General features: G+C 42.7%; 55 protein-coding genes, 1 tRNA gene and 1 other RNA gene (1 of these 57 running past the window's edge). 47 read left to right on the forward strand and 10 right to left on the reverse strand.

Annotated features, from left to right (window positions below):
- The first annotated feature begins 2 nt into the window (after window positions 1–2).
- From EKB01_RS08410 to EKB01_RS08455, 11 genes are all read left to right on the forward strand, one after another.
- A tRNA-Asn gene (locus tag EKB01_RS08410) sits at window positions 3–76 on the forward strand.
- Window positions 77–342: 266 nt separating this feature from the next.
- Window positions 343–579, forward strand: a complete 237-nt coding sequence (gene comW, locus EKB01_RS09330; RefSeq protein ID WP_000939505.1) for a sigma(X)-activator ComW — start codon at window positions 343–345, stop codon at window positions 577–579.
- Window positions 580–820: 241 nt separating this feature from the next.
- Window positions 821–2107, forward strand: a complete 1287-nt coding sequence (locus EKB01_RS08415) for an adenylosuccinate synthase (protein WP_045616593.1) — start codon at window positions 821–823, stop codon at window positions 2105–2107.
- Window positions 2108–2305: 198 nt separating this feature from the next.
- Window positions 2306–2773, forward strand: coding sequence for a tRNA adenosine(34) deaminase TadA (gene tadA / locus EKB01_RS08420; protein WP_167266565.1), 468 nt, complete (start codon window positions 2306–2308; stop codon window positions 2771–2773).
- Between the two features lie 32 nt (window positions 2774–2805).
- Window positions 2806–2899: signal recognition particle sRNA small type (gene ffs, locus EKB01_RS08425), an RNA gene on the forward strand.
- Window positions 2900–2958: 59 nt separating this feature from the next.
- Window positions 2959–3402: a dUTP diphosphatase gene (locus tag EKB01_RS08430; protein WP_045593764.1), complete on the forward strand. Its 444-nt coding sequence runs from the start codon at window positions 2959–2961 to the stop codon at window positions 3400–3402.
- Between the two features lies 1 nt (window position 3403).
- Complete coding sequence (locus tag EKB01_RS08435) at window positions 3404–3919, forward strand: histidine phosphatase family protein (protein ID WP_208288080.1); 516 nt, start codon at window positions 3404–3406, stop codon at window positions 3917–3919.
- A 10-nt stretch (window positions 3920–3929) separates the two neighbouring features.
- Complete coding sequence (radA, locus tag EKB01_RS08440) at window positions 3930–5294, forward strand: DNA repair protein RadA (RefSeq protein ID WP_347877301.1); 1365 nt, start codon at window positions 3930–3932, stop codon at window positions 5292–5294.
- A gap of 72 nt (window positions 5295–5366) precedes the next feature.
- A complete protein-coding gene (locus tag EKB01_RS08445; protein ID WP_167266571.1) occupies window positions 5367–5861 on the forward strand; it encodes a carbonic anhydrase in 495 nt (164 codons plus the stop codon).
- 214 nt (window positions 5862–6075) lie between these two features.
- Window positions 6076–7044, forward strand: coding sequence for a ribose-phosphate diphosphokinase (locus tag EKB01_RS08450; protein WP_000010175.1), 969 nt, complete (start codon window positions 6076–6078; stop codon window positions 7042–7044).
- Between the two features lie 119 nt (window positions 7045–7163).
- Entirely contained in the window at window positions 7164–7601 is a 438-nt protein-coding gene (locus EKB01_RS08455; protein ID WP_109290221.1) for a CoA-binding protein, read from the forward strand.
- Window positions 7602–7630: 29 nt separating this feature from the next.
- On the opposite strand, the gene EKB01_RS08460 is transcribed toward EKB01_RS08455, so the two are convergent.
- Window positions 7631–8641, reverse strand: coding sequence for a YeiH family protein (locus EKB01_RS08460; protein WP_109290222.1), 1011 nt, complete (start codon window positions 8639–8641; stop codon window positions 7631–7633).
- Between the two features lie 148 nt (window positions 8642–8789).
- Here EKB01_RS08460 and EKB01_RS08465 point away from each other — a divergent pair, with 148 nt between their 5' ends.
- From EKB01_RS08465 to purH, 16 genes are all read left to right on the forward strand, one after another.
- Window positions 8790–9959, forward strand: coding sequence for a pyridoxal phosphate-dependent aminotransferase (locus EKB01_RS08465; RefSeq protein WP_167266573.1), 1170 nt, complete (start codon window positions 8790–8792; stop codon window positions 9957–9959).
- On the forward strand, window positions 9956–10726 hold the full coding sequence (gene recO / locus EKB01_RS08470; protein ID WP_096422951.1) for a DNA repair protein RecO: 771 nt from the start codon (window positions 9956–9958) through the stop codon (window positions 10724–10726). Before EKB01_RS08465 ends, recO begins: the two co-directional genes overlap by 4 nt.
- Window positions 10723–11715, forward strand: a complete 993-nt coding sequence (gene plsX, locus EKB01_RS08475; RefSeq protein WP_109290223.1) for a phosphate acyltransferase PlsX — start codon at window positions 10723–10725, stop codon at window positions 11713–11715. The genes recO and plsX overlap by 4 nt, the downstream gene beginning before the upstream one ends.
- A gap of 5 nt (window positions 11716–11720) precedes the next feature.
- On the forward strand, window positions 11721–11957 hold the full coding sequence (locus EKB01_RS08480; RefSeq protein WP_000136435.1) for an acyl carrier protein: 237 nt from the start codon (window positions 11721–11723) through the stop codon (window positions 11955–11957).
- A gap of 440 nt (window positions 11958–12397) precedes the next feature.
- The gene (locus EKB01_RS08485) at window positions 12398–12586 is read left to right on the forward strand and encodes a class IIb bacteriocin, lactobin A/cerein 7B family (RefSeq protein WP_049501355.1); all 189 of its coding nucleotides are present in this window, start codon (window positions 12398–12400) and stop codon (window positions 12584–12586) included.
- A gap of 17 nt (window positions 12587–12603) precedes the next feature.
- The gene (locus tag EKB01_RS08490) at window positions 12604–12771 is read left to right on the forward strand and encodes a bacteriocin (RefSeq protein ID WP_000415691.1); all 168 of its coding nucleotides are present in this window, start codon (window positions 12604–12606) and stop codon (window positions 12769–12771) included.
- A gap of 9 nt (window positions 12772–12780) precedes the next feature.
- Window positions 12781–12969 carry a hypothetical protein gene (locus EKB01_RS08495; protein ID WP_000722238.1) on the forward strand — a complete coding sequence of 63 codons (189 nt, stop codon included), beginning with the start codon at window positions 12781–12783 and terminating at the stop codon, window positions 12967–12969.
- Between the two features lie 24 nt (window positions 12970–12993).
- Window positions 12994–13203: a hypothetical protein gene (locus EKB01_RS08500; RefSeq protein WP_000869801.1), complete on the forward strand. Its 210-nt coding sequence runs from the start codon at window positions 12994–12996 to the stop codon at window positions 13201–13203.
- Window positions 13204–13413: 210 nt separating this feature from the next.
- A complete protein-coding gene (gene comA / locus EKB01_RS08505) occupies window positions 13414–15567 on the forward strand; it encodes a peptide cleavage/export ABC transporter ComA (RefSeq protein ID WP_167266576.1) in 2154 nt (717 codons plus the stop codon).
- Between the two features lie 12 nt (window positions 15568–15579).
- Window positions 15580–16929 carry a competence pheromone export protein ComB gene (comB, locus tag EKB01_RS08510; protein ID WP_167266579.1) on the forward strand — a complete coding sequence of 450 codons (1350 nt, stop codon included), beginning with the start codon at window positions 15580–15582 and terminating at the stop codon, window positions 16927–16929.
- Window positions 16930–17098: 169 nt separating this feature from the next.
- On the forward strand, window positions 17099–17806 hold the full coding sequence (purC, locus tag EKB01_RS08515; protein ID WP_167266581.1) for a phosphoribosylaminoimidazolesuccinocarboxamide synthase: 708 nt from the start codon (window positions 17099–17101) through the stop codon (window positions 17804–17806).
- A 66-nt stretch (window positions 17807–17872) separates the two neighbouring features.
- Window positions 17873–21598, forward strand: a complete 3726-nt coding sequence (locus tag EKB01_RS08520; protein ID WP_167266584.1) for a phosphoribosylformylglycinamidine synthase — start codon at window positions 17873–17875, stop codon at window positions 21596–21598.
- Window positions 21599–21610: 12 nt separating this feature from the next.
- Window positions 21611–23053, forward strand: a complete 1443-nt coding sequence (gene purF / locus EKB01_RS08525; protein WP_167266587.1) for an amidophosphoribosyltransferase — start codon at window positions 21611–21613, stop codon at window positions 23051–23053.
- A 44-nt stretch (window positions 23054–23097) separates the two neighbouring features.
- On the forward strand, window positions 23098–24120 hold the full coding sequence (gene purM / locus EKB01_RS08530) for a phosphoribosylformylglycinamidine cyclo-ligase (protein WP_000182571.1): 1023 nt from the start codon (window positions 23098–23100) through the stop codon (window positions 24118–24120).
- The gene (gene purN / locus EKB01_RS08535; RefSeq protein ID WP_167266589.1) at window positions 24117–24662 is read left to right on the forward strand and encodes a phosphoribosylglycinamide formyltransferase; all 546 of its coding nucleotides are present in this window, start codon (window positions 24117–24119) and stop codon (window positions 24660–24662) included. Before purM ends, purN begins: the two co-directional genes overlap by 4 nt.
- Window positions 24663–24677: 15 nt before the next feature.
- The gene (gene purH / locus EKB01_RS08540) at window positions 24678–26225 is read left to right on the forward strand and encodes a bifunctional phosphoribosylaminoimidazolecarboxamide formyltransferase/IMP cyclohydrolase (protein WP_167266592.1); all 1548 of its coding nucleotides are present in this window, start codon (window positions 24678–24680) and stop codon (window positions 26223–26225) included.
- 156 nt (window positions 26226–26381) lie between these two features.
- On the opposite strand, the gene EKB01_RS08545 is transcribed toward purH, so the two are convergent.
- Window positions 26382–27554, reverse strand: coding sequence for an AIPR family protein (locus EKB01_RS08545; protein WP_084852961.1), 1173 nt, complete (start codon window positions 27552–27554; stop codon window positions 26382–26384).
- 117 nt (window positions 27555–27671) lie between these two features.
- On the opposite strand from EKB01_RS08545, the gene EKB01_RS08550 reads away from it, so the two are divergent.
- The 8 genes from EKB01_RS08550 to purB all read left to right on the forward strand — a co-directional run bounded on the left by EKB01_RS08550 (window position 27672) and on the right by purB (window position 35790).
- The gene (locus EKB01_RS08550) at window positions 27672–27947 is read left to right on the forward strand and encodes a helix-turn-helix transcriptional regulator (RefSeq protein ID WP_033685261.1); all 276 of its coding nucleotides are present in this window, start codon (window positions 27672–27674) and stop codon (window positions 27945–27947) included.
- Between the two features lie 255 nt (window positions 27948–28202).
- A complete protein-coding gene (gene purD, locus EKB01_RS08555; protein ID WP_167266595.1) occupies window positions 28203–29462 on the forward strand; it encodes a phosphoribosylamine--glycine ligase in 1260 nt (419 codons plus the stop codon).
- A 59-nt stretch (window positions 29463–29521) separates the two neighbouring features.
- The gene (locus tag EKB01_RS08560) at window positions 29522–30715 is read left to right on the forward strand and encodes an ATP-grasp domain-containing protein (protein WP_084852963.1); all 1194 of its coding nucleotides are present in this window, start codon (window positions 29522–29524) and stop codon (window positions 30713–30715) included.
- Window positions 30716–30734: 19 nt separating this feature from the next.
- Window positions 30735–31223 (forward strand): 5-(carboxyamino)imidazole ribonucleotide mutase, encoded by a 489-nt coding sequence (gene purE / locus EKB01_RS08565; RefSeq protein WP_033605793.1) that lies wholly within the window; start codon window positions 30735–30737, stop codon window positions 31221–31223.
- On the forward strand, window positions 31210–32304 hold the full coding sequence (gene purK / locus EKB01_RS08570; protein WP_084852964.1) for a 5-(carboxyamino)imidazole ribonucleotide synthase: 1095 nt from the start codon (window positions 31210–31212) through the stop codon (window positions 32302–32304). The genes purE and purK overlap by 14 nt, the downstream gene beginning before the upstream one ends.
- Window positions 32305–32360: 56 nt before the next feature.
- A complete protein-coding gene (locus EKB01_RS08575) occupies window positions 32361–33494 on the forward strand; it encodes a DUF262 domain-containing protein (protein ID WP_084852965.1) in 1134 nt (377 codons plus the stop codon).
- Window positions 33484–34458, forward strand: a complete 975-nt coding sequence (locus EKB01_RS08580; RefSeq protein ID WP_084939640.1) for a hypothetical protein — start codon at window positions 33484–33486, stop codon at window positions 34456–34458. Before EKB01_RS08575 ends, EKB01_RS08580 begins: the two co-directional genes overlap by 11 nt.
- Before the next feature lie 33 nt (window positions 34459–34491).
- Window positions 34492–35790, forward strand: coding sequence for an adenylosuccinate lyase (purB, locus tag EKB01_RS08585; RefSeq protein WP_167266597.1), 1299 nt, complete (start codon window positions 34492–34494; stop codon window positions 35788–35790).
- A 57-nt stretch (window positions 35791–35847) separates the two neighbouring features.
- Here purB and strH read toward each other — a convergent pair whose 3' ends face one another.
- Window positions 35848–39603, reverse strand: a complete 3756-nt coding sequence (gene strH, locus EKB01_RS08590; protein ID WP_167266600.1) for an LPXTG-anchored beta-N-acetylhexosaminidase StrH — start codon at window positions 39601–39603, stop codon at window positions 35848–35850.
- Window positions 39604–39897: 294 nt separating this feature from the next.
- Window positions 39898–40656: a GntR family transcriptional regulator gene (locus EKB01_RS08595; RefSeq protein ID WP_162278992.1), complete on the reverse strand. Its 759-nt coding sequence runs from the start codon at window positions 40654–40656 to the stop codon at window positions 39898–39900.
- Window positions 40657–40935: 279 nt separating this feature from the next.
- On the opposite strand from EKB01_RS08595, the gene EKB01_RS08600 reads away from it, so the two are divergent.
- From EKB01_RS08600 to EKB01_RS08640, 9 genes are all read left to right on the forward strand, one after another.
- On the forward strand, window positions 40936–42723 hold the full coding sequence (locus tag EKB01_RS08600; protein ID WP_167266602.1) for a beta-galactosidase family protein: 1788 nt from the start codon (window positions 40936–40938) through the stop codon (window positions 42721–42723).
- Window positions 42720–43196, forward strand: a complete 477-nt coding sequence (locus EKB01_RS08605; protein WP_000156968.1) for a PTS system mannose/fructose/N-acetylgalactosamine-transporter subunit IIB — start codon at window positions 42720–42722, stop codon at window positions 43194–43196. Before EKB01_RS08600 ends, EKB01_RS08605 begins: the two co-directional genes overlap by 4 nt.
- A gap of 26 nt (window positions 43197–43222) precedes the next feature.
- Entirely contained in the window at window positions 43223–44128 is a 906-nt protein-coding gene (locus tag EKB01_RS08610) for a PTS mannose/fructose/sorbose/N-acetylgalactosamine transporter subunit IIC (protein ID WP_049520507.1), read from the forward strand.
- The gene (locus EKB01_RS08615) at window positions 44115–44936 is read left to right on the forward strand and encodes a PTS system mannose/fructose/sorbose family transporter subunit IID (RefSeq protein ID WP_167266605.1); all 822 of its coding nucleotides are present in this window, start codon (window positions 44115–44117) and stop codon (window positions 44934–44936) included. The genes EKB01_RS08610 and EKB01_RS08615 overlap by 14 nt, the downstream gene beginning before the upstream one ends.
- 3 nt (window positions 44937–44939) lie before the next feature.
- The gene (locus EKB01_RS08620) at window positions 44940–45344 is read left to right on the forward strand and encodes a PTS sugar transporter subunit IIA (RefSeq protein WP_044020044.1); all 405 of its coding nucleotides are present in this window, start codon (window positions 44940–44942) and stop codon (window positions 45342–45344) included.
- A gap of 256 nt (window positions 45345–45600) precedes the next feature.
- Window positions 45601–46767 (forward strand): SIS domain-containing protein, encoded by a 1167-nt coding sequence (locus tag EKB01_RS08625; RefSeq protein ID WP_167266608.1) that lies wholly within the window; start codon window positions 45601–45603, stop codon window positions 46765–46767.
- A gap of 10 nt (window positions 46768–46777) precedes the next feature.
- Window positions 46778–47773, forward strand: coding sequence for a tagatose-bisphosphate aldolase (gene lacD / locus EKB01_RS08630; protein ID WP_167266610.1), 996 nt, complete (start codon window positions 46778–46780; stop codon window positions 47771–47773).
- A gap of 146 nt (window positions 47774–47919) precedes the next feature.
- Window positions 47920–48957 carry an aldose epimerase family protein gene (locus EKB01_RS08635; protein WP_167266613.1) on the forward strand — a complete coding sequence of 346 codons (1038 nt, stop codon included), beginning with the start codon at window positions 47920–47922 and terminating at the stop codon, window positions 48955–48957.
- 107 nt (window positions 48958–49064) lie between these two features.
- Window positions 49065–49919 carry a VOC family protein gene (locus EKB01_RS08640; protein ID WP_167266616.1) on the forward strand — a complete coding sequence of 285 codons (855 nt, stop codon included), beginning with the start codon at window positions 49065–49067 and terminating at the stop codon, window positions 49917–49919.
- A 113-nt stretch (window positions 49920–50032) separates the two neighbouring features.
- Here the strand turns inward: EKB01_RS08640 and EKB01_RS08645 are convergent, their stop codons facing one another.
- The 3 genes from EKB01_RS08645 to EKB01_RS08655 are packed head-to-tail and all read right to left on the reverse strand — an operon-like array spanning window position 50033 to window position 52570.
- Window positions 50033–51265 carry a HAMP domain-containing sensor histidine kinase gene (locus EKB01_RS08645; protein WP_109290239.1) on the reverse strand — a complete coding sequence of 411 codons (1233 nt, stop codon included), beginning with the start codon at window positions 51263–51265 and terminating at the stop codon, window positions 50033–50035.
- Window positions 51266–51940 (reverse strand): response regulator transcription factor, encoded by a 675-nt coding sequence (locus EKB01_RS08650; RefSeq protein ID WP_109290240.1) that lies wholly within the window; start codon window positions 51938–51940, stop codon window positions 51266–51268.
- Between the two features lie 9 nt (window positions 51941–51949).
- On the reverse strand, window positions 51950–52570 hold the full coding sequence (locus tag EKB01_RS08655; RefSeq protein WP_009729517.1) for a hypothetical protein: 621 nt from the start codon (window positions 52568–52570) through the stop codon (window positions 51950–51952).
- A gap of 147 nt (window positions 52571–52717) precedes the next feature.
- Between EKB01_RS08655 and EKB01_RS08660 the strand changes: the two genes are divergently transcribed.
- On the forward strand, window positions 52718–52975 hold the full coding sequence (locus EKB01_RS08660) for a metal-sensitive transcriptional regulator (protein ID WP_000185161.1): 258 nt from the start codon (window positions 52718–52720) through the stop codon (window positions 52973–52975).
- A 305-nt stretch (window positions 52976–53280) separates the two neighbouring features.
- Here the strand turns inward: EKB01_RS08660 and EKB01_RS08665 are convergent, their stop codons facing one another.
- Genes EKB01_RS08665 through EKB01_RS08675 form a run of 3 tightly spaced genes read right to left on the reverse strand, consistent with a single transcriptional unit; the run spans window position 53281 to window position 55551 of the window.
- Entirely contained in the window at window positions 53281–53577 is a 297-nt protein-coding gene (locus EKB01_RS08665; RefSeq protein ID WP_084872143.1) for a rhodanese-like domain-containing protein, read from the reverse strand.
- Entirely contained in the window at window positions 53567–55222 is a 1656-nt protein-coding gene (locus EKB01_RS08670; RefSeq protein WP_109290241.1) for an FAD-dependent oxidoreductase, read from the reverse strand. Before EKB01_RS08670 ends, EKB01_RS08665 begins: the two co-directional genes overlap by 11 nt.
- A 20-nt stretch (window positions 55223–55242) precedes the next feature.
- A complete protein-coding gene (locus tag EKB01_RS08675) occupies window positions 55243–55551 on the reverse strand; it encodes a rhodanese-like domain-containing protein (protein ID WP_000468875.1) in 309 nt (102 codons plus the stop codon).
- Between the two features lie 187 nt (window positions 55552–55738).
- Between EKB01_RS08675 and EKB01_RS08680 the strand changes: the two genes are divergently transcribed.
- Both EKB01_RS08680 and EKB01_RS08685 read left to right on the forward strand, forming a co-directional pair.
- Entirely contained in the window at window positions 55739–56302 is a 564-nt protein-coding gene (locus tag EKB01_RS08680; protein ID WP_057488908.1) for a sugar O-acetyltransferase, read from the forward strand.
- A 285-nt stretch (window positions 56303–56587) separates the two neighbouring features.
- On the forward strand, window positions 56588–57671 hold the 5' portion of the coding sequence (locus tag EKB01_RS08685) for a carbohydrate-binding domain-containing protein (protein WP_167266620.1). 164 nt of this gene lie beyond the right edge of the window; the window shows 1084 of its 1248 coding nt (coding positions 1–1084); its start codon is at window positions 56588–56590; its stop codon lies off the right edge, out of view.

Here is a 57671-nt window from a genome sequence, read left to right on the forward strand (position 1 = left end):
TATCCGCCATAGCTCAGTTGGTAGTAGCGCATGACTGTTAATCATGATGTCGTAGGTTCGAGTCCTACTGGCGGAGTACTGACAAAAAACGTTCAATTGAACGTTTTTTTATGTGACTATTAGTTCGTCTTGCTCCGTCAGGTGAAGTACATAGACGGGTAGTTATGACTTTTAAGTGAAGTAGATAGTTGAAAATCTAAGTCTTAGTTTTTGTACCTATAATTACCTCTTTATTTTATTTTTAGTTCGTTTAGCTTTAAATTCTTCTTTTATAGGATTTGAAGCTTTTTTAGTTCCTTTTTTTGTTAGACTAGTGTTAGTAATAAGAAAGGGAATTTTTATATGCTTCAGAAATTTTATGACCGAGCATTTGTTTTTTTGAAACTAGTTGAACAAGAATATGCCTCTTTAGGCCAGAGTTGTGCTGAGTGGGAATCACTTCATCTTCGTTTTTTACTATATTATTTAATCCGATTTAAAATAAAAAGTGACAGGGACTTTTCACTATATCACTTTAAAACAGCTTATCGTCTATATCTAGATGAATTCCTGCAAGGTGGTACAACTCTTATCCAATAAGAAACTCATAAATCATTTATCACGAACAATAATCAGCATTGAATTTGTGAATTTAAGGATTTTATTTAAAATTTAAGGTTAGGATTTTTATAATTTACAGAAATTCCAAATCTTTTCTAGTGTTTCTTCTTGATAAAATAGTGTTTTTTTCTTATAATAAATTGTAAGATATAATTGCAGGTGAGACTCCTGCCATGTATATGAGAAAGGAAGAGCCACACGGCTCAGACAAAGTTTTACTATGACTTCAGTTGTTGTTGTTGGTACCCAGTGGGGTGATGAAGGTAAAGGGAAAATTACAGATTTTCTTTCAGCTAATGCAGAAGTGATTGCTCGTTATCAAGGTGGTGACAATGCTGGTCACACAATTGTGATTGATGGCAAGAAATTTAAGTTACACTTGATTCCATCAGGTATTTTCTTCCCCGAAAAGATTTCTGTTATTGGGAACGGGATGGTTGTAAACCCTAAATCTCTAGTAAAAGAATTGACCTATCTTCATGATGAAGGTGTGACAACAGATAATTTACGCATTTCGGATCGTGCGCATGTCATTTTGCCATATCATATTGAATTAGACCGTCTACAAGAAGAAGCTAAGGGCGACAATAAAATTGGGACAACTATCAAGGGTATTGGTCCAGCCTATATGGATAAAGCTGCTCGTGTTGGGATTCGTATTGCTGATCTTTTGGATAAGGATATTTTCCGTGAACGTTTGGAACGCAATCTTGCGGAAAAGAATCGTCTGTTTGAAAAATTGTATGACAGTACTCCTATTTCAATTGATGATGTTTTTGAAGAGTACTATGAGTACGGCCAACAAATCAAGCAGTATGTGACAGATACGTCTGTTATCTTAAATGATGCGCTTGATAATGGCAAACGTGTGCTTTTTGAAGGTGCGCAAGGTGTTATGTTGGATATTGACCAAGGTACGTATCCATTTGTTACGTCGTCAAACCCTGTCGCTGGTGGTGTGACAATTGGGTCTGGTGTTGGTCCAAGTAAGATTGACAAGGTTGTAGGTGTATGTAAAGCCTACACAAGTCGTGTAGGAGATGGACCTTTCCCAACTGAATTATTTGATGAAGTAGGGGATCGCATTCGTGAAGTAGGTCATGAATACGGTACAACAACTGGCCGTCCACGTCGTGTGGGTTGGTTTGACTCAGTTGTGATGCGTCACAGCCGCCGTGTATCTGGGATTACCAATCTTTCATTGAACTCTATCGATGTTTTGAGTGGTTTGGATACTGTGAAAATCTGTGTGGCCTATGATCTTGATGGTCAACGTATTGATTACTATCCTGCTAGTCTTGAGCAGTTGAAACGTTGCAAGCCAATCTACGAGGAATTGCCAGGTTGGTCAGAAGACATCACTGGAGTCCGTAATTTAGAAGACCTTCCTGAGAATGCACGTAACTATGTTCGTCGTGTAAGCGAGTTGGTTGGTGTTCGTATCTCAACTTTCTCAGTAGGTCCCGGTCGTGAACAAACTAATATTTTAGAAAGTGTTTGGTCATAGGAGATTTTTAAGATTAGTTTAAGACAGGTTGGGTATACTATAGACAGTTACAAGAAGACCTCTAACTTGTTGTAGCAAAATCCTAAACTTTTCTTTTTCATAATAATCTCCCTATTAAGTCACCCCATTGGGTGGCTTTTTTTGTCTTGGGAATCATGATATAATAATAGAATCGACAAGTAGGAAAAGGAAAAATTGATGCATTATACAGTTGAAGAAAAAGAAAACTTCATGAGAGAGGCCTTGAAGGAGGCAGAAATTGCTCTAGAACACGATGAAATTCCAATTGGCTGTGTGATTGTCAAGGATGGAGAAATCATTGGTAGGGGGCATAATGCACGCGAAGAGTTGCAACGGGCGGTTATGCATGCAGAAATCATGGCTATAGAGAATGCGAATGCGAGTGAAGAGAGTTGGCGCCTACTCGATTGTACGCTTTTTGTGACCATTGAACCTTGTGTCATGTGTAGCGGGGCGATTGGGCTTGCCCGTATTCCAAACGTAGTTTATGGGGCTAAAAACCAGAAATTTGGTGCAGCTGGAAGTTTGTACGATATTTTGACAGATGAGCGTCTCAATCATCGTGTAGAGGTAGAAACGGGAATTTTGGAAGATGACTGTGCAGCGATTATGCAGGATTTTTTCCGAAATCGACGGAAAAAATAATTTCTCTTTAAAAATAGAAGGGAATGTGGTATAATAAATAGTGGAGCAACAGTTCTGCGTGAAGCGGGTCAGGGGAGGAATCCAGCAGCCCTAAGCGATGTGAATTGTGTGCTCTTTTTTCGTGCTTTTTTCGAATAAATAAGATAAAATAGCCTAGAATAAATGATTATAGAAAAGAGAAAAATATGAAAATTCGTGGTTTTGAATTGGTTTCGAGTTTTACAGATGAAAATTTATTGCCGAAACGAGAGACAGCTCATGCGGCTGGCTATGATTTAAAGGTTGCGGAACGCACTGTGATTGCGCCAGGAGAGATTGTCTTGGTTCCGACAGGTGTTAAGGCCTACATGCAGCCGACAGAAGTGCTCTATCTCTATGACCGTTCATCAAACCCTCGCAAGAAGGGCTTGGTCTTGATCAACTCTGTGGGGGTCATTGATGGGGATTATTATGGAAATCCTGGGAATGAGGGACATATCTTTGCTCAGATGAAAAATATTACTGACCAGGAAGTGGTTCTCGAAGTTGGGGAACGTGTGGTTCAGGCTGTCTTTGCGCCTTTCTTAATTGCAGACGGAGATGAGGCAGACGGGGTTCGGACAGGTGGATTTGGATCAACAGGGTACTAAGATGAAGATTATCTTTGTACGTCATGGAGAGCCAGACTACCGTGAGTTAGAGGAGTGTTCCTACACTGGCTTTGGATTAGATTTGGCTCCTTTGTCTGAGAAAGGAAGGCGACAAGCTCAGAAACTTTGCCAAAATCCTTTGCTTGGCTCAGCTGATATACTGGTGTCTTCTGCAGTGACACGAGCATTAGAAACTGCATCTTATGTGGTTCGTGCTACTGGCCTTCCTTTGAGAGTAGAACCCTTATTGCATGAATGGCAGGTCTATGAAACAGGTATAGAGAACTTCGAAAAAGCACGTACTCTGTTTTTAGAAAACAATGGGGAGTTGCTTCCTAATAGTTCTATTCAGTATGAGACAGCTGAAGAGATGAAGGCGCGTTTTTTGGAAACTATGATAAAGTACCGAGACTACCAGACAGTGCTAGTTGTCGCTCATAGAATGCTCATGCGCCAATTTGTACCAGACGAGAAGATTGATTTTTGCCAAGTAATTGAGTGTGAGGTAGAGATTTAGAAAGAGGTTTATCATCGCAAAGAAAAAAGCGACATTTGTATGTCAAAATTGTGGGTATAATTCCCCTAAGTATCTAGGACGCTGTCCAAACTGTGGAGCTTGGTCTTCTTTTGTAGAAGAGGTCGAGATTGCAGAAGTAAAGAATGCGCGTGTGTCCTTGACAGGTGAAAAAACCAAGCCTATGAAACTGGCTGAAGTAACGTCTATCAATGTCAATCGAACCAAGACCGAGATGGAGGAATTTAACCGTGTGCTTGGAGGCGGAGTGGTACCAGGAAGTCTCGTCCTTATCGGTGGGGATCCAGGAATCGGGAAATCAACTCTTCTTCTACAAGTTTCAACTCAGTTGTCTCAAGTGGGTACGGTTCTCTACGTCAGTGGGGAGGAGTCTGCCCAGCAGATTAAGCTACGAGCAGAGCGCTTGGGGGATATTGATAGCGAGTTTTATCTCTATGCAGAGACTAATATGCAGAGTGTTCGTGCAGAGGTGGAGCGCATCCAACCAGACTTTCTCATTATAGACTCCATCCAGACTATTATGTCTCCTGAGATTTCAGGGGTACAGGGGTCTGTTTCTCAGGTGCGTGAGGTGACAGCTGAACTCATGCAGTTGGCGAAGACTAATAACATTGCTATTTTTATCGTAGGGCATGTGACCAAGGAGGGCACTCTGGCTGGTCCTCGTATGTTGGAGCATATGGTGGATACGGTGCTTTACTTTGAAGGGGAGCGGCACCATACCTTTCGTATCTTGAGAGCAGTCAAAAATCGTTTTGGATCCACTAATGAGATTGGAATCTTTGAGATGCAGTCAGGTGGTTTGGTTGAGGTGCTCAATCCGAGTCAAGTTTTCCTAGAAGAGCGTTTGGATGGAGCCACTGGTTCATCAATCGTGGTAACTATGGAAGGGACGCGTCCGATTTTGGCGGAGGTTCAAGCCTTGGTGACACCGACCATGTTTGGAAATGCCAAGCGTACGACGACAGGGCTTGACTTCAATCGTGCTAGTTTGATTATGGCTGTTTTGGAAAAACGTGCAGGACTTCTCTTGCAAAATCAGGATGCCTATCTCAAATCTGCTGGTGGTGTCAAACTAGATGAGCCTGCCATTGACTTAGCCGTTGCAGTGGCTATTGCTTCGAGTTACAAGGACAAGCCTACCAATCCTCAGGAATGTTTTGTGGGTGAACTGGGCTTGACCGGAGAAATTCGGCGCGTGAATCGTATCGAACAACGCATCAATGAAGCGGCAAAACTGGGCTTTACCAAGATTTATGTACCGAAAAATTCCTTGACAGGCATTAAACCACTTCAAGAAATTCAGGTCATTGGCGTGACGACTATTCAGGAAGTTTTGAAAAAGGTCTTTGCATAATCCGTGACAAATCCTCTTAAAAATGATAAGATAGGAGAAATATTTGATTATCAAATTTTTAAGGGGGAAATCGTGTCGTATTTTGAACAGTTTATGCAAGCCAATCAGGCTTATGTTGCCCTTCATGGGAAATTAAATCTGCCACTTAAACCCAAAACCAGAGTAGCTATTGTGACCTGTATGGACTCACGTCTGCACGTTGCGCAAGCTCTAGGTTTGGCCCTTGGGGATGCTCATATCTTGCGGAATGCGGGTGGTCGAGTAACTGAGGACATGATTCGTTCACTGGTGATTTCCCAGCAACAAATGGGGACAAGAGAAATCGTGGTGCTTCACCATACAGACTGTGGAGCTCAAACCTTTCAAAATGAGTCTTTTCAAGAGCATTTGAAGCATGAACTCGGGGTTGATGTGTCGGGTCAAGACTTTTTACCATTCCAGGATGTTGAAGAGAGTGTGAGAGAGGATATGCAATTGATTCGAGAATCTCCACTGATTCCTGATGATGTGGTTATTTCAGGTGCTGTCTATGATGTGGATACAGGAAGTATGAGAGAAGTATACTAACTTTGTCTCGAAAAAATTTCATCCTAGCATAAAATCGATTGTTAAAATGTAGGATTTTTAGGTTTAATATAGCTAATATAAAATAGCATAAAACAAGGGTATAAATGTTTACTCTTGTTTTATTTTTGATTGAAAAATAAAGGAAAAAGCGCTACAATGGTAGATGGAAAATGTTGTGTAAAAAACAAGTGATACATAAATACCGGAGGAAATCATGTCTTTTTCTGATTTAAAGCTGTTTGCCCTTTCTTCAAATAGAGAATTGGCAGAGCGTGTGGCGCAAGAGATTGGGATAGAGTTGGGGAAATCGACTGTTCGCCAATTTTCAGATGGGGAGATTCAGGTCAACATCGAAGAATCAATCCGTGGAAAACACGTCTTTATCCTACAATCAACGAGCTCACCTGTAAATGATAATTTACTTGAAATTTTGATTATGGTGGACGCATTGAAGCGTGCTAGTGCAGAATCTGTCAATGTTGTTATGCCTTACTATGGTTATGCACGTCAGGATAGAAAAGCGCGCGCGCGTGAGCCAATCACTGCAAAACTCGTTGCAAACATGCTAGAAGTGGCTGGTGTGGATCGTTTGTTGACGATTGATTTGCACGCTGCACAGATTCAGGGATTCTTTGATATTCCCGTAGATCACTTGATGGGTGCTCCATTGATTGCGGACTATTTTGAACGCCGTGGCATGGTTGGCTCTGACTATGTGGTTGTCAGCCCAGACCATGGTGGGGTGACTCGTGCTCGTAAATTGGCGGAGTTTTTGAAAACTCCGATTGCGATTATTGACAAACGCCGTAGTGTAGACAAGATGAATACCAGTGAAGTGATGAACATCATTGGTAAAGTAGAAGGTAAGACTTGTATCTTGATTGACGATATGATCGATACAGCTGGAACTATTTGTCATGCAGCGGACGCTCTTGCTGAAGCAGGTGCTGTTGAAGTTTACGCAAGCTGTACGCACCCAGTTCTTTCTGGGCCAGCTATGGACAATATCCAAAAATCAGCTATTAAGAAATTGGTTGTTTTGGATACTATCTACCTACCAGAAGAGCGTTTGATTGATAAGATTGAACAAATTTCGATTGCCCATCTTCTGGGCGACGCTATTATCCGTATCCACGAAAAACGTCCTCTTTCTCCGTTATTTAGTATCGAGAAAAAAATCTAAACTTTCACTTGAAATAGATCGTTCTCCTAGCAGGCTTCTTTTCTTGCTAGGAGATTTTTATAGTCAAAATCTGCAAGCCTTTTCAAAATATGCTATACTGAGAAAAAAGGAGGATTTCTATGAGTCAAGAATTTATCAATCCAAGTGATGGTGTGATCCGTCAGTATCTGGAGACCAGTAAAACGTTAGCGGTAGTGGGCTTGTCCGATCGTGAAGAAACAACTAGCAATCGAGTGACCAAGGAAATGCAGGATCGAGGCTATAAAATCATTCCAGTTAATCCCAAGGCTGCAGGTGGGGAAATTTTGGGAGAGAAGGCTTATGCGAGTCTAGCTGAGATTCCTTTTCCTGTGGACATTGTCAATGTATACCGACGGAGCGAGTTTTTACCAGATGTGGCGCGTGATTTTCTCAAGGCTGATGCCAAGATTTTTTGGGCGCAATTAGGACTTGAAAATATAGAAGCGGAAGAAATCTTGCGTGCTGGAGGATGCGATGACATCGTGATGAATCGCTGTATCAAGAGAGAACACACACGCTTAATTCTTGAGCAATAAAAAGGTAGCCAGTAGGCTACCTTTTTGTATTATAAAGTACCAATCAATGCTTGCATGCCAAGACTGGTGAGGATGATGGCAATCCAGCAAAGTGCTCCAAGAAGAATGGATTTACCGCTGGATTTGACCATAGCTACTAGATTGGTTTTGAGACCGATAGCACTCATGGCCATAATAATGAGGAATTTGGAGAGTTGTTTGAGAGGGGTGAAGAAGCTACTAGACACACCGAGAGAGGTGAGAAGAGTCGTTAAGAGAGAGGCCAGGATGAAATAAAGGATAAAAAGTGGGAAGACCTTTTTTAGTTGGAAATCTTGGCTGTTTTTTTGTTGGCGACTTTGCCAGTAGGAGAGAAAGAGCGTAATAGGAATGATCGCTAAGGTGCGCGTGAGTTTAACAATGGTTGCAGACTCGAGGGTATTGGTCTGATAAAGACTGTCCCAAGCACTAGCTGTGGCCGTTACAGAAGAAGTATCATTGACCGCAGTTCCTGCAAAGAGAGCAAAGCCGTCATTAGATAGATGAAGCCAGGTTCCTAGAGTTGGAAAGATGAGCGCAGCCAAGATATTGAAGAAAAAGATAACGGAAATGGCTTGGGCGACTTCCTTTTCCTTAGCATGGATAACAGGCGCTGTCGCCGCAATGGCAGAACCTCCACAGATCGAAGACCCCACTCCAATCAAGGTAGCCAGTTTTGTATCCAGTGCAAAGAAGCGCTGGAAGAGGTAGGCAACAATCAAGGAAATTGAAATTGTTGATAGGATGACAGGGAGTGAAGTTTGTCCAACTGCAAAGACTTGCGAGATATTGAGACCGAAACCAAGCAAGATAACAGCATACTGGAGTAATTTTTTGGAACTAAAGGTCAAACCTGCATCTAGTTGTTTGTAGGGGGAGAGCCAGGGGTGTAGGAGCATTCCTATAAAGATTGCAAAAACGGGTGCACCCACGACGGGGAAAAGTCCTCCTAGAAACCAAGAAATGATAGAAATGAGAAGGCAGGCCAAGATGCCTGCTCCATTTTTTGATAGAAATGACATAAAAACCTCCAATCATAATCTGTTACCATTATAGACCTGTAAACAGGAAAAGTAAAATAGAAAGTGGAAAGATATTATATAATGTATTTTTGCGGTCGGGGGGCTTTTGTAGTATAATAGAGATACGTTTTGAGAGTAGGAGGTATCTATGGACTTAACTAAGCGCTTTAATAAACAATTAGATAAGATTCAAGTTTCCTTGATTCGCCAGTTTGACCAGCCTATTTCGGAGATTCCTGGGGTCCTGCGTTTGACCTTGGGAGAACCTGATTTTACAACGCCAGATCATGTTAAGGAAGCGGCTAAGCGGGCCATTGACCAGAACCAATCCTACTATACAGGGATGAGTGGTCTGTTAACATTACGTCAGGCAGCTAGTGATTTTGTAAAAGAAAAATACCAGCTAGATTACAATCCTGAAAATGAGATCTTGGTTACAATTGGGGCGACAGAGGCTTTATCGGCTACTTTGACAGCTATTTTGGAAGAGGGAGATAAGGTGCTCTTGCCAGCTCCTGCCTATCCAGGTTATGAGCCGATTGTCAATCTAGTTGGGGCAGAGGTTGTCGAGATTGATACGACTGAAAATGGTTTTGTCTTGACTCCTGAGATGTTGGAAAAGGCCATTTTGGAGCAAGGCGACAAGCTCAAGGCGGTCATTCTCAACTATCCAGCCAATCCGACAGGAATTACCTATAGTCGGGAGCAGTTGGAAGCCTTGGCGGACGTTTTACGCAAGTATGAGATTTTCGTTGTCTGTGATGAGGTTTACTCAGAATTAACCTATACAGGCGAAGCCCATGTATCTTTGGGAACTATGCTGAGAGATCAGGCTATTATTATCAATGGTTTATCTAAGTCTCATGCTATGACAGGTTGGCGTTTAGGCTTTATCTTTGCTCCTGTGGCCTTTACAGCTCAGTTAATTAAGAGTCACCAGTACTTGGTAACTGCCGCAAACACTATGGCTCAACATGCTGCGGTGGAGGCTTTGACGGCGGGTAAAAACGACGCGGAGCCTATGAAGAAGGAGTACATTCAGCGTCGTGATTATATTATCGAGAAAATGACTGCTCTTGGTTTTGAGATTATCAAACCAGACGGTGCCTTCTATATCTTTGCTAAGATTCCTGCTGGCTACAATCAAGATTCCTTTGCTTTTCTGAAGGATTTTGCTCAGAAGAAGGCTGTTGCCTTTATCCCTGGTGCCGCCTTTGGACGCTACGGAGAAGGCTATGTTCGCCTATCTTATGCAGCTAGCATGGAGACTATCAAAGAAGCCATGAAACGACTTGAGGAGTACATGAGAGAAGCATGATTCAGTCTATCACGAGTCAAGGCTTGGTGCTCTACAATCGTAATTTTCGTGAGGATGACAAGTTAGTCAAGATTTTTACCGAGCAGGCTGGCAAGCGCATGTTTTTCGTCAAACACGCTGGTCAGTCCAAACTAGCTCCGGTTATTCAGCCCTTGGTGTTGGCGCGATTTCTCTTACGAATCAATGATGATGGGCTCAGCTATATCGAGGACTACCATGAGGTGATGACCTTTCCTAAGATTAATAGTGATCTCTTTGTCATGGCTTATGCGACCTATGTTGCTGCTCTTGCAGATGCTAGTTTGCAGGATAACCAGCAGGATGCTCCCTTGTTTACTTTTTTGCAAAAGACTTTGGAGTTGATGGAAGAGGGTTTGGATTATCAGGTTTTGACCAATATTTTTGAAATTCAAATCTTGACCCGATTTGGGATTAGCCTTAATTTTAATGAGTGTGTCTTTTGCCATCGGATCGGTCAGGCTTTTGACTTTTCTTTCAAATATGGAGCCTGCCTCTGCCCAGAGCATTATCATGAAGATGAGAGACGTTGCCATCTCAATCCCAATATCCCTTATCTACTCAATCAATTTCAAGCCATTGATTTTGAGACCTTGGAGACCATTTCGCTCAAGCCCGAAATTAAGCAAGACTTGCGCAAGTTTATAGATCAAATCTACGAAGAGTATGTTGGAATTCACCTAAAATCAAAGAAATTTATTGATTCCCTAGCAGACTGGGGACAATTACTAAAAGAGGAAGACAAATGAAAAAAATTGCAGTAGATGCTATGGGGGGCGATTATGCACCTCAAGCTATCGTTGAGGGTGTCAATCAAGCCCTGGCTGACTTTTCAGATATTGAGGTTCAACTCTATGGAGACGAAAGCAAAATCAAGCAATATCTAACAGCGACAGAACGTGTCAGCATTATCCATACGGATGAGAAGATTGATTTTGATGATGAACCTACAAAAGCTATTCGTAAGAAGAAAAATGCCAGTATGGTATTAGCGGCTAAGGCAGTCAAAGAAGGAGAGGCAGACGCTGTCCTCTCGGCTGGGAATACAGGTGCCTTGTTGGCTGCAGGATTCTTCATTGTAGGTCGTATCAAGAATATCGACCGTCCTGGACTCATGTCGACCTTACCGACCATTGATGGCAAAGGCTTTGACATGCTAGACCTTGGAGCCAATGCGGAAAATACAGCCCATCATCTGCACCAATACGCTGTTTTGGGTTCCTTTTATGCGAAAAATGTTCGTGGGATTTCGAAACCACGTGTTGGTTTGCTCAACAATGGAACAGAAAGCAGCAAGGGTGATCCCCTTCGTAAGGAAACCTACGCCTTGCTAGCAGCTGATAAAAGCTTGAATTTTGTCGGAAACGTGGAAGCGCGTGATTTGATGAATGGCGTTGCGGATGTTGTTGTGGCAGATGGTTTCACGGGAAACGCTGTTCTCAAATCTATTGAAGGGACAGCCATGGGTATCATGGGCTTGCTTAAGACAGCTATCACAGGTGGTGGTCTTCGAGCGAAACTAGGTGCTCTTCTTCTCAAGGATAGCCTTAAAGGTTTGAAAAAGCAACTCAACTATTCAGATGTTGGTGGAGCGGTCTTGTTTGGTGTTAAGGCACCGGTTGTCAAGACTCATGGCTCAAGTGATGCCAAGGCTGTGTATAGTACGATTCGCCAGATTCGTACCATGCTAGAAACAGACGTAGTCGCCCAGACTGCGCGTGAATTTTCAGGAGAATAAAAAAGATGACAGAAAAAGAAATTTTTGACCGTATTGTAACCATTATCCAAGAGAGACAGGGAGAAGACTTTGCCGTAACAGAAGCCTTAAGTTTGAAAGACGATCTAGATGCGGACTCAGTGGACTTGATGGAGTTTGTCTTGACACTAGAAGATGAATTTGGTATCGAAATCACTGATGAGGAAATCGATCAACTTCAAAGTGTAGCGGATGTAGTAGCGATTATTAAAGATAAAAAATAGCCAAAAGCAACATGCAAATCATGTTGTTTTTTATTTGCAGAAAAAAGAGAAACTTTTAGTAGAAATTGCGAATAAAGAGATGAGAAAGAAAAAGGAGGAACATTTATGTATGTGATTGGTTTTTATCCGTGGTTCATTAAGTGGTTTTTAAAATAAAAATGAATGAATTGTTCATTTTCGAATTGTTTTTCGAATAGATAGGTAAGGAAAAGGGAAGGAGACTATGTGATGTATTTACCAATCTTATTGCCATGGTTGATCAAATGGTATTTAAAATAAATGAAATTTACCTGTTCATTTTAAATTACTTCTCGAATAAAAAAGTGAGAAGAAAAGGAAGGAGAGAAGGAAATGATTTCAGTAATTTACCCAATCTGGCTATTTAAGTGGCTTAGAGGTTAAAGATTAAATATTATATAGAAAAAATAAGGAGAAAAAAGATGACAAATTTTGACAACATGGAACAGAACTTTGTAGCTCTTACAGAAGAAGAGTTGACGGATGTGAATGGGGGAGCATGGCCGATTGTAGCTTGGGTGATTGCTAATCCTGTGACAGCAGCTAAAATTGCTGGTGGAATTACTGCAGCAGGAATTGCAGGTTATAATTATGTGACGGGTAGATGGTAATAGAAGGAGGAGATGATATGGAAAAATCTATTTTAAAATTTGAAACAATGACTGATACGGACTTGCAGGAAATTCAAGGGGGAGCCTTTCCCCTTCTTATCCCTGTGGCAGTTGGTTTTGTAAAAGGTTTTGTATATACAGGTGGAGCTATTTTAACAACTCGAGCACTCTTTTCAGGTAAATAGGAGTCTGCTATGAAAAAAATCTTATTAGGATTTGCTGAGGGGTATTTTGTCGTATCGATTATTCTTTATATCGCAACGTATTTGATTATGAAAAATCCGATCAATACTCTGTTTTATCCAGAAACCTATCCAATTCTGCTTGGTCTGTTTTATGTAGGATACAAGTACAAAACAAAAGAAAGTACGATTGGAAATTGATGAACCATCAGATCGGAGTTTGAGATGAAAGTTGTTCAATTACTACAAAAAGCTTGGTCAGAGTTTATTGTATTGTTTAGCTCTATAGCTTATCTAATGATTAGAATTGTGGCTGATGTAAACAAAATAAATCTACCTACGTGGTTTGAATGTTTTGATATACCTACGATTTCATTATTTTTGATGACATTTATCTCACTTTATAGAAGTAAAGAGAATATCATTTCAGAATAGTTTATTTCTGGACGTTCATTTTTTAACGGTTACTTTAAACAGGCAGAACTTTTGTTCTGCTTTTTTACATTTAAATGATAGTTTATGCTTTTTAAAGTGCGTTTTAGGCGCGAAAATGGTTTATTTGGGAATATTCTCCTGTTTTTATCCTTATTTGGTTAAAATAATCTTACAAATTTTTAAAGAGATTGTTAGAAAAAGGAGAAGGATATGAAATTTAGGAAAAGACACTATCGCCCCCAGGTGGATCAGATGGATTGTGGCGTGGCTTCCTTGGCTATGGTCTTTGGTTACTATGGAAGTTATTACTCCTTGGCTCATCTACGAGAGTTAGCCAAGACGACCATGGATGGGACGACAGCTTTGGGACTTGTAAAGGTGGCAGAGGAGATTGGGTTTGAGACGCGGGCTATCAAGGCGGATATGACGCTCTTTGACCTGCCAGATTTGACCTTTCCTTTTGTGGCTCATGTGCTCAAGGAAGGGGAGTTACTCCACTACTATGTGGTGACAGGTCAGGATAAAAAGCACATTCATATCGCTGATCCAGATCCTGGTGTCAAGCTAACCAAGATTTCCCGTGAGCGATTTGCTCAAGAGTGGACAGGGATTAGTATTTTTATGGCGCCATCTCCAGGCTATAAACCTCATAAGGAGAAAAAACAGGGGCTCCTATCCTTCTTGCCGATTTTATTCAAACAGCGTGGCTTAATTACCAATATCGTCCTAGCGACACTCTTGGTAACCCTGATCAACATTGTGGGCTCCTACTATCTTCAGTCCATCATTGATAGTTACGTACCAGATCAGATGCGCTCGACACTGGGTATTATCTCAATGGGGCTGGTCATCGTCTATATTCTCCAACAAATTTTGTCTTATGCCCAGGAGTATCTCCTACTGATCCTTGGGCAACGCTTGTCGATTGACGTGATTTTGTCCTATATCAAGCATGTTTTTCACCTGCCAATGTCCTTTTTCGCGACACGCAGGACAGGAGAAATCGTATCTCGTTTTACAGATGCCAATAGTATCATCGATGCGCTGGCGTCGACCATTCTGTCGATTTTCCTAGATGTGTCGACGATTTTGATTATCTCGCTTGTCTTATTTTCACAAAATATGACACTCTTTTTCATTAGTCTGCTTGCGCTTCCTATCTATACAGTGATTATCTTTGCTTTTATGAAGCCTTTTGAAAAGATGAATCGGGATACTATGGAAGCCAATGCAGTTCTGTCTTCTTCTATCATCGAGGACATCAACGGTATTGAGACCATTAAGTCTTTGACCAGTGAAAGTTCGCGCTATCAAAAGATTGACAAGGAATTTGTAACTTATCTGAAAAAATCCTTTACCTACAGTCGGGCAGAAAGCCAGCAAAAGGCACTGAAAAAAGTTGCCCAGCTCCTGCTCAATGTTGCCGTTCTCTGGCTGGGAGCCATTCTCGTCATGGATGGGAAAATGAGTTTGGGCCAGTTGATTACCTATAATACTTTGCTTGTTTACTTTACCAATCCTTTGGAAAATATCATCAACCTGCAAACCAAACTTCAGACAGCGCAGGTCGCCAATAACCGTCTTAACGAGGTTTATCTAGTAGCTTCGGAGTTTGAGGAGAAGAAAACGGTAGAAGATCTGAGTATGATGAAGGGAGAGATGACCTTTAAGCAGGTTCACTATAAGTATGGCTATGGTCGTGACGTCTTGTCGGATATCAATTTGACCATTCCTCAAGGGTCTAAGATGGCTTTTGTTGGGATTTCGGGGTCAGGTAAGACCACTTTGGCCAAGATGATGGTTAATTTTTACGACCCAAGTCAAGGGGAGATTAGTCTGGGTGGTGTCAATCTTAATCAGATTGACAAAAAGGCTTTGCGCCAGTACATCAATTATTTGCCTCAACAACCCTATGTCTTTAACGGGACGATTTTAGAAAATATTCTCCTTGGAGCTAAGGAGGGAACGACTCAGGAAGATATCTTACGGGCAGTCGAATTGGCCGAGATTCGGGAGGATATCGAGCGCATGCCACTGAATTATCAGACAGAATTGACTTCGGATGGGGCAGGGATTTCAGGTGGGCAACGGCAGAGAATCGCTCTGGCGCGTGCTCTCTTGACAGATGCGCCTGTCTTGATATTGGATGAGGCGACCAGCAGTCTGGATATTTTGACAGAGAAGCGGATCGTGGATAATCTCATGGCTTTAGACAAGACCTTGATTTTCATCGCCCACCGCTTGACCATCGCTGAGCGGACAGAGAAGGTTGTTGTTTTGGATCAGGGCAAGATTGTCGAAGAAGGTACCCATGCAGACTTGCTTGCTCGAGGTGGATTTTACGCCCATTTGGTCAATAGCTAGAAAGAGGAGAGGATGAAACCAGAATTTTTAGAAAGTGCGGAGTTTTATAATCGTCGTTATCATAATTTTTCCAGTCGGGTGATTGTACCCATGTCACTTCTGCTCGTGTTTTTACTAGGATTTGCAGTTTTTGCAGAGAAGGAGATGAGTTTGTCTACCAGAGCGACTGTCGAACCTAGTCGGATCATTGCCAACATCCAGTCGACTAGCAATCAACGCATTGTGGGCAACTATCTGGAAGAAAACAAGTTGGTCAAGCAAGGAGATCTGCTCGTTCAGTACCAGCAAGGGGCGGAGGCTGTCCAGGTTGAGGCATACGCCAGTCAGTTGGAGATGTTAAAGGATCAAAAAAAGCAGTTAGGGTATTTGCAATCCAGTTTGCAAGAGGGGAGTGATCAATTTCCAGAGGCAGATAAGTTTGGATACCAGGAGATGTTTCGAGACTATCTCAGCCAAGCTAGTAGTCTTAGGAGCAATGTTTCTCAGCAAAATGAGACCATCGCGTCCCAGAATGCAGCAACTAGTCAAACCCAAGCTGAGATCGGGAACCTCATCAGTCAAACAGAGGCTAAAATTCGCGATTACCAGACAGCTAAGTCGGCTATTGAAACAGGTGCTTCCTTGACCAGTCAGAATCTAGCCTACTCTCTCTACCAGTCCTACAAGTCTCAGAGGGAGGAAAATCCGCAAGCTAAGGCTCAGGCTGTTGCACAGATTGAAGCACAGCTTTCTCAGTTAGAATCTAGTCTTGCTACTTACCGCGTCCAGTATGCAGGTTCGGGAACCCAGCAAGCCTATGCGTCTGGTTTAAGCAGTCAATTAGAATCCCTCAAGTCTCAGCACCTAGTCAAAGTCGGCCAGGAATTAACCCTTTTGGATCAGAAAATTTTAGAAGCAGAGTCGGGTAAGAAAGTCCAAGGAGGTCTGCTGGACAAGGGGAAAATTACAGCAAGTGAGGATGGGGTGCTTCACCTTAATCCTGAAACCAGTGATTCTACCATGGTTGCAGAGGGGACCTTGCTAGCCCAACTCTATCCATCCTTGGAAAAAGAAGGCAAAACTAAACTCACGGCTTATCTCAGTTCAAAAGATATTGCTAGAGTCAAGATTGGGGACTCTGTTCGTTATACTACGACTAATGATGCCAAGAATCAAATTTTCCTGGATTCCACGATTACAAGTATCGATGCGACAGCTACAAAAACTGAACAAGGAAATTTCTTTAAAATTGAGGCGGAGACCCATCTGACTTCTGAGCAGGCTACAAAACTTCGCTATGGTTTAGAAGGTCGTCTACAGATGATTACAGGGAAGAAAAGCTATCTCCGTTATTTTTGGGATCAATTTTTGAATAAAGGGTAATATTCGTGTTTTTCAGAGGATAAATGATTTTAAAACTGTAAGAAGAGTTCATCTTGCAGTTTTTCTTTACGCTTGAAACAGGAAAACGTTATTTATTCGTAAAAAATCTTGAATTTTTCATGCTTTTGTGGTAGAATGTGCTCAAGTAAAACGAAAGGCGAACTTTAAAATGTCAAAACAACTGATCTATTCGGGAAAAGCCAAGGATATCTATACAACTGAGGATGAAAATCTCATTATTTCAACTTACAAGGACCAGGCAACTGCCTTCAACGGTGTCAAGAAGGAACAGATTGCGGGCAAGGGAGTGTTAAATAATCAGATTTCATCTTTTATTTTTGAGAAATTAAATGCGGCTGGTGTAGCGACTCACTTTGTGGAGAAGCTTTCGGATACGGAACAGCTCAATAAAAAAGTTGAGATTATTCCTTTGGAAGTTGTGCTCCGCAACTACACGGCTGGTTCCTTTTCAAAACGTTTTGGCGTAGAAGAAGGTATTGCATTTGAGACTCCAATTGTCGAATTTTACTATAAAAATGATGATTTGGATGATCCCTTTATCAATGATGAGCATGTGAAATTCCTAAAAATTGCGGATGACCAGCAGATTGCTTACTTGAAGGAAGAAACCCGTCGTATCAATGAGCTCTTGAAGGCTTGGTTTACTGAGATCGGCCTTAAATTGATTGACTTTAAGCTAGAGTTCGGTTTTGACAAGGATGGTGAGATTATCTTGGCAGACGAGTTTTCACCCGATAACTGCCGTTTGTGGGATGCAGATGGCAACCACATGGACAAGGATGTTTTCCGTCGTGGCTTGGGTGAATTGACGGATGTTTACGAGATTGTCTGGGAAAAGTTGCAGGGTTTGAAATAATCTGTTTGCAAGACTCTCAAGGTCGTTGGGAACATTGCAAGAGCTGAAATAAAGGAATAAGAATTGATGGATAAACGTATTTTTGTTGAAAAAAAGGCTGATTTTCAGGTCAAATCAGAGAGTTTGGTGAGAGAGCTCCAGCACAACTTGGGACTGTCAACTTTGAAAAGTATTCGCATTGTGCAAGTTTATGATGTCTTTGATTTGGCAGAGGACTTGTTTGCACCTGCGGAAAAACACATCTTCTCTGAGCAGGTGACAGACCATGTTTTGGACGAAGCGGTTGTGCAGGCGGATTTTGCCAACTATGCTTTCTTTGCCATTGAAAACCTGCCAGGGCAGTTTGACCAGCGTGCAGCTTCTTCACAGGAAGCCTTGCTTTTGCTTGGTAGCTCAAGTGATGTAACAGTCAACACAGCCCAGCTTTACTTGGTCAATAAGGATATTGATGCGACTGAGTTGGAAGCAGTCAAGAACTATTTGCTCAACCCAGTTGATTCTCGTTTCAAGGACATCACGACAGGGATTGCCAAGCAGGAATTTTCAGAGTCGGACAAGACCATTCCTAAATTGACTTTCTTTGAAAGTTATACGGCAGAAGACTTTGCTCGCTACAAGGCCGAGCAAGGGATGGCAATGGAAGTGGATGATTTGCTCTTTATCCAAGACTACTTCAAATCAATCGGGCGCGTACCGACGGAAACAGAGCTCAAGGTTTTGGATACTTACTGGTCTGACCACTGCCGTCACACGACTTTTGAGACGGAGTTGAAACACATTGATTTCTCAGCTTCTAAATTCCAAAAGCAATTGCAAGCGACTTATGACAAGTATATTGCCATGCGTGAGGAACTAGGTCGGTCTGAAAAGCCACAAACCTTGATGGATATGGCGACTATTTTCGGTCGTTATGAGCGTGCTAATGATCGTTTGGACGATATGGAAGTGTCTGACGAAATCAATGCATGCTCGGTTGAAATCGAAGTGGACGTTGATGGTGTCAAGGAACCTTGGCTCCTTATGTTCAAAAACGAAACCCACAACCACCCAACGGAAATTGAGCCATTTGGTGGAGCGGCTACTTGTATCGGTGGTGCCATTCGTGACCCGTTGTCAGGGCGTTCCTACGTTTACCAAGCTATGCGTATCTCAGGCGCTGGTGATATTACAGCTCCGATTTCAGAAACGCGTGCTGGGAAATTGCCACAACAGGTCATTTCGAAGACAGCGGCTCATGGTTATTCTTCGTATGGTAACCAAATTGGTCTGGCGACGACTTACGTTCGTGAGTACTTCCACCCAGGCTTTGTAGCAAAACGCATGGAGCTAGGTGCCGTTGTTGGTGCTGCTCCTAAGGAAAATGTAGTCCGCGAAAAACCGGAAGCCGGCGATGTGATTATCTTGCTCGGTGGTAAGACTGGACGTGATGGTGTCGGTGGTGCAACGGGATCTTCTAAGGTTCAAACAGTTGAGTCTGTAGAGACTGCTGGTGCTGAGGTTCAAAAGGGAAATGCCATCGAAGAACGCAAGATTCAACGTCTTTTCCGTAATGGAGATGTCACTCGTCTCATCAAGAAGTCCAATGACTTTGGAGCAGGTGGGGTCTGTGTAGCTATCGGTGAATTGGCAGACGGTCTTGAAATCGACCTCAACAAGGTTCCTCTAAAATACCAAGGTTTGAACGGTACAGAAATTGCTATCTCTGAATCTCAAGAACGGATGGCAGTTGTGGTGCGTCCTGAAGACGTAGATGCCTTCGTTGCGGAATGTAATAAAGAAAATATTGACGCTGTTGTGGTGGCGACAGTGACTGAAAAACCAAATCTTGTCATGCATTGGAATGGTGAAACCATTGTTGACTTGGAACGTCGTTTCCTTGATACCAATGGTGTGCGCGTAGTCGTTGATGCCAAGGTGGTAGACAAGGATGTCAAGCTTCCAGAAGAACGTCAAACATCTGCTGACACACTTGAAGCTGATACCCTTGCGGTTCTGTCTGATCTCAACCATGCGAGTCAAAAAGGATTGCAAACCATCTTTGACTGTTCGGTCGGTCGTTCAACTGTCAATCACCCACTTGGTGGTCGCTACCAACTCACACCAACTGAGGCGTCTGTGCAGAAATTACCAGTTCAGCACGGTGTGACGAATACTGCGTCAGTCATGGCGCAAGGATTTAACCCTTATGTGGCAGAATGGTCTCCATATCATGGCGCTGCTTATGCGGTTATCGAAGCAACCGCTCGTTTGGTGGCTGCTGGTGCCAACTGGTCTAAGGCCCGCTTCTCTTATCAAGAGTATTTTGAGCGGATGGACAAACAAGCTGAGCGTTTTGGTCAGCCAGTAGCAGCTCTTCTAGGTTCTATCGAAGCACAAATCCAACTTGGTTTGCCATCTATCGGTGGTAAGGACTCTATGTCTGGTACTTTTGAAGAATTAACCGTACCACCAACCTTGGTTGCCTTTGGGGTGACGACGGCAGATAGCCGTAAGGTCCTCTCTCCTGAGTTCAAGACTGCTGGTGAAAACATCTACTACATCCCAGGTCAAGCCCTCTCTGCAGAGATTGATTTTGACTTGATTAAGTCTAACTTTGCTCAATTTGAAGCCATCCAAGCTGGTTACAAAATAACATCTGCATCAGCTGTTAAATACGGAGGTGTCCTTGAAAGCTTGGCTCTTGCTACTTTTGGGAACCATATTGGTGCAGAGGTGACCTTGCCTGAACTTGAAAGTTCTTTAACAGCTCAATTGGGCGGATTTGTCTTCACATCTCCTGAAGAGATTGCTGGAGTAGAGAAAATCGGTCAAACAAGCGCAGACTTTACACTCGTTGTCAACGGTGTGAAGTTAGATGGACAGAAACTTGACAGTGTCTTCCAAGGAAAACTAGAAGAAGTTTACCCTACTGAATTTGCACAAGCCAAAGAATTGGCTGAAGTTCCAGCTGTCGCTTCTGACGCAGTCATCAAAGCCAAGGAAACTATTGAAAAACCTGTGGTTTACATCCCAGTCTTCCCAGGAACCAACTCAGAATATGACTCAGCTAAAGCATTTGAAAAAGAAGGTGCAGAGGTTAACTTGGTGCCATTTGTGACCTTGAACGAAGAAGCTATTGTCAAGTCAGTTGAAACCATGGTTGACAATATCGGCAAGGCAAACATTCTCTTCTTTGCAGGTGGATTCTCAGCTGCGGATGAGCCGGATGGATCAGCTAAATTTATTGTCAATATCCTTCTTAATGAAAAAGTGCGTGCAGCCATTGATAGCTTTATCGCTCGTGGTGGCTTGATTATCGGTATCTGTAACGGATTCCAAGCTCTTGTCAAATCAGGTCTTCTTCCATACGGAAACTTTGAGGATGCTAACAGTACTAGTCCAACTCTCTTCTACAATGATGCCAACCAGCACGTGGCCAAGATGGTGGAAACTCGGATTGCCAATACCAATTCGCCATGGTTGGCTGGCGTGCAAGTGGGCGATATCCACGCTATTCCGGTTTCACACGGTGAAGGGAAATTTGTTGTGACGGCTGAGGAATTTGCAGAGCTCCGTGACAATGGTCAAATCTTTAGCCAATACGTTGATTTTGACGGCAAACCAAGTATGGATTCTAAGTACAATCCGAATGGTTCTGTAAATGCCATCGAAGGGATTACCAGCAAGAACGGTCAAATCATCGGTAAGATGGGCCATTCAGAACGTTATGAAGACGGTCTTTTCCAAAACATCCCAGGAAATAAAGACCAGCACCTGTTTGCATCGGCTGTGCGTTATTTTACAGGGAAATAAAAGGTATAAAAAATGACATACGAAGTAAAATCTCTTAATGAAGAATGTGGTGTTTTCGGTATCTGGGGGCATCCAGATGCTGCTAAAATGACCTATTTTGGGCTCCACAGTCTTCAGCACCGTGGTCAGGAGGGGGCTGGAATCCTCTCCAATGACCAAGGGCAATTGAAGCGTCATCGTGATATGGGGCTTTTATCAGAAGTGTTCAGAAACCCAGCTAATTTGGATAAATTGACTGGCACGAGCGCGATTGGGCATGTGCGTTATGCGACTGCTGGCGAAGCTTCTGTGGATAACATCCAGCCCTTCCTCTTTCGTTTTCATGATATGCAGTTTGGACTTGCTCACAACGGAAACCTGACCAATGCCGAATCGCTCAAGAAAGAATTGGAACAAAGAGGCGCTATTTTCAGCTCAACTTCGGACTCAGAAATCTTGGCTCACCTCATTCGTCGGAGTCACAATCCGAACTTGATGGGCAAAATCAAGGAGGCGCTCAGCCTTGTCAAAGGTGGCTTTGCTTATATCTTGCTGTTTGAGGACAAGTTGATTGCGGCGCTTGATCCTAATGGTTTCCGTCCGCTTTCTATCGGGAAAATGGCCAACGGAGCGGTGGTCGTTTCTTCTGAAACTTGTGCCTTTGAAGTCATCGGTGCTGAGTGGATTCGTGATGTGAAACCAGGGGAAATTGTGATTGTGGATGACAATGGAATTCAGTATGATAGCTATACGAATGATACCCAGTTGGCGATTTGCTCTATGGAGTATATCTACTTTGCCCGTCCTGACTCTAATATCCATGGTGTCAACGTCCATACAGCTCGCAAACGTATGGGGGCTCAATTGGCGCGTGAGTTCAAGCACGAAGCGGATATTGTGGTCGGTGTGCCAAATTCCTCACTCAGCGCAGCTATGGGATTTGCAGAAGAATCTGGTCTGCCAAATGAAATGGGTCTTATCAAGAATCAATACACGCAACGTACCTTTATTCAACCGACTCAAGAATTGCGGGAGCAAGGAGTGCGGATGAAACTGTCTGCTGTTTCAGGTGTTGTCAAAGGAAAACGTGTGGTTATGGTGGATGATTCCATTGTCCGCGGGACAACCTCCCGCCGTATCGTTCAGCTTTTGAAAGAAGCAGGTGCGTCCGAGGTTCACGTTGCTATTGGAAGTCCTGCGCTAGCTTATCCATGTTTTTACGGGATTGATATCCAGACGCGTCAGGAGCTGATTGCGGCCAATCATACGGTCGAGGAAACTCGCCAAATCATTGGTGCGGATAGTCTGACCTATCTTTCGATTGATGGCTTGATTGATTCTATCGGGATTGAAACAGATGCGCCAAACGGTGGTCTTTGTGTCGCTTACTTTGACGGCGACTACCCAACTCCTCTCTACGACTATGAGGAAGACTATCAAAGAAGTTTGGAAGAAAAGACCAGTTTTTACAAATAGACGGATAAAGACTCCCCATTAAAGGAAAGGAAGAGGAGACAAAGATGACAAATAAAAATGCTTATGCGCAGTCTGGTGTGGATGTTGAAGCGGGTTATGAAGTTGTTGAACGGATCAAAAAGCACGTGGCTCGTACGGAGCGTGCAGGTGTTATGGGAGCTCTGGGTGGCTTTGGTGGCATGTTTGACCTTTCAAAAACAGGTGTCAAAGAGCCGGTCTTGATCTCAGGGACTGACGGTGTCGGAACCAAGCTCATGCTGGCTATCAAATACGATAAGCACGATACTATCGGTCAGGACTGTGTGGCCATGTGTGTTAATGACATCATCGCTGCAGGTGCGGAGCCTCTTTACTTCCTTGACTACGTCGCGACTGGCAAGAATGAACCAGCTAAACTAGAACAAGTCGTTGCTGGTGTAGCAGAAGGTTGTGTGCAGGCAGGCGCAGCCCTCATCGGTGGAGAAACGGCTGAGATGCCTGGTATGTACGGCGAAGATGACTACGACTTGGCTGGTTTTGCAGTCGGTGTGGCTGAAAAATCTCAAATCATAGACGGTTCCAAAGTAGCTGAAGGTGATGTCCTTCTCGGACTTGCGTCAAGTGGGATTCACTCAAATGGTTACTCACTCGTGCGCCGTGTTTTTGCCGACTACACGGGTGAGGAAGTCCTGCCAGAATTGGAAGGCAAGAAACTCAAGGAGGTCCTTCTTGAGCCGACTCGTATCTATGTCAAGGCTGTCTTGCCACTCATCAAGGAAGAGTTGGTCAATGGAATTGCCCACATCACAGGTGGCGGCTTTATCGAGAATGTTCCTCGTATGTTTGCGGCTGACCTAGCTGCGGAAATTGAAGAAGACAAGGTTCCAGTGCTTCCGATTTTCAAAGCCCTTGAAAAATACGGTGAAATCAAGCATGAAGAAATGTTTGAAATCTTCAACATGGGTGTGGGACTCATGCTGGCAGTTAGCCCTGAAAATGTAGGTCGCGTCAAGGAATTGTTGGATGAACCAGTCTATGAAATTGGTCGCATCGTCAAGAAAGAAAACGAAAGTGTCATCATCAAATGAAAAAAATAGCGGTTTTTGCCTCTGGTAACGGCTCAAATTTTCAGGTGATTGCCGAAGAATTTCCGGTGGAATTTGTCTTTTCAGACCATCGTGACGCCTATGTGCTCGAGCGGGCAGAAAAGCTCGGAGTCCTGTCTTATGTTTTTGAACTCAAGGAGTTTGAGAACAAGGCGGACTACGAAGCTGCTCTTGTCGAACTCTTGGAAGAACACCAGATTGACTTGGTTTGCCTCGCTGGCTACATGAAAATCGTTGGGTCAACCTTATTGGCAGCTTATGAGGGCCGAATTATCAACATTCATCCAGCCTACCTGCCCGAATTTCCAGGAGCTCATGGGATTGAGGACGCTTGGAATGCTGGGGTTGCTGAGAGCGGCGTGACCATTCACTGGGTGGATTCCGGAGTGGATACAGGAAAGGTTATCAAACAAGTGCGTGTACCACGTCTAGCTGGTGATACGATTGAAAACTTTGAAGCTCGCATTCATGAAGCGGAGTACAAGTTGTATCCGGAAGTTATTAGAGAATTGTTGGACAAGTAAATGAAAGGAAAAAACATGACTAAACGCGCCTTAATCAGCGTCTCAGACAAAGCGGGCATTGTTGAATTTGCCCAAGAACTCAAAAAACTTAGTTGGGAGATTATCTCAACAGGTGGGACCAAAGTTGTCCTTGACAATGCTGGGGTGGAGACCATTGCGATTGATGATGTGACTGGTTTTCCAGAAATGATGGATGGTCGTGTTAAGACCCTTCATCCAAATATCCACGGTGGGCTCTTGGCTCGTCGTGATCTTGATAACCACCTTCAAGCAGCCAAGGACAATAATATCGAATTGATTGACCTTGTGGTGGTAAACCTTTACCCATTCAAGGAAACGATTCTCAAACCAGATGTGATGTATGCAGATGCAGTGGAGAATATCGATATTGGCGGGCCATCCATGCTTCGTTCAGCAGCGAAAAACCACGCTAGCGTAACGGTTGTAGTAGACCCTGCTGACTATGCAGTGGTGCTTGATGAATTGGCAGCAAATGGTGAAACTACTTATGAAACTCGTCAACGTTTGGCGGCTAAGGTTTTCCGCCACACAGCAGCTTATGATGCTTTGATTGCGGCATATTTCACTGCTCAAGTGGGCGAAAGCAAACCTGAAAAACTCACTTTGACCTATGACCTCAAGCAACCCATGCGTTACGGTGAAAACCCTCAACAAGATGCAGACTTCTACCAAAAAGCTCTTCCTACGGAATACTCCATTGCATCCGCTAAACAGCTAAACGGGAAAGAATTGTCCTTTAACAATATCCGTGATGCGGATGCAGCTATCCGTATCATCCGTGATTTCAAAGACCGTCCAACCGTTGTGGCTCTCAAACACATGAATCCGTGCGGTATCGGTCAGGCAGATGACATCGAAACTGCTTGGGATTACGCTTATGAGTCTGACCCAGTGTCTATCTTTGGTGGAATTGTCGTCCTTAACCGTGAGGTGGATGCTGCGACTGCTGAGAAGATGCACGGCGTTTTCCTTGAGATCATTATCGCACCGAGCTATACAGATGAAGCGCTAGCCATTTTGACCAACAAAAAGAAAAACTTGCGTATCCTTGCCTTGCCATTCGACGCTCAAGATGCCAGCGAAGTGGAAGCAGAATACACAGGTGTGGTTGGTGGACTTCTTGTGCAAAACCAAGACGTGGTTAAAGAAAGCCCAGCTGACTGGCAAGTGGTGACCAAACGCCAACCAACGGAGACAGAAGCAACTGCTCTTGAGTTCGCTTGGAAGGCTATTAAATACGTCAAATCAAACGGAATTATCATAACCAATGACCACATGACACTCGGTGTTGGCCCAGGGCAAACTAACCGTGTAGCTTCCGTACGTATTGCGATTGACCAAGCTAAAGACCGTCTTGACGGTGCTGTCCTTGCTTCCGATGCCTTCTTCCCATTCGCGGATAACGTGGAAGAAATCGCCAAAGCGGGAATTAAGGCTATCATTCAACCGGGAGGCTCCGTACGTGACCAAGAATCCATCGAAGCTGCTGACAAATATGGCTTGACTATGGTCTTCACAGGAGTGAGACATTTTAGACATTAAGATTTTATTCATTTTTCGTTAAATTTTTTTTATCGTATACCAGTATTAATGATAAAAATTTTTAAAATATAGAAAAAGCACTCAAGTCAAAGTTGAGCGCTTTTTTGATAGTTTAAGTTACACAAACTATGCAGATTCTTCTATAGAAAATTTATCCTAATTTCTTTCATTCAAAAGCTTGTCTAATAGCAAATCTTTTCTAACACTGTCAACGATTCTATAATTAGCTTGCCATAGTGTTTTGCTTTTTCCAACTTGTTGAGGGTTAGTATCTGTGTCGAAAGTATTTTGTACCAGTCTTGTTCCAGCGATTTTCCATACGTCTTTAGGATCGAATTCCCAACTGATTTTTCCATCGGACTCTCTAAGTAATGCTCTAAAGGCACCGAAAATAGGCATCAAAAAACCAGTAGAGATATTGTAATTGATAGATTGTTCAGTGAAGTCGGTATAATAACTTCCAGATCCCTCTACTCCACGAATTCTTCCGAATGCTGCATTCTTTCCTTCAGAATTTTTATATTCTTGGTATTTGTTAGGAAGTTCCTTTTGAATTAGCTCATAAAGATCAACTAGGTCAGGAAGAAAAGGTGCTAATTTTTCATAGATATTATTGTCTGTTCCGAATTCCTTTTGGTAATCTTTGAATACTGCTTGTTTTCCAGAATATGCAGATACTGGTGCAGTACTATCGTCTGGAAAACGTTTAATATTGAAAGTAAACATCAAACGAATTAATTCAGCAATTGGAATTCTTTTATTCTCGTTATCTTTATAAGCAATCTCTGAGGCGTATTGCTCATTCGACAACGAGTCTTTAATTAGATCAAACTTATCATCTAGTTCAAATAATGCGATATCACTAACTTGAGCAGAAGTATTTCGTGCATCAGCTATACGTGAAACTGTCAATTGTTCACCGACAATAATTTCAAGTTTGACAAATTTATCTAGTCCGGAGTGAATCTGATCTCTATTATCTATAATCGCTTTGTATGTATGACCACCATCCAGGATTCCGTAATTTTGAGGATCATCTCCTAAATCTAAAGATACCAAGTTTTGATTGGGTGTGAATTTGAATTGTTTAGCAACAATTACTATTCCCCGATTATTGATATCGAAATCAGTGTCAGGCGACTTGACAGCATTAATTAACGATTTGGCAACTGCTGTAGTCATTTTAGGTTGTCTCGGATTGACTTCCATCGGTAAGTTGGAAGGGAGATCTCTAAAGTTGAGATATACAAAATAGGTAGTGACACCTTTTTGTGAGGGGGATTCGATAGTTCGAACGGCGCTAGCCTTAAAATTAAATGTTGAGCTCATAGTAAGCCTCCTAAAAATTTATTCAGCAAGTTGATTTTTCAATTGCTATACTAGTATTATATCTTTTTTTTAAAAAAAATAAAGGAACCTAGGTTCCTTTTGTGTTATAATAAAAATATGACTTTGAGAAAAAATGAAACACAACACAGAGAAATAGGAAATTTAATAAGAAAACACAGAGCGAGCTTAACAGACTTACCAAAATCTAGACAGGGATTTATAGATGATCGTAGCCAAAAATTTTTTGATTGCGATGATTGGATTAGTGAAAAAACGCTATGTAACTACGAAAATGGTAAAAATATTCCATCGTTAGAAAATATTCGTAACCTATCTATTGCTTTAGAAATTGATGAGCTTGAATTTGTTAAAGAAATATTGGACTTGCTTTAATCAATTTCTATTTCAACTTAGATTTAAGAAACCTTTCTATATTAAAAAATTAATTTGTAAACATAATCCATCGAAGCTGCGGATAAATATGGCTTGACCATGGTCTTCACAGGCGTGAGGCATTTTAGACATTAAAAAACGAAAGGGAAGAAAACAGTTTCTTTCCTTTTTTGGCTTAAAATGCTAAGTGAAACAAGATTAAAACGAACGTTTATGATATAATATTAGTAAATAATTCGCAAAAGAGGTTGAGAGATGAAGCTGTTAGTTGTCGGTTCTGGTGGTCGTGAACATGCGATTGCTAAGAAGTTGCTTGAATCAAAAGACGTTGAAAAAGTTTTTGTAGCTCCTGGAGATGACGGGATGACCTTAGATGGACTTGATTTGGTAAATATCTCTATTTCCGAACATTCTAAGTTGATTGACTTCGCAAAGGCCAACGATATTGCTTGGACCTTCATCGGTCCAGATGATGCCCTGGCTGCAGGTATCGTGGATGACTTTAATCAAGCTGGGCTCAAAGCCTTTGGCCCGACCAAAGCTGCAGCGGAGCTAGAGTGGTCTAAGGATTTTGCTAAGGAAATCATGGTCAAATACGACGTTCCGACAGCAGCCTATGGCACATTTTCGGATTTCGAGGCAGCTAAGGCTTATATCGAAGAGAAAGGCGCTCCAATCGTTGTTAAGGCGGATGGATTGGCGCTTGGGAAAGGTGTTGTCGTTGCTGAAACGGTTGAGCAAGCGGTCGAAGCCGCTCATGAGATGCTTTTGGACAATAAGTTCGGTGACTCAGGCGCGCGTGTGGTTATCGAGGAATTCCTTGACGGAGAAGAGTTCTCTCTCTTTGCCTTTGTCAATGGGGACAAGTTCTACATCATGCCGACGGCTCAGGATCACAAACGTGCTTACGACGGCGACAAGGGCCCTAACACTGGTGGGATGGGTGCCTATGCGCCAGTTCCTCACTTGCCACAGAGCGTGGTTGACACAGCTGTTGACACCATTGTCAAGCCAGTCCTTGAAGGGATGATCAAAGAAGGTCGTCCTTATCTTGGTGTCCTCTACGCGGGGCTTATTTTGACTGCTGGCGGTCCGAAGGTTATCGAGTTCAACGCTCGTTTTGGTGATCCCGAAACTCAGATTATCCTGCCTCGCTTGACATCTGACTTTGCGCAAAATATCACGGATATTCTCGATAGCAAGGAGCCGAACATCACGTGGACGGACAAGGGCGTGACTCTGGGTGTGGTTGTCGCATCCAAGGGCTACCCGCTAGACTATGAAAAAGGCGTCAAGCTTCCAGCCAAGACCGAAGACGACATCATTACCTACTATGCTGGGGCTAAGTTTGCGGAAAATAGCAGAGCACTGCTGTCAAATGGCGGTCGAGTATACATGCTGGTCACCACAGCAGATACTGTCTCAGCTGCGCAGGAAAAAATCTACGACCAACTAAAAAAACAAGACACAACAGGTCTTTTTTATAGGCATGATATTGGTGGTAAGGCTTTGTAAATCAAATCTATGAAACTTTTAGCCGTGAGACTTAAAAATAGACTTCAGGTGTTTGAAAAATGAAAAATAGATTGCTATTTTTAGAAGGTTCAAGCTTGACCTCACGAGAAACTTTGACAGTTTTGTTGAAAGAAAGCTATAAAATTGATGTGTTATCTCCTAGAAGATTTTCCATTGCATACTTCAGTCGTCTAACCCATAGAGTTCCGATAGTTGATGTGAATCGTTTTCCTGTAGATTATCTGAGACAGGTTAGTCAGTTGCTTCATAAAACCAATTACAAGGCCATTTTGCCAACACATGAAGAAGGCTGGTTATTGGCAAATGGGAAACAATTTTTGCCTCAATCGCTACCAATCGCCCTTGCTGATAAAGAGCAGTTTAAAATGTTGGCTGGAAAGATTGCTTTTGCTGAAACTGCGGATTTATTAGGACTTCCCACACCTAAGTGGGAGTACGTGAAAGATGCAGACTCTATACTGTTAGACTATCCTTATTGGCTGAAAGCAGATTATGGTACTGCCGGTCGCTCGGTTTATAAGATTTCAAGTAAGAAAGATTTGGCTGAAGTGACGAGCAAATTAACAGCGAGTGATGAGGAATGGATGGTTCAGCAAGACATAGTTGGAGACTATGGTCAGGTTCAAGCAGTGTTTGATCATGGAGAATTACTCGCAGTGCATTCTAGCGTAAAAGTAGGTTCTGGCGCGGGTGGTTCGGCTGCGGCAAGATTAAGCATAGAATCTAAAAGAACGAGAGAGCATGTTGAAAAATTAGGACAATATATACAATGGCATGGCTGCCTAACCCTAGATTTTATACGTAGGGGAGATCAATTTTACTATATAGAGTGTAACCCTAGAATGGTAGAGCCTGCTAACGCTTATAAAGCAGGAGTTAATTTTCCAAAAATCATGATAGAACTAGCCAGTCATAGCTACGCTAAATCTGAGGTCATTCTTGGTCAAGCAGGCGTTGAGACGCATAGTCTGATGGCTTTGATTATTGGAACAGCTGAGAAGACGAAAAGTAGAAGAAAAATATTGCAGACAATAAAGTACTGGCTTTTAAGATGTGATAGTGAAGAAGTGTTGACACCTGTATGGAAGGATTTGCCGAGCATTATACCTCTTGCGACAATTATACTTCGTTTATTGATAAAACCTAAGAGCGTTGAAAATCTGGTTGATCAGACTGTTCAACATTATAGTGTTGAATCAGCTACTGTAAAAAATATTGAGCAAAAGAATTAGTTTATTCAGAGGAGAAAATATGAAACCAATTATTTCCATTATCATGGGCTCAAAATCCGACTGGGCAACCATGCAAAAAACAGCCGAAGTCCTAGACCGTTTCGGTGTGGCCTACGAAAAGAAGGTTGTCTCTGCCCACCGTACACCAGACCTCATGTTCAGACATGCTGAAGAAGCTCGTAGCCGTGGTATCAAGGTCATTATTGCAGGTGCTGGCGGCGCAGCCCATTTGCCAGGAATGGTCGCAGCCAAAACAACCCTTCCTGTCATCGGTGTACCTGTCAAATCGCGTGCTCTTAGCGGTGTGGACTCGCTCTACTCTATCGTACAGATGCCGGGTGGCGTGCCTGTGGCGACAATGGCTATCGGTGAAGCAGGTGCGACAAATGCGGCACTCTTTGCCCTCCGTCTCCTGTCAGTAGAGGATCAGGCTATCGCGACAGCTTTGGCAGATTTCGCAGAAGAACAAGGAAAAATCGCAGAGGAGTCTACCAATGAGCTCATCTAAAACAATCGGAATTATCGGTGGCGGTCAGCTGGGTCAGATGATGGCCATTTCTGCTATCTACATGGGGCACAAGGTCATCGCGCTGGATCCTGCGGCGGATTGCCCAGCTTCTCGTGTGGCGGAAATCATCGTGGCTCCCTATAACGATGTGAACGCTCTCCGTCAGCTGGCTGAGCGATGTGATGTCCTCACCTATGAGTTTGAAAATGTCGATGCCAACGGTTTGGATGCTGTTATCAAGGATGGTCAGCTTCCTCAAGGAACAGACCTGCTTCGCATTTCGCAAAATCGTATCTTTGAAAAGGACTTTCTCTCAAACAAGGCTCAAGTCACTGTGGCACCCTACAAGGTTGTGACTTCAAGTCAAGATTTGGCGGAGATTGACTTGTCCAAAAACTATGTCCTAAAGACTGCGACTGGTGGCTACGATGGGCATGGACAAAAGGTTATTCGTTCGGAAGAAGACTTGGAAGAAGCCCGTGCACTAGCCGACTCAGCAGACTGCGTCTTGGAAGAATTCGTCAACTTTGACCTTGAGATTTCTGTCATCGTATCAGGAAATGGCAAGGACGTGACGGTTTTCCCAGTTCAGGAAAATATCCACCGCAACAATATCCTGTCTAAGACCATCGTGCCAGCCCGCATTTCAGAAAGTCTAGCTGAAAAAGCTAAAACCATGGCCGTGCGAATCGCTGAGCAACTCAACTTGTCTGGAACGCTTTGCGTAGAAATGTTTGCGACGGCTGATGATATTATTGTCAATGAGATTGCCCCTCGGCCACACAACTCTGGCCACTACTCAATCGAAGCCTGCGACTTCTCCCAGTTTGATACCCATATCTTGGGCGTCCTTGGAGCACCGTTGCCATTCATCCACCTGCATGCGCCAGCTATCATGCTCAACGTACTCGGCCAACACGTCGAGGCCGCTGAAAAATATGTCACAGAAAATCCAAGCGCCCACCTCCACCTGTATGGTAAAATAGAAGCGAAGCACAACCGCAAGATGGGACATGTGACTTTGTTTAGTGATGTGCCGGATGAGGTTGAGGAGTTTGGGAAAGAAGAATTTGGAAACTAGAATATAAAATATAAATGTTATTATATTAACCAAAAAATCGTAAGGAGAGTGCGAAAGTGTCAAAAAAGGAAACAGGAATAGAACAAGTTGATATGCAATCTGATGAACTATCTAGTATTGATGAAAGTGTATTTAAAATTAGGTATTGGAATACGACATATACATTTGATAGAATATCTCAACTTTATAAAAAAAGAAAGTTTGTTATTCCTGACTTACAGAGGGCATACGTTTGGACACAAGATATGGCTTCACGATTAATCGATTCTATTTTACTTGGAATACCTCTACCAAATTTTTTCATTTACAAAAATGAAGATGATACAAATGATATTATAGATGGTTTACAGAGAATTATTACAATTTCAACATTCATAAATGAAGAAAATCTCCCCGATAAAAAAGTCGTTTTTAAATTAAGTAATAATAACTCAGTGAGTTCTAAATGGCGAGGAAAATCATTTGATGAATTAACATCAGAAGAGCAGGATCGATTGAGAGATGGTGAAGCAAATATTGTTTTTTTTGAACAACGTTTTCCATCAACAAGAAAGAATGATATAAAAAAACATGTATTTGAAAGAATCAATACTGGTGGAGTTAAGCTGACTTCTCAAGAAATAAGAAATGCCCTATATCCAGGTGATTTGATGGAAAAAATAAAAGAATTATCTGCTAGATGGAGTAAACTTGAAAGACGTTTTACTGAAAAAGATTATAAAAAGTATAAAATAGATGAATTGATTCTACGAATAATTACTGTCGATAGTATTGTTAGTAATAATTATGAAGGATTAGTAAGGAATAATGCCGGGAAGATTATCCGTTCCCCAATCTCAACATCCATCATATTGAAAAATCAACTTGATTGTTTTATGGAAAAATATCAAAGCGGTTATAAGGATATAGATATTTTTGATAAGGCATTGACTACATATTATTCAGATGAATATCAGAATTTTCTAGGTCGAAATAAAAATAATATAAATGCAGTGTATGCTGAAACTGTATTTATACTTCTAATGTCGGCGATTAGAAGCGGTGAAAGAATTAACTTTACTGAAAAAAGTTACGATAAAATTAAGAATTTAGACTCAGATAAAAAGCTTCCCTTTACTCGTAGAACAACAAATATAAGTAATTTACGAATGCGCATTGAAATTTTTAAAGAAATATTGAGTGGGGATTGAAATGAGGCGTTTTTTTGTAAGCTTGCCAAACTATCTTGAAGAAGATATTTGTTATATACAGTCGGAGTTAGATAGATTGGAAGAAAAGTTAGTAACAAAAGATGAGGAGAATAATATTGAGAAACGTCATCTAATTCTTCTTATAGCAACATTTACTGAGCAAGCTTTAAAATTGTTCAGAGATGATATTGTAAATGCTAATGAAGAAATTCCTGCACATATTAAAAAATATTTTGAATTGAAAAATGAAAAGGAGCCTCTTTATGTAAAGAAAAATAGTGGAGATTCTATTTTTACAAGCTTTGGTATAGATGTAGATAGTATTACATCTCAAAAAATCAACCAAAATAAACGTATAATGTTTTTTGAAGGGAATTCAGATTTAATTGAGTTTGAAAAAATAATCAATAAAAATAGAAATATGGCGGCACACGAAACTCAGCCAAATTTCACATTGAATTTTTCTAAGATAAAAAAATTTTATGATTATTGTTTGTTATTTTTAGAACATTATTATCAACAGTTGGAGTCAATTATAAATGATAGAAATGAAAGAAGTATTTTCTTTTCTATAGATAGATATACGGAATACTTTGTGAAGGAATTTTCCGAGGGGATTGAAATGTTTTATTTAAAAAACAAACCTTCGACAAATATCAATTCAAAGGTTAAGGAACAATTTTCAAAAGATGAGTGGGAGATAGTTTTTAAACAATTTCTTATGATGGATGACTCAAAAAAGGAAGATAATAACTTCCTAAAGTCAGGTATCCCAGAATCGGAGTTTACAATATTATCTCAAGACTTAATGAGGCCTAGAAGGGAATGGAGAGGATTAGGTGGTCAAGTTGCTATGGAGTCAAAGTGTTCTCGGTTAGCAGATATAGCAAAGGATAACAGAACATTTATAAAATTTCCGATAAAAATAAAAGATAAAGAAATATTTTTTGGTAGAATAAGATAAGAAATATTTTGTAGAATATTAAGGAGAAACAACATGATCAACCGTTACTCTCGCCCTGAGATGGCGAACATTTGGAGTGAAGAAAATAAATACCGTGCTTGGCTTGAGGTGGAAATCTTGGCTGACGAGGCATGGGCTGAGTTGGGAGAAATCCCTAAGGAAGATGTGGCTTTGATTCGCGAAAAGGCGGACTTTGACATTGACCGTATTTTGGAAATTGAGCAGGAGACGCGTCACGATGTGGTAGCTTTCACACGTGCGGTTTCTGAGACTCTTGGTGAAGAGCGCAAGTGGGTTCACTATGGGTTGACCTCTACTGACGTGGTGGATACTGCCTACGGTTACCTCTACAAGCAGGCCAACGACATCATCCGTCGTGACCTTGAAAACTTCACCAACATCATCGCTGATAAGGCTAAGGAGCACAAGTACACCATCATGATGGGTCGTACCCACGGTGTGCATGCGGAGCCGACAACTTTTGGTCTTAAATTGGCGACTTGGTACAGTGAAATGAAGCGTAATATCGAGCGTTTCGAGCATGCGGCTACTGGTGTAGAAGCTGGGAAAATCTCTGGCGCGGTTGGTAACTTTGCCAACATTCCTCCATTTGTAGAGCAATATGTCTGCGACAAGCTAGGTATCCGTGCCCAAGAAATTTCTACACAAGTCCTTCCTCGTGACCTTCATGCTGAGTACTTTGCAGTTCTTGCTAGCATCGCGACTTCAATCGAGCGTATGGCGACTGAGATTCGTGGTCTTCAAAAGTCTGAGCAACGCGAAGTGGAAGAATTCTTTGCCAAGGGGCAAAAAGGTTCATCAGCTATGCCTCACAAACGCAACCCAATCGGTTCTGAGAACATGACAGGTCTTGCGCGTGTCATCCGTGGCCACATGGTGACGGCCTATGAAAACGTTGCTCTCTGGCATGAACGCGACATTTCTCACTCATCAGCTGAGCGTATCATCACACCGGATACAACTATTCTGATCGACTACATGCTTAACCGTTTTGGAAATATCGTCAAGAACTTGACGGTCTTCCCAGAAAACATGATCCGCAATATGAACTCAACCTTCGGTCTGATCTTTAGCCAACGTGCGATGTTGACCTTGATTGAAAAAGGCATGACCCGTGAGCAAGCCTATGACTTGGTGCAACCGAAAACGGCTTACTCTTGGGACAACCAAGTAGACTTTAAACCACTTCTGGAAGCAGATCCAGAAGTAACCTCACGCCTCACTCAAGAGGAGATTGATGAAATCTTCAACCCAGCATACTACACCAAACGAGTGGATGATATCTTTGAACGTATCGGACTTGGTGATTAATCCTAACAATAAAAAGCGAGATTCAATCTCGCTTTTTTGCGTTCTTGTCGAAGGGGTTTAATCTTCTTTTCTCTTAGTGAGTCCGTAGGCTACTAGTGTAGCCATGAGTCCTGCTGCAACCAAGCCTGCAGAGTCTTGACTTCCTGTTGCAGGGAGTTGTTTTTCTTCTGCTTTACTAGTAGTTGCTTCAGCTAGCTCAGCTTTCTCAACGGCAGTTCCGACTTCGACCACCTGAGCTACCGCTTCCTGCGATACCGCACTATTGACAAGGGTTCTTTCTTCCTTGCCGTCAGCAGTAGTGCTGACAGAGTAGAAAATCGTACGGCGACCATTTACTCCAGCAACGACGATTTGCGTTTGTCCGAGTGGTAATTGCGGATTTTCGCGTGTTACGGTAGTGAATGGAATCTCTTCCTCTTGGATGTCCAGTCTAGGTTTTGCCTCTGCGGCTGGAGCAAGACCGTGTTCATCCCCTTTGTGAGTAATAGGGGCGCCGATTTCAACCACCTGGGTCACAGGTTCTTTGGTTACTTGGCTATCTAGAACCGTTTCTGTTTGTTTTCCATTTTCAGTAAGAACAGAGATGTAATGAGTGCGTTCGCCCTCTACACCTGGTGTGATGATCTTTTCTTGACCGGTTGGGAGGTTCGGATTTTCCTTCTTGATAACTTCAAATGGAATCTTTTCTGCTCTTGTGATGAGTTCCGGTTTGGTTTCGACATTGGCAGCTAGTTCGTTTTCATCGAGACTTCCTGAGTGGGTTGCTGCTGGTTTGAGGCCTAGGCGGGCTGCTTTGAGCTTGGCTACGAGAGCGTCTAGCTCGGCTTGTTTGTTACGGTTGAGGTTGTAGTTGAGAGCTTCTTTAGCTGCATTTAGGGCCTCCAAGCTCTCCTTGCTGTATCCATCCAAGTTTGCAGGGATTTGAGCAAGTTCCTCACGGAGTGCGTTGTAGTTAGCGTGGAAGTAGTCTTTGTTGTGATCTGCAAAGGCAGTCATGAGTTCAAAGATTTCTTCTTCCTTGTACTCAGCACTTGGTTTGTCTGCCCAGATAGCAAGCATGCTTCCGACGGTTGGAAGGTCTACTTCTGGATACTTGGTAGATGCAAGCTGGTTAAATGGTACTTTGCCAGAGTTTTCAAGTGCTTTTGATAGTGGGTAGGCTTCATCTGGTTTGTGATTACCTAGCACGTAGTACCAGTCTCCGTTGGTGTTAAGGAGTTTATAGCCTTTGCTTGCTAGGTACTGAGGAGTTGCAAGGTTATAGCCCCACCATCCTTTAGACCAGTAAGAGATGATGACATCCTTGTCAAACTCAACATCATCCTTGTCTTCATAGTAGAAACCATCGTTGAAGGCCATTGGTTGAAGGCCTCTTTCTTTGGCCATGGCAGCAAGAGTGTTAGAGTACTCAGCAAACTTGCCATAGAGATTGTAGTATTTTAGATAATACCAGCCTTGAGCGTTGGTGGCATCATTGGCATATTCGTCTGTACCGTAGTTGAAAATCTTAGTCTTGCCTGCAAAGAAGTCCATGTACTTGCCGATGAGGGCTTTAACAAAGTTCATCGCCTCTTCGTTTTCGAGGTCCATGGTTGTTTTGGAGACTTTATCAAAATTAGCTTGAGGGTTTGCGATGCCTAATTTTTCCATAGCAACGAGCATAGCATCCATGTGACCTGGGCTGTTGATCGCTGGGATGAGTCCGATACCTTTTGATTTTGCGTACTCGATCAATTCAGTGATTTCAGCTTGGCTAAGAGTGGTTCCGTTTGGATCATCGTAGTAAGCTTTTGTTCCTTCGATGATGGCCTTTTTGACATCGTCACTTGCATAAGTTTTTCCGTTAGCTGTGATGGTCATGTCATCAAGGAGGAAGCGAAGTCCATCATTTCCAAGGAGAAGATGCACATCAGAGTAGCCGAGCTCGCTCGCCTTGTCTACGATGCGTTTGAGTTGGTCGAGCGTGAAGTACTTACGTCCAGCATCGATGGAGATTACCTTGTTTTTGGCAAGTTTCTCAACTTCGCGTTTCGCGTCTTCTTCTTTTTGAGCTTCTGGTGTGAAGGTCAAATTGCTTACAGCTTCTTGGAGTTTTGCGATTGCTTGATCAATAGTGTCTTGTTGGGCACGGCTGAGGTTGCTATCGATTGAGCGAATGGCTTTTTCAGCTTCTTTGACAGCTGCTACACTTTCTGCAGTATAGCGGTTAAGGTCTGTTGGTACTTCTTTCAGAGCTTGCTCAGCAGACTCATAGTCAGCTGCGAAGTATTCAGCATTGGCATTTGCGAAGCTACGCATGAGTTTGAAGAGGCGTGATGGTGAATAGCGTGCAGATGGGGTATCTGCCCAAGCAGCTACCATACCACCGATGAACGGGATAGTAGCCCCATCAGATTTTGGTATAGAAGTGATTGGAGTGTTCTTGATACCATTGAGTCCTTGGTCGAGGTTGTACCAGCCTTGGCCATCGGCATTTCGTCCGAGGACGTAGTACCAAGCATCGTTGGTATTAAGGATTTGGTGGCCTTTTTCAACTAAAAGTTTAGAAGAAGCGACGTCGTATCCGCCCCATCCACCAGTCCACATAGAAACGATGATGTCTTTGTCAAAGGTTCCAAAGCTAGTGTCGCTATTGTAGTAGATACCATCGTTAAAGGCCATTGGTTTGAGACCGTGAGATTTGACGATGCGAGCAAGGTCATTGGCGTAGGCGATAAATTTCTCATATCCTCCTACAGGGTAGCCTTCATTTGGATAGTATTTATCAGCCTGGAGAACGCTCCATCCTTTGGCATCTGTAGCGTCGTTGGCATACTCGTCTAGCCCGATGTTGAAGATGTCAGATTTGCCAGCGAAGTAAGCAGCATACTTGTCGATCAGAGCTTTGGTAAATGCAACAGCTTCTTTGTTATCAAGGTCAACGGTACGAGCAGATTCCTTACCAAAGTAGTTGAAGTTCGGCTTTTGGATGCCTAGTTCTTTCATGGCATGCAAAATCGCATCCATGTGACCAGGGCTGTTTACAGTTGGGATGAGACCAATGCCTTTGTTTTTAGCATAGTTGATCAAGTCCGTCATCTGACTTTCTGTCAAATGGTTGCCGTTTGGATCCTTGTAGTAGGCATCGGTTCCGTTTTCGAGTGCACGTTTGACATCGTCGCTTGCATAGGTTTTGCCATTGGCTTTGATCGTCATGTCGTCCAACATAAAACGCATGCCGTCATTTCCAACTAGTAGATGAAGATCAGTATAACCGTAGTGTTTGGCTTTGTCGATGATTTCTTTGAGTTGGTCTGGAGAGAAGTACTTGCGTCCAGCGTCGATTGAGATCATTTTTCTTTTTGCCAGTTTTTCATTTACCTGAGCTGCTCGTTCCGTGCTAGGAGTGGCTACTGCAGGTGTGACGGCTTCATTTTTCTTTTCTGAAGGAGTGCTTTCAGCAGGAGTTTCAGCTGGGGCAGGGCTTTCTTTCTCGGTAGTAGGAGTTGGAGCAGCATTTTCTGTCACAACTGGTGTGCTTGACTCTTCTGTTTTTGGAGCAACTGTTCGAGGAGCCTCCTTGTCTTCTTTGACCTCCTCTTTTACAGGCTTGTTAGCCTTTTCTTCCAGTTTTTCTGGAACCTTGGAGTCTACAGCTTCTTTGACAGCTTGAGGACTCTCCTGAATAGTTTGAACAGTTTCTTCAGCTGTTGGAGCTGGAGTAATCCCGTCGGCAGATACGACTTGTGCGCTAAAAGCAAATCCTATCAGTACAGAAGCTGCCCCAACCGCGTATTTACGGATGGAGAAGCGCTGTTTCTTTTCTAGTTTCATGACAAAACCTCCTTGTTATTATCATATATGATAGCGTTTACATAAAACCGATTTTATTTTATTATCTAAGGAGTAAAATGTCAAGTGGGTTTATATAAGAACTATAATAAATAGAGGAAATCATAAGATTTAGAAGAAAATTATTTCCAGAAATGAGAAAGAGAAAGCTGATATTTAACTTGTTTTTAGTAAAAACGCTACTAATTAAATAAGAGTCCTCCATAGCGTTCTCACAACTTCTTTCTCGTGCTATAATGAATATAGAAAAAGCCTGAGCTAGGCTCAAGCTTTTTCTTAATGACCTCGATTACATGAGAGGAATTTAATTTTGTAGTAGTCTGCTCGCTTATACGTTTCACTATAGGCGAGGACTTGGCCAGTAGCCTCAAGTTTAGTAGTCTTCGTTTGGAAGACTGTTGGAAATTGCGTATCGATTCCAAGTACAGAAGCAACATGCTCTGGTGTTGGAAATGCGATTTCATTGATTTCCTCAAAATGTTCATCGTTCATGTGAATGCGGTAATCCAATTTGAAACGTTTATAGATAGAACTATAATAGTCAAGATTTGGATAGTTGGCATTGATGTATTGTTCAGGAATATAAGATGTGTGGTAGATGTAAGTTACGCCATTTGTTTGACGGGTACGTTCAATTTTGTAGTAGAACTGATCTCCACGTAATCCAAGCTTCTCTAGGTATTCAAGCTTGTTTCCGCGCTCGATAGAAAGGACAGTAACTTTATCATCTTTTGTTTCAAAGATTTCGACATCTGAAAACTCAACGAGTTTGTGCTTGCGGGCACGTGAAACGAAAGTCCCTTTCCCTTGTTGGCGGACAATATAGCCGTCTTTTGCAAGGTCATTCAAAGCACGCACAACAGTGATTGAACTAACATCATACATCGCGATCAATTCTGCTTCTGTATAAAATTTATCTCCACTTGCAAATTGACCAGAGATGATTTTGTTTTTTAATTCATCTTTAATATATTGGTATTTTGGAATAGCCATAATTTCACCTCGATTCTCTTTCTCCAACCTTGATTTTACCATAAATACAGACAAATTAGTAGTATTTAGGTAAAAAAAATTAAAATAATAGACTAAAAATGTTATGTTACATGTAAAAAATTCCATTTTATAACCTTGTGAATTATCATACATTAAAATATCGCTTTCATGCTATTTTTAGATAATTTTGGTAAATGGTAAGTAAAAAAATAGAAAAATTTTAAAGAATTTTCTAAAACCTATTGACAAATGCAAAAGATTTGATTATATTTAATATTATAATAAATGAAAGCGCAAACTTAATTCGTCAGAGGTGGTAACATGACAAGATTTAAAATTGAGGACGATTTCTATTTAGATGAGAAGCCGTTCAAGATTTTGTCTGGCGCCATTCATTATTTTAGGATTCCAGCAGAGGATTGGTGTCATTCTCTCTATAACTTAAAGGCGCTTGGCTTTAATACGGTCGAGACCTATGTAGCTTGGAATTTGCATGAACCCGTTGAAGGGGAATTTGATTTTGAAGGTGCCAGAAATTTGGAGAGGTTTCTTCAAATAGCACAAGATTTGGGTCTCTATGCCATTGTACGCCCGTCTCCATTTATCTGTGCGGAATGGGAATTTGGTGGCTTGCCGGCTTGGCTCTTGACCAAGGACATGCGAATCCGCTCGTCCGACCCGGCCTACATCGAGGCGGTTGCTCGCTATTATGACCAATTATTGCCGAGGCTTGTGCCTCGTTTGTTGGATAATGGTGGGAATATTCTCATGATGCAAGTCGAAAATGAATATGGCTCCTATGGAGAAGATAAGTCTTATCTACGAGCAATTCGGAAATTGATGGAAGACCGAGGGATTGATTGCCCACTCTTTACTTCAGATGGCCCATGGAGGGCTACTCTGAAAGCCGGAACCTTGATCGAAGATGACCTCTTTGTGACAGGGAACTTCGGCTCTAAAGCTCCGTACAACTTTTCACAGATGCAGGAATTCTTTGATGAGCATGGCAAGAAATGGCCTCTCATGTGTATGGAATTCTGGGATGGTTGGTTTAATCGTTGGAAAGAACCCATCATCACACGGGATCCTAAAGAATTGGCGGAAGCTGTTCGAGAGGTATTGGAACAAGGCTCTATCAACCTTTACATGTTCCATGGAGGGACAAACTTTGGTTTCATGAATGGTTGCTCGGCTCGAGGGACTCTGGATTTGCCACAAGTCACATCTTACGACTATGATGCCCTTCTCGATGAAGAAGGAAATCCAACTGCTAAATACCTAGCAGTCAAGAAGATGATGGCAACACACTTCCCAGAGTATCCACAGTTGGAACCACTCTATAAGGAAAGCATGGAGATAGGGTCCATTCCATTGGTCGAAAAAGTTTCCTTGTTTGAAACTCTGGATAGTCTCTCTAGTCCTACTGAGAGCCTCTATCCAAAAGCGATGGAAGAACTTGGTCAAAGTTATGGCTACCTTCTCTACCGCAATGAGGCAAGTTGGGATGCAGAAGAGGAACGTCTCCGTATTATCGATGGACGTGACCGAGCTCAACTCTTTGTAGATGGTCAATGGATTGCTACTCAATACCAGACAGAGATTGGTGAAGATATTTACTGTCAGGGAAATCGAGAAGGCTTTTCAGAAATTGATATCTTGATCGAAAATATGGGGCGTGTCAACTACGGTCATAAGTTCTTGGCAGATACGCAACGTAAAGGAATTCGTACAGGTGTCTGCAAAGATCTACATTTCTTACTGAATTGGAAACAATATCCACTGCCACTGGATAATCCTGAGAAGATTGATTTTTCAAAAGGATGGACAGAAGGACAACCAGCCTTTTACGCTTTCGACTTTACTGTTGAAGAGCCGAAGGATACCTACTTGGACTTGTCTGAGTTTGGTAAGGGAGTTGCCTTTGTCAACGGGCGTCACTTAGGACGTTTCTGGAACGTCGGCCCGACCCTCTCACTTTATATCCCTCATAGCTATCTCAAGGAAGGTGCTAACCGCATCATCATCTTTGAAACGGAGGGCGAATATAAAGAAGAGATTCATTTAACTCGTAAACCTACACTAAAACACATAAAGGGGGAAAACTTATGACAATTGTAGGATGCCGTATCGATGGACGTTTGATCCACGGTCAAGTAGCCAATCTTTGGGCTGGAAAACTAAATGTTTCACGCATTATGGTTGTAGACGACGAAGTTGTTAACAACGATATTGAAAAGAGTGGTTTGAAACTTGCGACACCGCCAGGTGTGAAACTCAGTATCTTGCCAGTTGAGAAAGCAGCAGCAAATATCCTTGCTGGTAAATACGATAGCCAACGTCTCTTTATCGTTGCACGTAAACCAGACCGTTTCCTTGGTTTGGTTGAAGCAGGTGTTCCACTTGAAACACTCAACGTCGGCAATATGTCTCAAACACCAGAAACTCGCTCTATCACACGTTCTATCAACGTGGTAGATAAGGATGTGGAAGACTTCCACAAACTGGCAGAAAAAGGTGTGAAACTCACTGCTCAAATGGTTCCAAATGATCCAGTTTCAGACTTTTTGAGCTTATTAAAATAGGAAAAAATTTTTAGGAGGTCATTGTTATGATACAATGGTGGCAAATTTTACTTCTCACTTTGTACTCAGCTTATCAAATCTGTGATGAGTTGACAATCGTTTCATCTGCAGGTTCCCCTGTATTCGCTGGTTTCATTACTGGTTTGATCATGGGAGATGTGACAACTGGTTTGTTTATCGGTGGTAGCTTGCAGTTGTTCGTTCTCGGGGTTGGTACCTTCGGTGGTGCTTCTCGTATCGACGCAACTTCTGGTGCGGTTCTTGCAACAGCATTCTCTATCTCTCAAGGTATTGATACAGACCTTGCGATTACAACAATCGCTGTACCAGTAGCAGCACTTTTGACATACTTCGACGTTCTTGGACGTATGACAACTACTTTCTTTGCACACCGTATTGATGCTGCGATCGAACGCTTTGACTACAAAGGTATCGAACGTAACTACCTACTTGGTGCGCTTCCATGGGCTCTTTCTCGTGCCCTTCCAGTATTCTTCGCTCTTGCTTTTGGTGGTGCTTTCGTACAATCAGTAGTAGACCTTGTTAAAGAATACCAATGGGTTGCAGACGGTTTGACTCTTGCAGGTCGTATGCTTCCAGGTCTTGGATTCGCTATCTTGCTTCGTTACCTTCCAGTTAAACGTAACCTTCACTACCTTGCTATGGGATTTGGTTTGACAGCTATGTTGACTGTTCTTTACTCAAACGTACAAAGTCTTGGTGGAGCAGTTGCTGGTATCATTAGCACTCTTCCTGCTGAAGTTGCTGAAAAAATTGGCTTTGTTAACAACTTCAAAGGATTGTCTATGATCGGTATCTCTATCGTGGGTATCTTCCTTGCAGTTGTTCACTTCAAGAACAGCCAAAAAGTTGCTGTAGCAGCACCTTCTACACCATCAGAAAGTGGGGAAATTGAAGATGACGAATTCTAATTACAAATTAACAAAAGAAGATTTTAATCAAATTAACAAACGTAGCTTGTTCACTTTCCAATTGGGATGGAACTACGAACGTATGCAAGCATCAGGTTACCTATACATGATCTTGCCACAATTGCGTAAAATGTATGGAGATGGAACTCCTGAGTTGAAAGAAATGATGAAAGTTCATACTCAATTCTTCAACACTTCACCATTCTTCCACACAATCATCGCTGGTTTTGACCTTGCCATGGAAGAAAAAGATGGCGTTGTCTCTAAAGATGCGGTTAACGGTATCAAGACAGGTTTGATGGGACCATTCGCTCCTCTTGGAGATACTATCTTTGGTTCACTTGTACCTGCTATCATGGGATCTATCGCTGCAACAATGGCTATCGCTGGTCAACCTTGGGGTATCTTCCTTTGGATCGCAGTTGCAGTTGCTTATGACATCTTCCGTTGGAAACAGTTGGAATTTGCCTACAAAGAAGGGGTTAACCTTATCAACAACATGCAAAGTACTTTGACAGCTTTGATTGAAGCTGCATCTGTACTTGGTGTGTTCATGATGGGTGCTCTTGTAGCAACAATGATCAACTTTGAAATTTCATACAAATTGCCAATCGGTGAAAAGATGATTGACTTCCAAGATATCTTGAACTCAATCTTCCCACGCTTGCTTCCAGCAATCTTCACTGCCTTTATCTTCTGGTTGCTTGGTAAGAAAGGTATGAACTCTACTAAAGCAATCGGTATCATTATCGTTCTTGCAGTAGGTCTTTCATTCATCGGTAAATTCTTGCTTGGAATGGGCGCATAATTTATGACTAAATCATTAATTTTGGTGAGTCATGGTCGTTTCTGTGAAGAACTTAAAGGTAGCACAGAAATGATCATGGGTCCACAGGACAACATTCATGCAGTGGCCCTTCTTCCAGAAGATGGCCCAGAAGAATTTACTGCAAAATTTGAAGCTGCTATCGAAGGATTGGATGATTTCCTAGTCTTTGCGGACCTTCTCGGTGGTACACCATGTAACGTGGTAAGCCGTTTGATTATGGAAGGTCGCGACATTGAACTCTACGCAGGGATGAATCTTCCAATGGTGATTGAATTTATCAATGCCAGCCTTACAGGTGCAGATGCAGACTACAAGAGCCGTGCTGCAGAAAGCATTGTAAAAGTCAACGATCTGTTAGCGGGCTTCGATGATGACGAAGACGAATAATACTCTTCGAAAATCACATTCAAACTACGTCAGCGTCGCCTTGCCGTATAGATGTTACTGACTTCGTCAGTTCTATCTGCAACCTCAAAGCAGTGCTTTGAGCAACCTGCGGCTAGCTTCCTAGTTTGCTCTTTGATTTTCATTGAGTATAAGATGTAACTTAGAGCATCTTATATAGAATATACATGGGAATGGGAGTCACTCCCATTCCCATATTTTCAATAAGAATGAAACAACAATAGATTAGAGGAACTCTATGCTAAATTACACAAAAGAAGAATTACTTGAACTGGGTGCAGAAATCACGACTCGTGAGATCTACCAACAGCCCGATGTATGGAAAGAAGCTTTTGAAGCCTATCAAGCGAAACGTGAAGAAATTGCAGCCTTTCTGCAAGGTATCGCTGATAGACATGACTATATTAAGGTTATCTTGACAGGTGCTGGGACTTCTGCTTATGTGGGAGATACCTTGGTGCCTTACTTTAAGGAAGTCTATGACGAGCGCAAATGGAATTTCAATTCTATTGCGACAACAGATATTGTTGCCAATCCAGAAACCTATCTGAAAAAAGATGTGGCAACTGTCCTTGTATCCTTTGCTCGTAGCGGAAATTCACCTGAAAGTGTGGCAACAGTTGATTTGGCTAAAGCCTTGGTTGATGACCTCTATCAAGTGACCATTACATGTGCTGCAGATGGTAAATTGGCGCTTCAAGCTCATGGCGATGAGCGCAATCTTTTGCTCTTGCAACCAGCTGCTTCTAATGACGCTGGATTTGCTATGACTTCTAGCTTTACATCTATGATGTTGACAGCCCTCTTGGTTTTTGATCCTACAGAATTTGCTGTGAAAGCTGAACGTTTTGAAGTTGTATCTAGCCTTGCGCGTAAGATCCTAGACAATGCAGAAGATGTCAAAGAGTTGGTTGATCTTGACTTTAACCGTGTCATCTATCTAGGTGCAGGTCCTTTCTTCGGCCTTGCTCATGAAGCTCAGCTCAAGATTTTGGAATTAACAGCTGGTCAAGTGGCGACTATGTATGAAAGTCCAGTTGGCTTCCGTCACGGTCCAAAATCACTGATCAACGAAGAGACAGTTGTTTTGGTATTTAGTACAACGACAGACTACACTCGCAAGTATGATTTGGACTTGGTTCGTGAAGTTGCTGGTGATCAGATTGCTCGTCGTGTCGTTCTTTTGAGTGATCAAGCCTTTGGTCTTGAAAATGTCAAAGAAGTAGCTCTTGGCTGTGATGGAGTCTTGAATGATATTTACCGTGTCTTCCCTTACATCGTATATGCTCAACTCTTTGCCCTTTTGACTTCGCTTAAGGTCAAAAATAAACCAGATACACCGTCTCCTACAGGTACAGTAAACCGTGTGGTACAAGGTGTTATCATTCATGACTATCAAAAATAAGGAAGTATCTATGAGTAAATTACAATTAAGTCCCAATAAAGTAGCTTGCTTGCAAAAACTCTCTGACGAGAACGGCATTATCTCAGCCCTTGCCTTTGACCAACGTGGTGCTTTGAAACGCCTTATGGCTCAATACCAAACGGAAGAGCCAACAGTGGCTCAAATGGAAGAACTCAAAGTCTTGGTTGCAGATGAATTGACAAAATACGCATCATCTATGCTTCTTGACCCTGAGTATGGTCTCCCAGCTACAAAAGCGCTTGATGCCAATGCTGGTCTTCTCCTTGCTTATGAGAAAACTGGCTACGACACAACAAGCACCAAACGCTTGCCTGACTGCTTGGATGTTTGGTCTGCAAAACGCATCAAGGAACAAGGCGCAGATGCTGTGAAGTTCTTGCTTTACTATGACGTAGACAGCGCTGACGAACTCAACCAAGAAAAACAAGCCTACATCGAACGTATCGGTTCTGAGTGTGTGGCGGAAGACATTCCGTTCTTCCTTGAAATCTTGGCTTACGATGAAAAAATCACTGACGCAGGTTCTGCAGAATACGCCAAAGTGAAACCACATAAGGTTATTGGTGCTATGAAGGTCTTCTCAGACCCACGCTTTAACATCGATGTCTTGAAAGTAGAAGTTCCAGTTAACGTCAAATACGTTGAAGGCTTTGGTGATGGAGAAATCGTTCATACACGTGAAGAAGCAGCAGCCTTCTTCAAAGCTCAAGATGAAGCAACAAATCTTCCATACATCTACTTGAGTGCAGGTGTGTCAGCTAAACTCTTCCAAGAAACACTAGTCTTTGCCCACGAATCAGGCGCAAACTTCAACGGCGTTCTTTGTGGCCGTGCTACATGGGCTGGATCAGTTGAAGCCTACATCAAAGACGGTGAAGCAGCAGCTCGTGAGTGGTTGCGTACAACAGGTTTTGAGAACATTGACGAACTCAACAAGGTTCTTCAAACAACAGCGACTTCATGGACTGAACGTGTAGAAGCATAAAATGAGAATAGAAGAATTCCCTTTTGTTAAGAAGATATTTAAGGTTTTCTGACAAAGGATTCTGAAAATAGAAACTACAACCATAGATGGTGCATACACTCTCTATGGTTTGTTTACTTAAGAGAAATGGATTAAAGGAGAGAAGAATGAAAGCATACACAGAGCGTGTATTTGGAAATCATGAGTGCAAGGATGTCTTGGCCTATCGCTTTGAGACTGACAGTGGCTACCAACTTGAGGTCATGACTTATGGTGCAACCATCTTGCGCTATGTCACACCTGACAAGGCTGGAAATTTTGCCAATGTGATCTTGGGCTTTGATGATTTTGATAGCTATGTAGGCAATAGTCCCAAGCATGGAGCAAGTGTAGGTCCTGTAGCGGGCCGTATTGCAGGTGCGACATTTGAGCTCAATGGCAAGACCTATGACCTTGAAGTCAACAATGCTAGCAACTGTAACCACAGTGGTTCAACAGGTTGGGATTCGAGCTTGTTTGAATTGGTCGAGGTGAGCGACCATGGCTTGACCCTCTACACAGAGCGTACAGACGGGACAGGAGGATTTCCTGGTAATCTTAAGATTTGGATTAGCTACCACTTGGAAGAAACTGGTGCCTACGAAGTCAGCTATAAGGTGACGACAGATCAGGATACGCTGGTCAATCCAACTAATCACAGCTACTTCAACTTGTCTGGTGATTTCACGCAGACAGTTGACCGCCATGTCTTCCAACTAAACACAGAGGGCATTTACCCAATTGCTCCGGACGGTGTTCCAGCAAAAACTCCAGATGCCAATCGCGATGTGGTGAAACACATCTACAATGGTGCTTTGTTGAAGGATATCTTTGCAGAGGACGATGAGCAAATCCAGTTGGTATCTGGTTTGGATCACCCATTTGCTCTTCCTGCAGGTCATGACAATGCTGGTTTCCTTTATGACCAACACTCAGGTCGTTTCCTACTTTTCAAGACAGAGGCCCCTTGCTTTGTGGTCTACACAGCAAACTTTGTGGACGAGAGTGTCATCATAGGAGGTCAGCCAATGGTACAGCACAATGGGATTGCCCTTGAAGCGCAAGCTTTACCAGATGCCATTCACAGTGACTTCAAAGACCAAGTCATTCTCAAAGCAGGGCAAACCTTTACCAGCAAAACTCGCTACGAGCTTGTTGTTAAATAAAAAGAAGAGCTGGTTTTCAGCTCTTTTGAGTTGTCTTCGTTGACTTTTCATCTCAATAGTGTATAATTGATGTAATTAATAAAGTTACAACAAAAAGGAGACACCCTATGACTTATGCTTACCAAAGCCATATTTACCTAGCAGAGGTGGCTTTAAATGTCAAGGATTTGACGAGTCAAACGGCTTTTTATCACCAGATTATTGGCTTGGAGATTTTATCGCAAACGGAGACAGAAGCGATTTTGGGACTTGGTAGAAAAGCCTTGGTTCACTTGATTCAGGCAGAAAAGGCTGGCGAAGTAAGGGAGCATTATGGACTCTACCATCTGGCGATTTTGTTGCCGACACGAAAAGCCTTGGCAGATGTCTTGAGACACCTAAGTGATTTACGCATTCCTCTGGTTGGGGGTGCAGATCATGGATACAGCGAGGCTCTTTATCTAGAGGATTTGGAAGGAAATGGCATTGAACTCTACCGTGATAAGCCAGTGTCTTCATGGGATATTCGAGAAGACGGCCGCATTATCGGTGTGACCGAAGCCCTTGCGGCACAGGATATCTATGAGTTAGGGGAAAAGGTGGATCCCTTTATCCTAGCTGAAGGGACGAGAATGGGGCATATCCATCTATCGGTGAAGGATAGCCGCGCGGCGAGTCAGTTTTATCAAAAGGTGTTAGGGCTAGAAGATAAATTTAGCATTCCTAGTGCTAGTTGGATAGCGGCTGGTCAGTACCATCACCACCTGGCTGTCAACGAATGGGCTGGAAAAGGGCTAGCTCCGCGTGAACAAGGCTTGCCGGGCTTGGCCTACTATGTCCTTGAGGTCGAAAGCAAGGAGGAACTTTTGAACATCGTTAAGCAAGCACAAGAGCTAGAAGCACCGATCAAGTGGTTAAATTCGAGTGAGTTGGATTTGGTAGATCCAGATGGGATTGTGACCCGTATTCGCTTGGCACGATGAGATATGAAAAACACATCATAGACATAGAAAAAGGCGGACAAGCTCGTATTCTGTTTTTAGAATGCGGACTTGTTCGCTTTTTTATGAAATGATAAAGGGTAAAAGAGCTATAGCTATAACCAGACTGTAAAGGTAATCACTTGTTTTTTGTAGGTGACAAATATTTTACCTCTAAATAGGCTGACGAGATGCTGAGCCATGGAGAGGCCAATTCCGTGTCCAGATATGGTTTGGTTGTTGTGAGAAGTCTCCGCACGATAAAAGCGATCAAAGAAACGCTTAATATTAGCTGCTTGTCCATCCTTGTAATCATTAGAAATAGTGATGCAGGTTCGTTTGCGTAGTAGGTAATTTTTGCGTTGGAGTGTCAAGCGAATTGTTCCAGCGGGATCGCAGTATTTTCGGGCATTGTCAAGAAGGATGCTAAGAAGCTCATAAAATTCTTCTTGGGCTACTTTTTCTACAACGTCTGCTTCAATAGAACTTTCAAATTTTTTATCTTCTTTGGTAAAGAGAGGAGCAAAATCTGAGGCAACCTTTTCAGCGATGACGGAGATATTTTGAGGAGCTAATTTGATATCCTCTTGCTCCTCGAGCCGAGCAAGTCGGATGAGTCTTCCAATCAGGTGGTTGAGTCGTTCCGTCTGTTCTTTAGTGCTGATACTCCACTCAGTCTCTCCCTCCATTAACTCCTGTAGCTCGGTATTGGCCGAAATGATGGCTAGAGGCGTTTTGAGTTCGTGTCCTGCATTGGTGATAAACATCCGTTGTTTTTCATAGTTTTTGATAAAAGGACGAATGACAATCCCTGAAATCAAGGTGAAGAGCAGTATGAGGAGGAGTAAGCTAGCTAGGGCCAGCCAGATAGAGACCTGAAGTAGGGTGTCGCGTTCGCGGATATAGTTAGTTGTCTCAAAGAAAACCAGTAGTTTCCCAGTCGTAGATTGGCTCACTTGGTAGGTAAAATAGCGTCCCTTATGAGTAATAGAACCATAAGTTTCTTGCTTTTTGAGGATGTTTGGGAGAAAACTTTTGACTTCAGCCTCAGTTAAGGACTGGACATTTGTGAGGGAGATGGCGTAGTCATTTTCCTTTTCTCTGACGGAGAAGTATTGAAAATTGTAGACAATTCCTTCTTGGATATTTTTCTCAGTCAGACTTTCCTTGATTTCGTCTGTAATAGGAAGTTCGCCCTCATTCTTGGTTAAGATAGAGAGGACGGTGTGGATGTTACCCTCCGTCTGAGTGTAGACGATACTATTCATCAAGACTAGAAAGAAGGTTAGAATCAGAGCAATGGCAAGAGTGGCCGTTGCGATAAATTTGATACGAAGTTTTCGAAACATCTAGTCACCTCCTGTCAATTGGAAGGGGCCTTCTGCAGCTCCAAGTATTTGTAAGCTAGACTGGACACTTTGGAGTTTTTGGCGTAGGTAGGAGATATAGAGAAAGACGAGCTCGTGATCCTGTTCTTCCAGCTCATCTGGCCAGACCTGCTCTAGTAGTTGTTGACAACTGAGGGGTTGGTTAGCGTGCTGGATGAGGAGAGTCAAGAGTTGGGTTTCCTTTTTCCCTAAACGAATGCTGTTTGTAGCAGCCAATTCTTGTTCCTCAATATCCAAGCGAGTATTTCCTAATTGGACTGTATCCGGGGTGTAGTCTTCCAGGCGGCGTGCAGTAGAACGGAGTCTAGCTAAGAGTTCCTTGAGCGAGAAAGGTTTGGTCAAGTAGTCGTCAGCACCTGCATCAAGTCCAGTTACGCGGTCATCCACTTCGGCCATGGCTGTCAACATGATGACGTGAGTCGTATTGCCTGCCTGGCGAATTTCTTTGAGGGCTTCGATTCCAGTTTTAATTGGCATCATGATGTCAAAAATCATGAGGTGATAGTGGTTAGATTTAGCCTTTTCGACAGCGTCTTGTCCGTTAAAAACAGAATCAACGCTGTAGCCTTCGCGTTCTAACGCAACAGTGATAACACGGTTTAGTTGGGTTTCATCTTCGGCAAGTAGGATTTTCATAGGTTCTCCTTAGTCTTGATCAGAGCGCTGAATCAAATCACGGATGGTCTGCATGGTCAAGTCACAAGAAGCAAGCTCATCGGCACAACGTTTGAGCTCGCGCGTGATTCGCTCAGGATTTTGGATGTTTTTCTTGTATTTCATCTGGTGTTCGAGGCTAGCCCAGGAGTCCATAGCAATTGTGCGCAGTTGAATCTCGATAAAATAGGTACCCTGGTCATTTCCCAGACAGTCTGGATAGGGAGTGGTCACCTCTAGAATCAGATGATAGGAACGGTAGCCGTTGGGTTTGACCTGACGGATATAGTCTTTCTCTTTGAAAATATGGATGCTTGGCATCTGGCGAATATACTCTACGATGCGGTAGATATCATCTGTAAAGCCTGTGATAATTCGAACGCCAATAGCATCTCGTATTTCTTTAAGAGCAGATTGACTTGTCTGAGGAAGGCCCTTGCGTTGGCATTTTTCACGCATGCTTTTTTCTGTTTTGATGCGCGCATGCAAATGCTCATATAGTTTGAGGTTGGTTTCTTTTTTGTAATTGGCTGCGGCCTCTTCTATGTCTTGAATAAAGGTTTGCAAGATGATGGGTAAATAGGCTTCACAGCTATCATAGATAGAATTCATAAGAACGTCCATTCTGAACAGTTTTTTACTATTATATCATGAAAACACCGATATGAGATAAGTTCCTACAAAGACAGATGGGATGAGAATTTTGACAAAGCCCCTTATTCGAGATATAATGAAGAAAAATCGAGCAAGGAAAAAGAAATGACAAACTCAAAGTATATAACACGCTTGAAACGTTCAGAGGGCCAGTTGCGTGGGATTCAAAAGATGATAGAAGAAGATCGTGACTGCGCTGATATTGTGACGCAATTGACAGCAGTGAAATCGAGTGTTGAGCGCGTGATTGAGATGATGATTACGGAAAATCTCACCGCCTGCATCAACCAACCACTAGATGATCCCGAGGCTCAAAAGGAACGCCTAGAAAAGGCCATCCGATACTTGATTAAACGGAAATAAACTAATTTTTTGAGACGATAGTTGCAAAGATCTCTACTATTAGGATAGTTTAATGTGAATCAAGCGAGGCTGGAAAAAGTCTTTAAAATTAAAAAACGCATACTATCAGATGTTGAAAAACCTTGATAGTATGCGTTTTATTGTGGGGAGATTTATACTCTTCGAAAATCAAATTCAAACCACGTCAGCTTCACCTTGCCGTACTCAAGTACAGCCTGCAGCTAGCTTCCTAGTTTGCACTTTGATTTTCATTTAGTATTACTTCATTTTCTCCTGAAATTGAGTTGTTGCTCAGCTTTTTTTGCTTATTCTACTTGCCCAGGCCAAGCATTCATACCACCTTCTACGTTGATAACGGTGAGACCTTGGGCGCTGAGAAATTGGCAGGCAGAGGCAGAACGCACTCCACCTTGACAGATGACATGATATGCATGGTCAGGTTTGAGTTCTTTGTAGCCTTGTTCTAAGGTACTTAACGGAACATTTTTGGCACCTGGTGCATGTCCTGCTTGGAATTCATGTACTTCACGGACATCGATAAGCTCTAGATTTTCATTTTGATATTTTTCATAAAAGTCAGCCATGCTGATACTAGTTTCCATACTCTACTCCTTCTGGATTAGCCATTTTGTATAGTGAATAAGCGCCGTCAAGGTTTTGGACGGTAAATCCTGCTTGTTTGAGGATACGCTCTGCGATATAGCTGCGCAAACCACTATGGCAGCTAACGATGTAGGCTTGGTTCTTATCCAGTTCGTCCAAGCGTTCCCGTAGTTCGTTTAGGGGGATGTGGATGGTATCGACTTTGAGTCTACCGCTCTGGAATTCGCCACTTGTCCGTACATCTAGGAATTTCTTACCGGCGGCTAGTTCGTCTTCGAGCTGGTACCATTGAATATTGTCGCTGAGACCTTCGATAAGGTTCAAGGCTGCGTAGCCCAGCATATTGACGGGATCCTTAGCAGAGCCAAATGGTGGCGCATAGGTGAACTCCAATTCTGGTAAGTCAAAGACGGTGAGATTTCCCTTGATAGCAGTTGCTAGGATATCAATTCGCTTGTCAACACCTTTTTCCCCAACTCCTTGGGCACCATAGATTTTTCCAGTGGTTGGGTCAAAGAGAAGTTTCAAGGTCATATCAGTAGCGCCAGGATAATAACCAGCGTGGTCTTTACCGCTGACATGAAGTGCCTTGTAAGGAAGTTGATTCATGCTAAGGATACGCTCGCTGAGACCGGTAGAAGCAGCTGTCATATCAAAGGCACGAACGATAGCAGTGCCGATACTGCCCTTGTTTGTACGCCCGAGTCCTGCGATGACGTCCGCCACTTGGCGTCCCTGACGATTGGCAGGAGAAGCGAGAGAGATGAGGGCGTCTTGGCCCGTAATCTCTTGCTTGACGACGATGGCATCCCCAACTGCAAAAATATCTTTTTGACTGGTTTCATAATGTTCATCGACCAGGATCCCACCACGAAGTCCCAGTTCAATCCCTGCAGCCTTAGCTAGTCCATTTTCAGGTTCAACACCGACAGAAAGGATGGTGAGGTCAGAAGTGATCTTTTGACCGTTTTCGAGAGCGATGACTTTTCCTTGGTCTTCAAATCGAGTTGCAGACTGGGAAGTGATAACGCGAACACCATTTGCCAGCAATTCTGCTTGGACAAAGGCTGCCATTTCTTGATCTAATGGTGGCAAGACATGGGGTGCTTTCTCAACGATAGTAACTTGCAATCCACGTTTGGCCAGATTTTCAGCCATTTCAAGCCCGATAAAGCCTGCACCGATAACGACAGCTTCTTTTGGATGATTGTCCAAGGCTGCCATGATTTCATCGAGATCGGGAACATTGCGGAGCGTGTAGGCGTTCTTAGCTTCTGCCAAGCCTTCAATGGTAGGAACAAATGGTTTAGCCCCTGGGGAGAGGATCAACTTGTCATAGCTTTCTGTGAATTCCTGTCCATCGTGTCGCACTGTCACAGTGTGTTCTGCTGGCGAAATCTGGATGACCTCGTGAAATGGTCGCACATCGAGATTAAAGCGGGCCTTGAGACTTTCAGGAGTTTGGACCAATAAACTATCACGGTTTGCAATTTCTCCTGAAACATAGTAAGGAAGTCCGCAGTTTGCAAAGGAAACAAAGGGACCTTTCTCAAAAATAGTGATTTCAGCGTCTTCCATGAGACGTCTGAGACGGGTTGCTGCTGACATTCCGCCTGCAACTCCCCCGACAATGATAATTTTCATTGACTTTCTCCTTTATACATCTAGATGACCTTGCCTGTCCAAGCACTCATACCGCCTCGGACATTGATGACATCGTAGCCTTTTTTCTTTAACTTCTTCGCAGCTAGTTTGCTTCGCACACCAGAATGACAAATGACATAAAGTGTTTCTTTTGTCGCTGGTGTATAAGATCCGATTTCGGATAGAGGGACATTTTTGGCATTTTTGATATGACCTCTATGGAATTCCGTAGGCGTCCGAACATCCAGTAGCTGAATCGGTTCTCTGAGTTTAGCTTCTAACTCGCTGGTAGAAATACTGTCAATTTTTGTAAATAATAAGTGAAACATAGGCACCTCCAAATATACCCTTATGGGGTATATTAAACCATGAAGTTAAGATTTTGTCAAGCAAGTTGTTTTGAGTTGGGATGGGGAATGGTTTCGAGAGTTCAGAAAGAAGTCCTAGACCAGCTTATTCTTGACCTTTCAAAGTCTTTTTGATATGATGGCGTCAAAGTAAGTGTGAGGTATAAAGATGACCAGTGAATACCAGAAAATGATAGCAGGGGAGCCTTATCGTCCGTCGGACCCAGAATTACGGACCTTGGGGCAGGCTTCTCGCCAAAAACAGGCTGCCTTTAACAAGGAAGAAGATTCCTTGAAGGGAGCTGAAATCATCAAGACTTGGTTTGGTTCAACCGGGCAAAATCTTTATATCAATACTCGCTTGATGGTGGACTACGGTATCAATATCCATCTCGGGGAAAATTTTTATTCTAATTGGAATTTGACCATGCTGGATGTTTGTCCGATTCGCATCGGGAACAATGCCATGATTGGTCCCAACTGCCAGTTTCTAACACCTCTTCATCCACTGGACCCGCATGAACGCAATTCAGGGGTCGAATACGGCAAGCCCATCACCATCGGTGACAATTTCTGGGCTGGAGGTGGTGTCATTGTTCTTCCTGGAGTGACACTAGGAAATAACGTAGTTGCAGGAGCGGGGGCCGTTATCACCAAGTCCTTTGGAGACAATGTTGTCCTAGGCGGCAATCCTGCGCGCGTAATTAAGGAAATCCCTGTGAAAGAAAACTAAAAAGAACAGCCTCGGCTGTTCTTTTTATGAGCTTAATTCTTATAAATTTTTCTTCTTTCTAGCTTTCTTGGTCAAGGAGACATCGCACTGAAGAATGTTGTGTTAAAAAACCTATTAAATGTAGCCTAGAGTTCAAAAATTGTTTTTAGCAGTCCTTTCTAAAAAATTACTAAGCGAAACGTAACTGAAACTGAATTTAAGGGAACTTTCAGAAAAGTTTTAGTTTTGTTTCAGGAATCTTCTGTAGACTGTCTAGCTATATCATACGAAGGAGAGGAAAAAGGTATGAAATCAAAAAAATGGACCCTGCTCGCAACGAGTTTAACGGCAATGGTGTTGATGGCAGCATGTGCCCAGTCAACAACTACATCCAATACCAATGCAACGACAAATAGTGCCACAACAACTGCAACAAAGACAAGCCAATCATCCTATTTTACAGAGAAGGACAATGATACCTCTTATGATGAAAGCACAGCTTCTAAGATTGAGTTATCTGGCTCATCAGCAAACGTCTCTGGAGATGGGGTGACAGTCTCTGAATCCACAGTGACCATCACAAAATCTGGGACCTATGTGATTTCAAGTCAGTCTGACGGAGTGCAGATCAAGGTCGAGGCAGATAAGTCTGCAGATGTTCACCTAGTCCTAAAAGGTGCGACCATGACCAATACAAATGCAGCGATTTCAGCGACATCAGCTGGCCATGTCTACTTGACTCTAGCAGAGGGAACCACCAACAGTCTCTCTGACTCAAGCTCTAACAGCGACGAAAAAGCAGACGCAGCTCTCTTTTCTAAGGTGGATTTGACCATCAACGGGAAAGGAACTCTCAATGTAGATGGCAAGAAAAACAATGGTATCAAGGCCAACGACACCCTCCACATCACGGGTGGAACCTATAACATCACAGCAGTTGGCGATGCCTTTAATGTTAATGATGAACTCAATATCACTGGTACGACCATGACCATCGATGCCAAAGAGGATGGGGTCAAGGTTGACAATGATGACGATATGACTGTCGGCAATATGTATTTGGCTAACAATACCATAACAGTCACAGCAGGAGATGATGGAATTCACGCTTCTGGTAACCTAGTGATTGATAGCGGTACCTATACCGTTAAGAATTCAACAGAAGGGATAGAAGGAAAATCCATCACCATAAACGACGGCGATATCAATGTCTATGCGACAGATGATGGAGTCAATGCAGCTAACAAAAATGCCCAACAGAGTGAAATCTTCTTCACTATGAACGGTGGGAATCTGACAGTAGAAGTTGGTCAAGGGGATACAGACCCAATCGACTCAAACGGGGATATCACGGTTACAGGTGGAACCATTAAAATGATTGGTCAAACAG

This window comes from Streptococcus sp. CCUG 71758 (assembly GCF_011714815.1).
Classification (GTDB): Bacteria; Bacillota; Bacilli; order Lactobacillales; family Streptococcaceae; genus Streptococcus; species Streptococcus halitosis.

What these genes read in the sequence shown, in the direction of transcription:
- comW (WP_000939505.1), top strand. Translation starts at nt 343, where the DNA reads ATGCTTCAGAAATTTTATGACCGAGCATTTGTTTTTTTGAAACTAGTT.
- EKB01_RS08415 (WP_045616593.1), top strand. Translation starts at nt 821, where the DNA reads ATGACTTCAGTTGTTGTTGTTGGTACCCAGTGGGGTGATGAAGGTAAA.
- tadA (WP_167266565.1), top strand. Translation starts at nt 2,306, where the DNA reads ATGCATTATACAGTTGAAGAAAAAGAAAACTTCATGAGAGAGGCCTTG.
- EKB01_RS08430 (WP_045593764.1), top strand. Translation starts at nt 2,959, where the DNA reads ATGAAAATTCGTGGTTTTGAATTGGTTTCGAGTTTTACAGATGAAAAT.
- EKB01_RS08435 (WP_208288080.1), top strand. Translation starts at nt 3,404, where the DNA reads ATGAAGATTATCTTTGTACGTCATGGAGAGCCAGACTACCGTGAGTTA.
- EKB01_RS08450 (WP_000010175.1), top strand. Translation starts at nt 6,076, where the DNA reads ATGTCTTTTTCTGATTTAAAGCTGTTTGCCCTTTCTTCAAATAGAGAA.
- EKB01_RS08455 (WP_109290221.1), top strand. Translation starts at nt 7,164, where the DNA reads ATGAGTCAAGAATTTATCAATCCAAGTGATGGTGTGATCCGTCAGTAT.
- EKB01_RS08460 (WP_109290222.1), bottom strand. Translation starts at nt 8,641, where the DNA reads ATGTCATTTCTATCAAAAAATGGAGCAGGCATCTTGGCCTGCCTTCTC.
- EKB01_RS08465 (WP_167266573.1), top strand. Translation starts at nt 8,790, where the DNA reads ATGGACTTAACTAAGCGCTTTAATAAACAATTAGATAAGATTCAAGTT.
- recO (WP_096422951.1), top strand. Translation starts at nt 9,956, where the DNA reads ATGATTCAGTCTATCACGAGTCAAGGCTTGGTGCTCTACAATCGTAAT.
- plsX (WP_109290223.1), top strand. Translation starts at nt 10,723, where the DNA reads ATGAAAAAAATTGCAGTAGATGCTATGGGGGGCGATTATGCACCTCAA.
- EKB01_RS08480 (WP_000136435.1), top strand. Translation starts at nt 11,721, where the DNA reads ATGACAGAAAAAGAAATTTTTGACCGTATTGTAACCATTATCCAAGAG.
- EKB01_RS08485 (WP_049501355.1), top strand. Translation starts at nt 12,398, where the DNA reads ATGACAAATTTTGACAACATGGAACAGAACTTTGTAGCTCTTACAGAA.
- EKB01_RS08490 (WP_000415691.1), top strand. Translation starts at nt 12,604, where the DNA reads ATGGAAAAATCTATTTTAAAATTTGAAACAATGACTGATACGGACTTG.
- EKB01_RS08495 (WP_000722238.1), top strand. Translation starts at nt 12,781, where the DNA reads ATGAAAAAAATCTTATTAGGATTTGCTGAGGGGTATTTTGTCGTATCG.
- EKB01_RS08500 (WP_000869801.1), top strand. Translation starts at nt 12,994, where the DNA reads ATGAAAGTTGTTCAATTACTACAAAAAGCTTGGTCAGAGTTTATTGTA.
- comA (WP_167266576.1), top strand. Translation starts at nt 13,414, where the DNA reads ATGAAATTTAGGAAAAGACACTATCGCCCCCAGGTGGATCAGATGGAT.
- comB (WP_167266579.1), top strand. Translation starts at nt 15,580, where the DNA reads ATGAAACCAGAATTTTTAGAAAGTGCGGAGTTTTATAATCGTCGTTAT.
- purC (WP_167266581.1), top strand. Translation starts at nt 17,099, where the DNA reads ATGTCAAAACAACTGATCTATTCGGGAAAAGCCAAGGATATCTATACA.
- EKB01_RS08520 (WP_167266584.1), top strand. Translation starts at nt 17,873, where the DNA reads ATGGATAAACGTATTTTTGTTGAAAAAAAGGCTGATTTTCAGGTCAAA.
- purF (WP_167266587.1), top strand. Translation starts at nt 21,611, where the DNA reads ATGACATACGAAGTAAAATCTCTTAATGAAGAATGTGGTGTTTTCGGT.
- purM (WP_000182571.1), top strand. Translation starts at nt 23,098, where the DNA reads ATGACAAATAAAAATGCTTATGCGCAGTCTGGTGTGGATGTTGAAGCG.
- purN (WP_167266589.1), top strand. Translation starts at nt 24,117, where the DNA reads ATGAAAAAAATAGCGGTTTTTGCCTCTGGTAACGGCTCAAATTTTCAG.
- purH (WP_167266592.1), top strand. Translation starts at nt 24,678, where the DNA reads ATGACTAAACGCGCCTTAATCAGCGTCTCAGACAAAGCGGGCATTGTT.
- EKB01_RS08545 (WP_084852961.1), bottom strand. Translation starts at nt 27,554, where the DNA reads ATGAGCTCAACATTTAATTTTAAGGCTAGCGCCGTTCGAACTATCGAA.
- EKB01_RS08550 (WP_033685261.1), top strand. Translation starts at nt 27,672, where the DNA reads ATGACTTTGAGAAAAAATGAAACACAACACAGAGAAATAGGAAATTTA.
- purD (WP_167266595.1), top strand. Translation starts at nt 28,203, where the DNA reads ATGAAGCTGTTAGTTGTCGGTTCTGGTGGTCGTGAACATGCGATTGCT.
- EKB01_RS08560 (WP_084852963.1), top strand. Translation starts at nt 29,522, where the DNA reads ATGAAAAATAGATTGCTATTTTTAGAAGGTTCAAGCTTGACCTCACGA.
- purE (WP_033605793.1), top strand. Translation starts at nt 30,735, where the DNA reads ATGAAACCAATTATTTCCATTATCATGGGCTCAAAATCCGACTGGGCA.
- purK (WP_084852964.1), top strand. Translation starts at nt 31,210, where the DNA reads ATGAGCTCATCTAAAACAATCGGAATTATCGGTGGCGGTCAGCTGGGT.
- purB (WP_167266597.1), top strand. Translation starts at nt 34,492, where the DNA reads ATGATCAACCGTTACTCTCGCCCTGAGATGGCGAACATTTGGAGTGAA.
- strH (WP_167266600.1), bottom strand. Translation starts at nt 39,603, where the DNA reads ATGAAACTAGAAAAGAAACAGCGCTTCTCCATCCGTAAATACGCGGTT.
- EKB01_RS08595 (WP_162278992.1), bottom strand. Translation starts at nt 40,656, where the DNA reads ATGGTAAAATCAAGGTTGGAGAAAGAGAATCGAGGTGAAATTATGGCT.
- EKB01_RS08600 (WP_167266602.1), top strand. Translation starts at nt 40,936, where the DNA reads ATGACAAGATTTAAAATTGAGGACGATTTCTATTTAGATGAGAAGCCG.
- EKB01_RS08605 (WP_000156968.1), top strand. Translation starts at nt 42,720, where the DNA reads ATGACAATTGTAGGATGCCGTATCGATGGACGTTTGATCCACGGTCAA.
- EKB01_RS08610 (WP_049520507.1), top strand. Translation starts at nt 43,223, where the DNA reads ATGATACAATGGTGGCAAATTTTACTTCTCACTTTGTACTCAGCTTAT.
- EKB01_RS08615 (WP_167266605.1), top strand. Translation starts at nt 44,115, where the DNA reads ATGACGAATTCTAATTACAAATTAACAAAAGAAGATTTTAATCAAATT.
- EKB01_RS08620 (WP_044020044.1), top strand. Translation starts at nt 44,940, where the DNA reads ATGACTAAATCATTAATTTTGGTGAGTCATGGTCGTTTCTGTGAAGAA.
- EKB01_RS08625 (WP_167266608.1), top strand. Translation starts at nt 45,601, where the DNA reads ATGCTAAATTACACAAAAGAAGAATTACTTGAACTGGGTGCAGAAATC.
- lacD (WP_167266610.1), top strand. Translation starts at nt 46,778, where the DNA reads ATGAGTAAATTACAATTAAGTCCCAATAAAGTAGCTTGCTTGCAAAAA.
- EKB01_RS08635 (WP_167266613.1), top strand. Translation starts at nt 47,920, where the DNA reads ATGAAAGCATACACAGAGCGTGTATTTGGAAATCATGAGTGCAAGGAT.
- EKB01_RS08640 (WP_167266616.1), top strand. Translation starts at nt 49,065, where the DNA reads ATGACTTATGCTTACCAAAGCCATATTTACCTAGCAGAGGTGGCTTTA.
- EKB01_RS08645 (WP_109290239.1), bottom strand. Translation starts at nt 51,265, where the DNA reads ATGTTTCGAAAACTTCGTATCAAATTTATCGCAACGGCCACTCTTGCC.
- EKB01_RS08650 (WP_109290240.1), bottom strand. Translation starts at nt 51,940, where the DNA reads ATGAAAATCCTACTTGCCGAAGATGAAACCCAACTAAACCGTGTTATC.
- EKB01_RS08655 (WP_009729517.1), bottom strand. Translation starts at nt 52,570, where the DNA reads ATGAATTCTATCTATGATAGCTGTGAAGCCTATTTACCCATCATCTTG.
- EKB01_RS08660 (WP_000185161.1), top strand. Translation starts at nt 52,718, where the DNA reads ATGACAAACTCAAAGTATATAACACGCTTGAAACGTTCAGAGGGCCAG.
- EKB01_RS08665 (WP_084872143.1), bottom strand. Translation starts at nt 53,577, where the DNA reads ATGGAAACTAGTATCAGCATGGCTGACTTTTATGAAAAATATCAAAAT.
- EKB01_RS08670 (WP_109290241.1), bottom strand. Translation starts at nt 55,222, where the DNA reads ATGAAAATTATCATTGTCGGGGGAGTTGCAGGCGGAATGTCAGCAGCA.
- EKB01_RS08675 (WP_000468875.1), bottom strand. Translation starts at nt 55,551, where the DNA reads ATGTTTCACTTATTATTTACAAAAATTGACAGTATTTCTACCAGCGAG.
- EKB01_RS08680 (WP_057488908.1), top strand. Translation starts at nt 55,739, where the DNA reads ATGACCAGTGAATACCAGAAAATGATAGCAGGGGAGCCTTATCGTCCG.